47 protein-coding genes (1 of these 47 running past the window's edge) are annotated in these 56,858 nt (G+C 72.4%); 16 read left to right on the top strand and 31 right to left on the bottom strand.

Features of this window, described 5'->3' with window-relative positions:
- The 4 genes from sufD to AB0C73_RS23615 all read right to left on the bottom strand — a co-directional run.
- Positions 1-1,115, bottom strand: partial view of a Fe-S cluster assembly protein SufD gene (gene sufD / locus AB0C73_RS23630; protein WP_362533428.1) — the 5' portion only. It extends 64 nt beyond the left edge of the window; only the first 1,115 of its 1,179 coding nucleotides appear in the window; it begins with the start codon at positions 1,113-1,115; its stop codon lies off the left edge, out of view.
- Between the two features lie 82 nt (positions 1,116-1,197).
- The gene (gene sufB / locus AB0C73_RS23625; RefSeq protein WP_362533425.1) at positions 1,198-2,613 is read right to left on the bottom strand and encodes a Fe-S cluster assembly protein SufB; all 1,416 of its coding nucleotides are present in this window, start codon (positions 2,611-2,613) and stop codon (positions 1,198-1,200) included.
- Complete coding sequence (locus tag AB0C73_RS23620; RefSeq protein WP_362533423.1) at positions 2,610-3,353, bottom strand: metalloregulator ArsR/SmtB family transcription factor; 744 nt, start codon at positions 3,351-3,353, stop codon at positions 2,610-2,612. Before AB0C73_RS23620 ends, sufB begins: the two co-directional genes overlap by 4 nt.
- 103 nt (positions 3,354-3,456) lie before the next feature.
- Entirely contained in the window at positions 3,457-4,230 is a 774-nt protein-coding gene (locus AB0C73_RS23615) for a DUF72 domain-containing protein (protein ID WP_362533422.1), read from the bottom strand.
- 91 nt (positions 4,231-4,321) lie between these two features.
- On the opposite strand from AB0C73_RS23615, the gene AB0C73_RS23610 reads away from it, so the two are divergent.
- The 3 genes from AB0C73_RS23610 (at position 4,322) to AB0C73_RS23600 (ending at position 7,062) form a co-directional block, all read left to right on the top strand.
- Complete coding sequence (locus tag AB0C73_RS23610) at positions 4,322-5,257, top strand: ABC transporter ATP-binding protein (protein WP_362533420.1); 936 nt, start codon at positions 4,322-4,324, stop codon at positions 5,255-5,257.
- Entirely contained in the window at positions 5,254-6,018 is a 765-nt protein-coding gene (locus AB0C73_RS23605) for an ABC transporter permease (RefSeq protein ID WP_362533419.1), read from the top strand. Before AB0C73_RS23610 ends, AB0C73_RS23605 begins: the two co-directional genes overlap by 4 nt.
- Positions 6,019-6,093: 75 nt before the next feature.
- The gene (locus tag AB0C73_RS23600; protein WP_362533417.1) at positions 6,094-7,062 is read left to right on the top strand and encodes a COX15/CtaA family protein; all 969 of its coding nucleotides are present in this window, start codon (positions 6,094-6,096) and stop codon (positions 7,060-7,062) included.
- Between the two features lie 111 nt (positions 7,063-7,173).
- On the opposite strand, the gene AB0C73_RS23595 is transcribed toward AB0C73_RS23600, so the two are convergent.
- The 3 genes from AB0C73_RS23595 to AB0C73_RS23585 form a co-directional block, all read right to left on the bottom strand.
- Positions 7,174-8,271, bottom strand: a complete 1,098-nt coding sequence (locus AB0C73_RS23595; RefSeq protein ID WP_362533414.1) for an amidohydrolase — start codon at positions 8,269-8,271, stop codon at positions 7,174-7,176.
- A gap of 70 nt (positions 8,272-8,341) precedes the next feature.
- Entirely contained in the window at positions 8,342-8,677 is a 336-nt protein-coding gene (locus AB0C73_RS23590) for a hypothetical protein (protein ID WP_362533411.1), read from the bottom strand.
- A 104-nt stretch (positions 8,678-8,781) separates the two neighbouring features.
- The gene (locus AB0C73_RS23585; RefSeq protein WP_362533408.1) at positions 8,782-9,735 is read right to left on the bottom strand and encodes a heme o synthase; all 954 of its coding nucleotides are present in this window, start codon (positions 9,733-9,735) and stop codon (positions 8,782-8,784) included.
- A 357-nt stretch (positions 9,736-10,092) separates the two neighbouring features.
- Here AB0C73_RS23585 and tkt point away from each other — a divergent pair, with 357 nt between their 5' ends.
- From tkt to pgl, 5 genes are read left to right on the top strand one after another with little or no spacing between them, the layout of a single operon-like run.
- Complete coding sequence (gene tkt, locus AB0C73_RS23580) at positions 10,093-12,180, top strand: transketolase (protein ID WP_362533406.1); 2,088 nt, start codon at positions 10,093-10,095, stop codon at positions 12,178-12,180.
- A gap of 36 nt (positions 12,181-12,216) precedes the next feature.
- Positions 12,217-13,335 carry a transaldolase gene (tal, locus tag AB0C73_RS23575; RefSeq protein ID WP_362533403.1) on the top strand — a complete coding sequence of 373 codons (1,119 nt, stop codon included), beginning with the start codon at positions 12,217-12,219 and terminating at the stop codon, positions 13,333-13,335.
- Between the two features lie 5 nt (positions 13,336-13,340).
- Positions 13,341-14,873: a glucose-6-phosphate dehydrogenase gene (gene zwf / locus AB0C73_RS23570; RefSeq protein ID WP_362533401.1), complete on the top strand. Its 1,533-nt coding sequence runs from the start codon at positions 13,341-13,343 to the stop codon at positions 14,871-14,873.
- Positions 14,870-15,931, top strand: coding sequence for a glucose-6-phosphate dehydrogenase assembly protein OpcA (gene opcA, locus AB0C73_RS23565; protein WP_362533398.1), 1,062 nt, complete (start codon positions 14,870-14,872; stop codon positions 15,929-15,931). Before zwf ends, opcA begins: the two co-directional genes overlap by 4 nt.
- Positions 15,928-16,710, top strand: a complete 783-nt coding sequence (gene pgl / locus AB0C73_RS23560; protein WP_362533396.1) for a 6-phosphogluconolactonase — start codon at positions 15,928-15,930, stop codon at positions 16,708-16,710. Before opcA ends, pgl begins: the two co-directional genes overlap by 4 nt.
- Before the next feature lie 22 nt (positions 16,711-16,732).
- Here the strand turns inward: pgl and AB0C73_RS23555 are convergent, their stop codons facing one another.
- The 5 genes from AB0C73_RS23555 to AB0C73_RS23535 all read right to left on the bottom strand — a co-directional run bounded on the left by AB0C73_RS23555 (position 16,733) and on the right by AB0C73_RS23535 (position 22,533).
- The gene (locus AB0C73_RS23555) at positions 16,733-18,295 is read right to left on the bottom strand and encodes a PH domain-containing protein (RefSeq protein WP_362533393.1); all 1,563 of its coding nucleotides are present in this window, start codon (positions 18,293-18,295) and stop codon (positions 16,733-16,735) included.
- Complete coding sequence (locus AB0C73_RS23550) at positions 18,292-18,816, bottom strand: PH domain-containing protein (RefSeq protein ID WP_362533391.1); 525 nt, start codon at positions 18,814-18,816, stop codon at positions 18,292-18,294. Before AB0C73_RS23550 ends, AB0C73_RS23555 begins: the two co-directional genes overlap by 4 nt.
- Positions 18,817-18,820: 4 nt before the next feature.
- Complete coding sequence (gene pgi / locus AB0C73_RS23545) at positions 18,821-20,500, bottom strand: glucose-6-phosphate isomerase (protein ID WP_362533679.1); 1,680 nt, start codon at positions 20,498-20,500, stop codon at positions 18,821-18,823.
- Between the two features lie 81 nt (positions 20,501-20,581).
- A complete protein-coding gene (locus AB0C73_RS23540; RefSeq protein WP_362533388.1) occupies positions 20,582-21,352 on the bottom strand; it encodes an SIS domain-containing protein in 771 nt (256 codons plus the stop codon).
- Between the two features lie 77 nt (positions 21,353-21,429).
- Positions 21,430-22,533 (bottom strand): BadF/BadG/BcrA/BcrD ATPase family protein, encoded by a 1,104-nt coding sequence (locus tag AB0C73_RS23535; protein ID WP_362533386.1) that lies wholly within the window; start codon positions 22,531-22,533, stop codon positions 21,430-21,432.
- A 98-nt stretch (positions 22,534-22,631) separates the two neighbouring features.
- Here AB0C73_RS23535 and AB0C73_RS23530 point away from each other — a divergent pair, with 98 nt between their 5' ends.
- The gene (locus AB0C73_RS23530) at positions 22,632-23,468 is read left to right on the top strand and encodes a MurR/RpiR family transcriptional regulator (RefSeq protein ID WP_362533384.1); all 837 of its coding nucleotides are present in this window, start codon (positions 22,632-22,634) and stop codon (positions 23,466-23,468) included.
- Positions 23,469-23,520: 52 nt separating this feature from the next.
- Here AB0C73_RS23530 and AB0C73_RS23525 read toward each other — a convergent pair whose 3' ends face one another.
- The 10 genes from AB0C73_RS23525 to uvrC form a co-directional block, all read right to left on the bottom strand.
- A complete protein-coding gene (locus AB0C73_RS23525) occupies positions 23,521-23,856 on the bottom strand; it encodes an RNA polymerase-binding protein RbpA (RefSeq protein WP_362533382.1) in 336 nt (111 codons plus the stop codon).
- Between the two features lie 77 nt (positions 23,857-23,933).
- On the bottom strand, positions 23,934-24,164 hold the full coding sequence (gene secG / locus AB0C73_RS23520; protein WP_056561581.1) for a preprotein translocase subunit SecG: 231 nt from the start codon (positions 24,162-24,164) through the stop codon (positions 23,934-23,936).
- A 108-nt stretch (positions 24,165-24,272) separates the two neighbouring features.
- On the bottom strand, positions 24,273-25,052 hold the full coding sequence (gene tpiA / locus AB0C73_RS23515; RefSeq protein WP_362533379.1) for a triose-phosphate isomerase: 780 nt from the start codon (positions 25,050-25,052) through the stop codon (positions 24,273-24,275).
- A 7-nt stretch (positions 25,053-25,059) separates the two neighbouring features.
- The gene (locus AB0C73_RS23510; RefSeq protein WP_362533377.1) at positions 25,060-26,271 is read right to left on the bottom strand and encodes a phosphoglycerate kinase; all 1,212 of its coding nucleotides are present in this window, start codon (positions 26,269-26,271) and stop codon (positions 25,060-25,062) included.
- Positions 26,272-26,381: 110 nt separating this feature from the next.
- Complete coding sequence (gene gap / locus AB0C73_RS23505; RefSeq protein WP_362533375.1) at positions 26,382-27,389, bottom strand: type I glyceraldehyde-3-phosphate dehydrogenase; 1,008 nt, start codon at positions 27,387-27,389, stop codon at positions 26,382-26,384.
- A gap of 248 nt (positions 27,390-27,637) precedes the next feature.
- Positions 27,638-30,604 carry a M14 family zinc carboxypeptidase gene (locus AB0C73_RS23500; RefSeq protein ID WP_362533373.1) on the bottom strand — a complete coding sequence of 989 codons (2,967 nt, stop codon included), beginning with the start codon at positions 30,602-30,604 and terminating at the stop codon, positions 27,638-27,640.
- A gap of 147 nt (positions 30,605-30,751) precedes the next feature.
- The gene (gene whiA, locus AB0C73_RS23495; protein WP_017238652.1) at positions 30,752-31,741 is read right to left on the bottom strand and encodes a DNA-binding protein WhiA; all 990 of its coding nucleotides are present in this window, start codon (positions 31,739-31,741) and stop codon (positions 30,752-30,754) included.
- Positions 31,732-32,757 carry a uridine diphosphate-N-acetylglucosamine-binding protein YvcK gene (yvcK, locus tag AB0C73_RS23490; RefSeq protein ID WP_362533371.1) on the bottom strand — a complete coding sequence of 342 codons (1,026 nt, stop codon included), beginning with the start codon at positions 32,755-32,757 and terminating at the stop codon, positions 31,732-31,734. Before yvcK ends, whiA begins: the two co-directional genes overlap by 10 nt.
- Positions 32,754-33,773 carry an RNase adapter RapZ gene (gene rapZ, locus AB0C73_RS23485; RefSeq protein ID WP_362533368.1) on the bottom strand — a complete coding sequence of 340 codons (1,020 nt, stop codon included), beginning with the start codon at positions 33,771-33,773 and terminating at the stop codon, positions 32,754-32,756. The genes yvcK and rapZ overlap by 4 nt, the downstream gene beginning before the upstream one ends.
- Positions 33,770-35,794 (bottom strand): excinuclease ABC subunit UvrC, encoded by a 2,025-nt coding sequence (gene uvrC / locus AB0C73_RS23480; RefSeq protein WP_362533366.1) that lies wholly within the window; start codon positions 35,792-35,794, stop codon positions 33,770-33,772. The genes rapZ and uvrC overlap by 4 nt, the downstream gene beginning before the upstream one ends.
- A gap of 147 nt (positions 35,795-35,941) precedes the next feature.
- Between uvrC and AB0C73_RS23475 the strand changes: the two genes are divergently transcribed.
- A complete protein-coding gene (locus tag AB0C73_RS23475; RefSeq protein ID WP_362533364.1) occupies positions 35,942-36,871 on the top strand; it encodes a hypothetical protein in 930 nt (309 codons plus the stop codon).
- A 41-nt stretch (positions 36,872-36,912) separates the two neighbouring features.
- On the opposite strand, the gene AB0C73_RS23470 is transcribed toward AB0C73_RS23475, so the two are convergent.
- Complete coding sequence (locus AB0C73_RS23470; RefSeq protein ID WP_362533362.1) at positions 36,913-37,350, bottom strand: Rieske (2Fe-2S) protein; 438 nt, start codon at positions 37,348-37,350, stop codon at positions 36,913-36,915.
- A gap of 212 nt (positions 37,351-37,562) precedes the next feature.
- On the opposite strand from AB0C73_RS23470, the gene AB0C73_RS23465 reads away from it, so the two are divergent.
- Positions 37,563-38,480, top strand: coding sequence for a carbohydrate kinase (locus AB0C73_RS23465; protein WP_362533360.1), 918 nt, complete (start codon positions 37,563-37,565; stop codon positions 38,478-38,480).
- 225 nt (positions 38,481-38,705) lie between these two features.
- Here the strand turns inward: AB0C73_RS23465 and uvrA are convergent, their stop codons facing one another.
- Entirely contained in the window at positions 38,706-41,702 is a 2,997-nt protein-coding gene (gene uvrA, locus AB0C73_RS23460; protein ID WP_362533358.1) for an excinuclease ABC subunit UvrA, read from the bottom strand.
- Positions 41,703-41,915: 213 nt separating this feature from the next.
- On the opposite strand from uvrA, the gene AB0C73_RS23455 reads away from it, so the two are divergent.
- The 3 genes from AB0C73_RS23455 (at position 41,916) to AB0C73_RS23445 (ending at position 44,713) form a co-directional block, all read left to right on the top strand.
- A complete protein-coding gene (locus AB0C73_RS23455; protein ID WP_362533355.1) occupies positions 41,916-42,617 on the top strand; it encodes a maleylpyruvate isomerase family mycothiol-dependent enzyme in 702 nt (233 codons plus the stop codon).
- 44 nt (positions 42,618-42,661) lie between these two features.
- A complete protein-coding gene (locus tag AB0C73_RS23450; RefSeq protein WP_362533353.1) occupies positions 42,662-43,318 on the top strand; it encodes an MBL fold metallo-hydrolase in 657 nt (218 codons plus the stop codon).
- A 99-nt stretch (positions 43,319-43,417) separates the two neighbouring features.
- Complete coding sequence (locus AB0C73_RS23445; RefSeq protein ID WP_362533350.1) at positions 43,418-44,713, top strand: MFS transporter; 1,296 nt, start codon at positions 43,418-43,420, stop codon at positions 44,711-44,713.
- Between the two features lie 192 nt (positions 44,714-44,905).
- Here AB0C73_RS23445 and AB0C73_RS23440 read toward each other — a convergent pair whose 3' ends face one another.
- The 4 genes from AB0C73_RS23440 to AB0C73_RS23425 form a co-directional block, all read right to left on the bottom strand.
- Positions 44,906-46,840, bottom strand: a complete 1,935-nt coding sequence (locus tag AB0C73_RS23440) for a TerD family protein (RefSeq protein WP_362533347.1) — start codon at positions 46,838-46,840, stop codon at positions 44,906-44,908.
- A 43-nt stretch (positions 46,841-46,883) separates the two neighbouring features.
- A complete protein-coding gene (locus AB0C73_RS23435; protein ID WP_362533345.1) occupies positions 46,884-47,462 on the bottom strand; it encodes a TerD family protein in 579 nt (192 codons plus the stop codon).
- Between the two features lie 127 nt (positions 47,463-47,589).
- Complete coding sequence (gene uvrB, locus AB0C73_RS23430) at positions 47,590-49,746, bottom strand: excinuclease ABC subunit UvrB (protein ID WP_362533343.1); 2,157 nt, start codon at positions 49,744-49,746, stop codon at positions 47,590-47,592.
- A 68-nt stretch (positions 49,747-49,814) separates the two neighbouring features.
- Positions 49,815-50,723, bottom strand: a complete 909-nt coding sequence (locus AB0C73_RS23425) for an MHYT domain-containing protein (RefSeq protein ID WP_362533341.1) — start codon at positions 50,721-50,723, stop codon at positions 49,815-49,817.
- Between the two features lie 177 nt (positions 50,724-50,900).
- Here AB0C73_RS23425 and AB0C73_RS23420 point away from each other — a divergent pair, with 177 nt between their 5' ends.
- Entirely contained in the window at positions 50,901-51,482 is a 582-nt protein-coding gene (locus AB0C73_RS23420; RefSeq protein WP_362533677.1) for a methylated-DNA--[protein]-cysteine S-methyltransferase, read from the top strand.
- Positions 51,483-51,588: 106 nt separating this feature from the next.
- Positions 51,589-52,851 (top strand): MFS transporter, encoded by a 1,263-nt coding sequence (locus AB0C73_RS23415; RefSeq protein WP_362533675.1) that lies wholly within the window; start codon positions 51,589-51,591, stop codon positions 52,849-52,851.
- A gap of 24 nt (positions 52,852-52,875) precedes the next feature.
- Here AB0C73_RS23415 and AB0C73_RS23410 read toward each other — a convergent pair whose 3' ends face one another.
- From AB0C73_RS23410 to AB0C73_RS23400, 3 genes are read right to left on the bottom strand one after another with little or no spacing between them, the layout of a single operon-like run.
- Positions 52,876-53,847, bottom strand: coding sequence for a hypothetical protein (locus AB0C73_RS23410; RefSeq protein WP_362533338.1), 972 nt, complete (start codon positions 53,845-53,847; stop codon positions 52,876-52,878).
- Complete coding sequence (locus tag AB0C73_RS23405; RefSeq protein WP_362533336.1) at positions 53,844-55,178, bottom strand: MFS transporter; 1,335 nt, start codon at positions 55,176-55,178, stop codon at positions 53,844-53,846. The genes AB0C73_RS23410 and AB0C73_RS23405 overlap by 4 nt, the downstream gene beginning before the upstream one ends.
- A 12-nt stretch (positions 55,179-55,190) precedes the next feature.
- On the bottom strand, positions 55,191-56,600 hold the full coding sequence (locus tag AB0C73_RS23400) for a discoidin domain-containing protein (protein ID WP_362533334.1): 1,410 nt from the start codon (positions 56,598-56,600) through the stop codon (positions 55,191-55,193).
- Positions 56,601-56,858 lie beyond the last annotated feature (258 nt).

The following is a 56,858-nucleotide window of genomic DNA, read 5'->3' as shown; positions in this document are numbered from 1 at the left end:
CCGATCTGCTGGACCAGCTCGGCGAAGAAGCCGCGGACGACCAGGCGGCGGGCCTCGGTCTCCGGGATGCCGCGGGCCATCAGGTAGAAGAGCTGCTCGTCGTCGAAGCGGCCGGTGGCGGAGGCGTGGCCGGCGCCGGCGATCTCGCCGGTCTCGATCTCCAGGTTCGGCACGGAGTCGACCCGGGCGCCGTCGGTGAGGACGAGGTTCCGGTTGAGCTCGTAGGTGTCGGTGCCCTCGGCGGCGGCCTGGATCAGCACGTCGCCGATCCACACCGCGTGCGCGTCCTGGCCCTGCAGCGCGCCCTTGTAGGCCACGTTGGAGGTGCAGTGCGGGGTGTTGTGGTCGACCAGCAGGCGGTGCTCGTGGTGCTGGCCGGCGTCGGTGAAGTAGAGGCCGAGCAGCTCGGCCTGGCCGCCGGGGCCGGCGTACTCCACGCGCGGGTGGATGCGCACCAGGTCGCCGCCGAAGGTCACCACGACCGACTTGAAGGTGGCGTCGCGGCCGACCAGCGCGTTGTGCTGGGCGACGTGGACGGCCTTCTCGTCCCAGTCCTGGACGGAGACCACGGTGAGCTTGGCGCCGTCGCCGAGCACGTAGTCGACGTTGGCGGCGAGCACCGCGTCGCCGGTGTGGTCGATGACGACCAGGGCCTCGGCGAAGGCGCCGAGCTCGATCACCTGGTGGCCGAAGGCGGCACCGCCCTCGCCGTGCACGGAGATCCGGATCGGCTCGGTGAGCACGGCCTCCTTGGCGACGGTGACGACACCGGCCTTCTCGAAGGAGGTGTACGCCTGGGCGGCGACCCGGTCGACCGGCTTGGCCTTGCCGAGGCGGGCGTCGTCCCGGCCGACGGTCTCCACGGTGACGCCCTCGGGGGCCTCGATCTCGACGCGGACGCCCTCGCCGCTCGCGACGGCGGTGCCGTCGTGCAGGCCGCGCAGCCGCTCCAGCGGCGTGAAGCGCCACTCCTCCTCGCGGCCGTGCGGGATCGGGAAGTCCGCGACGTCGAAGGACGGCGGGGCGCTCATGCGCGTGGCGACGGTGGACTCGGCGGCCACCGCGATCGAGCCGGCGGTGGTGGAGCCCGCCGGGATGTTCTGAGCCTCAGCCATGGCTGTCGTCTTGCTCTCTTCCTGCATCACAAAGAAATCGGTCGCTGCGTACGGGGCGGGGTGGGACGGGGGCCTTGCGGCGTCAGCCGACCGCGCCTTCCATCTGCAGCTCGATCAGCCGGTTGAGCTCCAGCGCGTACTCCATCGGCAGCTCCTTGGCGATCGGCTCGACGAAGCCGCGCACGATCATCGCCATGGCCTCCTGCTCGGTCAGGCCGCGCTGCATCAGGTAGAAGAGCTGGTCCTCGGAGACCTTGGAGACGGTCGCCTCGTGGCCCATGGTGACGTCGTCCTCGCGGACGTCCACGTAGGGGTACGTGTCCGAGCGGGAGATCGTGTCGACGAGCAGCGCGTCGCACAGCACGTTGGACTTGGCGCCGGGGGCGCCCTCGCCGATCTCGATCAGACCGCGGTAGGAGGTGCGGCCGCCGCCGCGGGCCACCGACTTCGAGACGATGCTCGACGAGGTGTTCGGCGCCATGTGGACCATCTTGGCGCCGGCGTCCTGGTGCTGGCCCTCGCCGGCGAAGGCGATGGACAGGGTCTCGCCCTTGGCGTGCTCGCCCATCAGGTAGACGGCCGGGTACTTCATGGTGACCTTGGAGCCGATGTTGCCGTCGACCCACTCCATGGTGGCGCCCTCGTAGGCGACGGCGCGCTTGGTCACCAGGTTGTAGACGTTGTTCGACCAGTTCTGGATGGTCGTGTAGCGGCAGCGGCCGCCCTTCTTGACGATGATCTCGACCACGGCGCTGTGCAGCGAGTCCGAGGAGTAGATCGGGGCGGTGCAGCCCTCGACGTAGTGGACGTAGGCGTCCTCGTCGACGATGATCAGCGTCCGCTCGAACTGGCCCATGTTCTCCGTGTTGATACGGAAGTAGGCCTGGAGCGGGATCTCGACGTGCACGCCCTTCGGCACGTAGATGAACGATCCGCCGGACCACACGGCGGTGTTCAGGGAGGCGAACTTGTTGTCGCCGACCGGGATGACGGTGCCGAAGTACTCCCTGAAGAGCTCCTCGTGCTCCTTCAGGGCCGTGTCGGTGTCGACGAAGATGACGCCCTGCTCCTCCAGGTCCTCGCGGATCTGGTGGTAGACGACCTCGGACTCGTACTGGGCGGCGACACCGGCGACCAGGCGCTGCTTCTCCGCCTCCGGGATGCCGAGCTTGTCGTACGTGTTCTTGATGTCCTCCGGCAGGTCCTCCCAGGACTCGGCCTGCTTCTCGGTGGACCGCACGAAGTACTTGATGTTGTCGAAGTCGATGCCCGACAGGTCGGAGCCCCAGGTCGGCATGGGCTTCTTGTCGAACAGCCGCAGACCCTTGAGGCGCAGCTTCAGCATCCACTCGGGCTCGTTCTTCTTCCCCGAGATGTCGCGGACGACGTCCTCGGAGAGACCGCGCTTGGCGGAGGCGCCCGCCGCGTCCGAGTCGGCCCAGCCGTACTCGTACCGACCCAGGCCCTCGAGCTCGGGGTGGCTGATCTCGGTGGTCATGCGGGGTTCCTCCCGGCCGTGCTTGCGGATGCTGTTGATTCGGTGGTCTGTGGGGTGCCGTGCGCGAGGTGCGGGATGAACGTCGTGCAGACGCCGTCGCCGTGGGCGATGGTGGCCAGGCGCTGGACGTGGGTCCCGAGGAGGCGGGAGAAGATCTCCGTCTCCGCCTCGCACAGCTGGGGGTACTGCTCGGCGACATGGGCGACCGGGCAGTGGTGCTGGCAGAGCTGCTCGCCGACCGGCGCGTTCCGCGCGGTGGCAGCGTACCCGTCGGCCGACAGCGCTCTGGCCAGGGCCTCGGCGCGCTGCTCCGGGCCGGCGGACTCTATGGCGGCGCGGTACGACTCGGCCTGGGCCTCGATCCGGTCGCGGGCGAAGGCGGCGACGGCCGCCTCCCCGCCGGCGTTCCGCTCGATCCAGCGCAGGGCCTCGACGGCGAGCGCGTCGTACGACTGGTCGAAGGCGTCGCGGCCGCAGTCGGTGAGCGCGAAGACCTTGGCGGGGCGGCCGCGGGTACGGGTCCCGTAGACCCGCTTCTCGCGCGCCTCCACGACGTTGTCCCCCACCAGCGAGTCGAGGTGGCGGCGGACGGCGGCCTGGGTGAGACGGAGCCGCTCGGCCAGATCGGCGACGGTCGAGGGGCCGTGATCCAGGATGGAGCGCGCGACCCGGTTGCGCGTGGACCGCTCACCGGTCGCGAGTTCCTCCGCAGCCGCAGGAGCCTCACCGACGTTTTTCACAACGCCATTGTTGCGTAATTAATCGGGGACTGACAAGCGAGGTCCGGGCGGGCGGCGGTGCGGTGCGTCACGCAGGTAAGGCTTACCTGACCTGCGGGAACGATCATTCGTAGGCCGCATCACGGCCGCCCTGACCAGCGGTTTCCAGCCCCGCCGATGCCACCAGACGGAGGAAGGATTCCGCATTGCGGACGGCCGCGCCGCCCACGTCGTTGTTGAAGAAGACGAAGACATCGGCCCCGGCGCGCCAGGTCTCCCCGATCCGGTCCGCCCAGGTCACCAGCGCCTGCCGGCCGTACGAGGGGAAGGGCCGCGCCCGGCCCTCGTGCAGCCGCAGATAGCCCCAGTCCGCGGTCCGCCACAGCGGCGTCACCGGCCGCCCGCCCCGGTCCGCCCAGCACAGCGCGGCACCGTGGCCGGAAAGGACCTCCGCGATCCGGTCCGTCCACCACGAGTCGTGCCGCGGCTCCACCGCCACCCGCGTCCCCGCCGGGAAACGGGCGAGCGCCGCGTCGAGCAGCCCGGCGTCCGCCCGCAGGGTCGGCGGCAGCTGGAGCAGTACGGGACCGAGCCGGTCGCCCAGCGCCTCCGCGCGGCCCATCAGGCGGGCCACCGGCTCCCCCGGATCCTTCAGACGCTTGATGTGAGTCAGGTAACGGCTGGCCTTGACCGCCATCACGAAACCCGCAGGCGTCCGCTCCCGCCACTCGGCGAAGGTCGCGCGCTCGGGCAGCCGGTAGAAGGCGGCGTTGTTCTCGACGGCCGCGAAGTTCCGCGCGTACTCCTCCAGCCAGAGCCGCTGCGGCACGCCCTCGGGATAGAGCACGCCCCGCCAGTCCCGGTACTGCCACCCGGAGGTACCGACGAAAACCGTCACACCCGTCCCCTACCCCGATACGTCCTCCACCCCGCCACGTCCTCCACCCCGCCGGAACCGGACCCGCCGCCGAGTCCTTAGACTTCCCGGCATGCGAAACGAGACCGTCGAGTCCGCGGTCCGGGTCCGGGGCCTGGTCAAGCGGTACGGGACGAAGACCGCCGTCGACGGCCTCGACCTGGACGTCCGGTCCGGCACCGTCACCGCCGTCCTCGGCCCCAACGGCGCCGGCAAGACCACCACGATCGAGACCTGCGAGGGCTACCGCCGACCGGACGCCGGCACCGTGCGCGTCCTCGGCCTCGACCCGGTCGCCGACGCCGCCGCCCTGCGCCCCCGCATCGGCGTGATGCTCCAGTCCGGCGGCGTCTACTCCGGCGCCCGCGCCGACGAGATGCTCCGCCACATGGCCAGGCTGCACGCGCACCCGCTCGACGTGGACGCGCTCATCGAACGCCTCGGCCTCGGCTCCTGCGGGCGCACCGCCTACCGGCGCCTCTCCGGCGGCCAGCAGCAGCGGCTCTCCCTGGCCATGGCCGTCGTCGGGCGCCCCGAGCTCGTCTTCCTCGACGAGCCCACCGCCGGCCTCGACCCGCAGGCCCGCCGGGCCACCTGGGACCTGGTCCGCGAGCTGCGCGCCGACGGCGTGAGCGTCGTGCTCACCACCCACTTCATGAACGAGGCCGAGGAACTCGCCGACGACGTCGCCATCGTCGACGCCGGCCGTGTCGTCGCCCAGGGCAGCCCCGAGGAGCTGTGCCGCGGCGGCGCCGAGAACACCCTCCGCTTCAGCGGCCGCCCCGGCCTCGACCTCGGCTCGCTCCTCAAGGCGCTGCCCGACGGCTGCTCCGCGGACGAGTCGCTGCCCGGCACGTACCGGATCACCGGCACGGTCGACCCCCAGCTGCTCGCCACGGTCACCAGCTGGTGCGCGCAGCACGGCGTGATGCCGGACCGGATCTCGGTCGAGCGTCACACCCTCGAAGACGTCTTTCTTGAGCTGACCGGCAAGGAGCTGAGGTCATGAGCACGGGTGCGTACGCGCCGAGGCCCGGAGCCGCGCCGGTCGGGCGGATGATCGCCGCGCAGACCGCGCTGGAGACCCGGATGCTGCTGCGCAACGGCGAGCAGCTGCTGCTCACGGTGATCATCCCCTCCCTCCTCCTGGTGCTGTTCTCGACGGTGGACATCGTCGAGACCGGCGCCGACAAGGCCGTCGACTTCCTCGCCCCGGGCGTCCTCGCCCTCGCCGTGATGTCCACCGCCTTCACCGGCCTGGCCATCGCCACCGGCTTCGAGCGCCGTTACGGGGTGCTCAAGCGCCTCGGCGCCTCGCCGCTGCCCCGCTGGGCCCTGATGACCGCCAAGACCCTCTCCGTCCTGGTGACCGAGCTGCTCCAGGTGGTGCTCCTGACGGGCATCGCGTTCGCGCTCGGCTGGTCGCCGCACGGCAACCCCCTGTCCGTGCTCGTGCTGCTCGTCCTCGGCACCGCCGCCTTCTCCGGGCTCGGCCTGCTGATGGCGGGCACCCTGAAGGCCGAGGCGACGCTGGCCGCCGCCAACCTGGTCTTCCTGCTGCTGCTCGTCGGCGGCGGGGTGATGGTGCCGCTGGAGAAGTTCGGCGCGGCGGGCGACGTACTCGCGTTCCTGCCGATCTCGGCGCTCTCCGACGGGCTGCGGGACGTGCTTCAGCACGGCGCCGGGATGCCGTGGGGCGACGCCCTGATCCTGGCCGTGTGGGCGGTGCTGGGGCTCGGCGCGGCGGCGCGGTTCTTCCGCTGGGAGTAGCGGATCAGTGACGTTTCGGGGCGACTCGCCCCGTAACCACCCCCTCGTGAAAACACGCACAAGCCCGGTCCTACGATGGGCTCCGTGCAGACCCCCCTGTCCTTCATCGCCCAGCGCTGGACCCCGTCCCCCCGGACGCTCCGGCGCGCCGCGCTCTCCGCCGTCGTGATGAGCGTGGTCATCGTCGTCACCGGCGGCGCGGTCCGGCTGACCGCCTCCGGCCTCGGCTGCGACACCTGGCCCAAGTGCACGGACGACAGCCTGATCGTCACGGCCGAGCAGGGCTTCCACGGCTTCGTCGAGTTCGGCAACCGCATGCTGACCTACGTCCTGTCGGCGGCCGTCGGCTGGGCGATCGTCGCCGCGCGCTCCGTGAAGCCCCGCCGCCGCTCGCTGACCCGGCTCGCCTGGGCGCAGTTCTGGATCGTGATGAGCAACGCCGTCATCGGCGGCATCACGGTGTGGATGGGCCTCAACCCGTGGACGGTGGCCGGCCACTTCCTGGCCGCGAACTCGCTCCTCACGGTCGCCGTGATCACCTGGCACCGCACCGGCGAGGGCGACACCGCGCCGAAGCCGCGCGTGCCGGGCCCGGTGCGCAAGCTGTCCTGGGCGATCGTCGCGGCCTCCGCGGTGGTCATCACGCTCGGTACGACGGTGACCGGCGCCGGCAAGCACGCCGGTGACAGCAGCGACGTGCCGCGCATGCCGTGGGACTGGACGAACGCGGCCCATGTGCACGCCGCCGCCGCCTGGGCGACCTGCGGGCTCGCCCTGGCGATGTGGCTGGTGCTGCGCATGGTCGACGCCCCGGACGACACCAGGGCGCGCGCCCGCGACCTGCTGGTCGTGCTGCTGGCGCAGGGGGCGCTCGGCTACATCCAGTACTTCTCCGGCGTGCCGGAGCTCCTGGTCGCCGCGCACATGCTCGCCTCGTGCCTGATGTGGATCGCCGTGCTGCGGCTCGCCCTGAGCATGCGTGAGCGGCCCGAGGCGCCCGCCGAGATCCCGGCCCAGGCCGACCCGGAGCTCGCGAAGGCCTGACCGCCCGCCCGGCCCGTACGCCACGGCCCGTACGCCACGGCTCGTACGCCCGGCCCCCGGAACCGTCCCGCCGACGGTCCGGGGGCCGCGGCGTTCCCCGCCGTACGAAGGTCACTCCAGCCGGTACACCCGCCGCGCGTTCCCCGCCGCGATCATCCCCGCGACCCGTCGCGCGTCCGTACGGGACCAGGCGCCGTCGCCGACCCACTCGCCGAGCACCCGGGCGAGCGCCCCGCGGAAGACGCTCGCGGCCACCACGTGCAGCTCCGGCAGGGCGCGGGCGCCGCTGGAGAAGAGCAGCTTGCCGAACGGGGCCAGCTCCAGGAACTCGGCGAGCACCGCGGCGGCCCGTGCCCCGGTGCGGGCGACGACGGGGCCCAGGTCGGCGTGGACGTGCGGGAAGTGGGCGGCGAGCCGGGCCGCCTGGCGGTGGTGCGGATAGGCGTGCAGCAGCACCAGGTCGGTGCCGAGGCCGCCGGTGGCGGCGGCGAACCCGGCCAGCGGGCCCGGGTCCCGGTCCCCCACGTGCAGTTGCAGCGGCCGGCCCGCTCCGGCCGCGACCCACAGCAGATGGCGAAGCAGCACCGGGTCGTCCACCGGCCCGCCGGCCGGGCGGCGGGCCAGCCAGCGCCCGGCGGCGCCGCGCACCTCGCCGGGTCCGGGCGGCTCGGGTACGGCGGCGAGCCCGCCCCGTAGCCCCGCGGCGGAGGAGAAGGCGACGGCGGACGCGGCGGCCCCGTGGACGGCGTCGGCGAGGTTGGCGAGGAAGGCGTCGACGGTGCCGGAGGTGTCGGCGACCTGCTGGGCGAGCGGTTCGAGCCGGACGATCTCGTGCGCGGCGGCCTCGCCGGCGGCGGCCAGTTCACCGGGCCCCGTGAGGTCGCCGGGCCCGGTGAGGTCGCCGGGCGGCCCCGTGTCGACGAGGTACGTGGCGATGCCGGAGGCGCGAAGCAGTCGGCGGCCGGTCTCCAGGACGCCGAGTTCGCGGCGTCGGGCGAGGTAGTGCGCGGGCGGGCAGTGCGGTTCGAGGCCGAGCAGCGGCGGGCACCAGCGGCGTACGGCGAAACCGGTCTGGGTGTCGAAGAAGGTGGTGCCCGCGGCGGGCGGTGCGCCGGCCGGCGCGAGGTGGCGCTCGAAGGTGCCGAGGCCGAGCTCCGTACGGAGCACCCCGTGGCAGTACTGGTCGACCAGGCGCGGTGTGTCGGTCATGCGAGGGGGCTCCCACGTGTGGACGGCTTCCGTCCGTCCTAACGGGTGAGCCCCGCGCGAGGTTGTCGCCTCAGCCGTTGGACGGGCCGCCGAGCTGGATGCCGGCCATGCGGGTCCACTCGTACGGGCCGGTGACGACCTTGGCGGCGAACTCGCCGTCGAACTCCTCGTGGAGGGTCAGGCCGGCCTGCTCGGCGGCCTTCTCGGCGATCGCGTAGGTGGGGGCCACCAGGTCGCCCCAGCCGCCGTCCTCGCCGACCAGGACGATGCGGGTGCCCGCCTGTCCGATGTGGGCGAGCTTGCCCTCGGCGCCGCCGTGCTTCCCGGCGAACGCCTTGATCTCCTTGGCCAGCTTGGCCGCCTTGCGCTCCGCGCCCTTGGTGCCCGCCTGCTTCGTGTCTGCCATGAAAACGATGCTACTCGGCGGTAGATCATGTGGCGACGGCCGGGGAACGTGGCGTGGGCCACGCGCCCCGGCCGTCCGCCGGACCTGAGGAAGTCAGGGAGGGGTCAGCGCAGGAAGGGGTCCACCGCGACCGCCACGAAGAGCAGCGAAACGTAGGTGATGGACCAGTGGAACAGGCGCATCTCCTTGAGCTTCGCGCCGGTCAGCTCCGACTTCGCGCGGCCCAGGAGCGCGTGTGCCTCCCACAGCCACCAGCCGCCGGTGGCGAGCGCCACGGCCGTGTAGAACCAGCCGGTGTAGCCGAGCGGGGTGAGCAGCAGCGAGACCGCGACCATGACCCAGCTGTAGATCACGATCTGCTTGGCGACGGCCTTGTTGGAGGCGAGCACCGGGAGCATCGGCACGCCGGCCCGCGCGTAGTCCTCCTTCACCTTCATCGACAGCGGCCAGTAGTGCGGCGGCGTCCAGAAGAAGATGACGAGGAAGAGGATGACGGCGGCCCAGGACATCGAGTTCGTGACGGCGGACCAGCCGATGAGGACGGGCATGCAGCCGGCGATGCCGCCCCAGACGATGTTCTGCGCGGTGCGCCGCTTGAGGATCATCGTGTAGACGACGACGTAGAAGAGGAGCGCGCCGAGCGAGAGCCAGGCGGACAGCCAGTTGACGAGCAGTCCGAACCAGAGGGTGGAGACCACTCCGAGGGTGATGCCGAAGGCGAGGCACTCGCGCGGGGAGACCATGCCGGTCACCAGCGGGCGCTGCGAGGTGCGGTCCATCACCGCGTCGATGTCGCGGTCGATGTACATGTTGAGCGCGTTGGCGCCGCCCGCGGAGAGGTAGCCGCCGAAGCAGGTGGCGAGCACCAGCCACAGGTCGGGCACGCCCTGTTGGGCAAGGAACATCACCGGAACGGTGGTGATGAGCAGCAGTTCGATGATCCGCGGCTTGGTCAGCGCCACGAACGCCTTCACTCGGGCCCCGAACGGCCGATGGCCCGCCGGGCCGGCGGTCAGGACGACCCCTGCGGGTCGGGACTCGACGGCCGTCACGCACACCCCTGACAGAGAAATTCCCAGCAAGCCCCCCGGATGACGACGGGGTGAAGGCTTGCGCGTACCACGCCACTCTAGACGTTGCCCAGGTGCCGGACTTCGTGGGGGTGGGGTCGTGTTGGCGGGGTCCGCTCGAGGGTGTGCGCCGGGGCGCGTCACGGGGTGTGTCCCAGTGGGTGGACAGGTGCGGCGGAGCGGCTCGGGAGGCGAAGTGTCACGGGCGGCGGCAGTCTTGCCGTATGCGCTCATTTGAGGGGCGTGGAGCCGAAAAGAGGGCCGTTTTTCGGGGGTAGGCTCGACCACGCCGGGGACACCCTCAGTCACCGGCTACAGACATGTGGAGAGGAGCCCTGACTCAGGGTGAGCACCAAGCCGAGCACCACAGACCTCGAATGGACCGCACAGGACCAGCGGGCCGTGGACACCGCCCGCATCCTCGCCGCCGACGCCGTACAGAAGGTGGGCAACGGCCACCCCGGTACGGCCATGAGCCTGGCGCCCGCCGCGTACACCCTCTTCCAGAAGGTGATGCGCCACGACCCCGCCGCCCCGGAGTGGGTGGGCCGTGACCGATTCGTGCTCTCCGCGGGCCACTCGTCCCTGACCCTGTACACCCAGCTGTACCTGGGTGGCTTCGGTCTCGAACTGGACGACCTGAAGACCTTCCGCACCTGGGGCTCGAAGACCCCGGGTCACCCCGAGTACGGCCACACCGCCGGTGTGGAGACCACCACCGGTCCGCTGGGCCAGGGTGTCGCGAACGCGGTGGGCATGGCGATGGCCGCCCGCTACGAGCGCGGTCTGTTCGACCCCGAGGCCCCGCGGGGCACCTCCCCCTTCGACCACCGGGTGTACGTGATCGCCGGCGACGGCTGCCTCCAGGAGGGCATCTCCGCCGAGGCGTCCTCGCTCGCGGGCCACCAGAAGCTCGGCAACCTGATCCTGCTGTGGGACGACAACCACATCTCGATCGAGGGCGACACCGAGACCGCCGTGTCCGAGGACACGATGAAGCGGTACGAGGCGTACGGCTGGCACGTGCAGCGCGTCGAGCCCAAGGCCGACGGCGACCTGGACCCGGCCGCCCTCTACGCGGCGATCAAGGCCGCCGAGGCCGAGACCGAGCGTCCGTCCTTCATCGCGATGCGCTCGATCATCGCCTGGCCGGCCCCGAACGCGCAGAACACCGAGGCCTCGCACGGCTCGGCGCTGGGCGACGAGGAGGTCGCGGCCACCAAGCGCGTCCTGGGCTTCGACCCGGAGCAGAGCTTCGAGGTCTCCGACGAGGTCATCGCGCACACCCGCGCGCTCGGCGACCGCGGCCGCGAGGCCCGCGCCGAGTGGGAGAAGCAGCTGGCCGAGTGGCGCACCGCCAACCCGGAGCGGGCCGCCGAGTTCGACCGCATCCAGGCCAACGAGCTGCCGGCCGGCTGGGAGAAGTCGATCCCGGTCTTCGAGACCGGCAAGGGTGTCGCGACGCGTGCGGCCTCCGGCAAGGTGCTGCAGGCGCTCGGCGCGGTGGTCCCGGAGCTGTGGGGCGGCTCGGCCGACCTGGCCGGCTCCAACAACACCACGATCGACAAGACCTCCTCCTTCCTCCCCGAGGGCAACCCGCTGCCCGAGGCGGACCCGTACGGCCGGACGATCCACTTCGGCATCCGCGAGCACGCCATGGCCGCGGAGATGAACGGCATCGCGCTGCACGGCAACACCCGCATCTACGGCGGCACCTTCCTGGTGTTCTCCGACTACATGCGCAACGCGGTGCGCCTGTCCGCGCTGATGCACCTGCCGGTGACGTACGTGTGGACGCACGACTCGATCGGCCTCGGCGAGGACGGCCCGACCCACCAGCCGGTGGAGCACCTGGCCTCGCTGCGCGCCATCCCGGGCCTGAACGTGGTCCGCCCGGCCGACGCCAACGAGACCGCGATCGCCTGGCGCGAGATCATGCGCCGCCACACCAAGGTGTTCGGCAAGGGCGCCCCGCACGGTCTGGCGCTCACCCGTCAGGGTGTGCCGACCTACGCGCCGAACGAGGACGCGGCCAAGGGCGGCTACGTGCTGTTCGAGGCCGAAGGCGGCGACGCCCAGGTGGTCCTGATCGGTACCGGCTCCGAGGTGCACCTGGCCGTCGAGGCCCGGGAGCAGCTGCAGGCCGCGGGCGTCCCGACCCGGGTGGTCTCGATGCCGTCGGTCGAGTGGTTCGAGGAGCAGGACCAGGACTACAAGGACGCCGTCCTGCCGCCGTCGGTGAAGGCGCGTGTCGCGGTCGAGGCCGGTATCGGTCTGACCTGGCACCGGTACGTCGGTGACGCCGGCCGGATCGTCTCCCTTGAGCACTTCGGTGCCTCGGCGGACGCCAAGGTCCTGTTCCGCGAGTTCGGGTTCACGCCGGAGGCGGTCGTCGCCGCCGCGCGGGAATCTCTGGACGCCGTCGCGCGCTGACGCGCATACGTACGACTTATTGGAGATGCAATTCTCATGACAGACGCTCTCAAGCGCCTCTCCGACGAAGGCGTCGCGATCTGGCTCGACGACCTCTCGCGGAAGCGGATCACGTCCGGCAACCTCGCGGAGCTCATCGACCAGAGCCATGTGGTCGGTGTGACCACCAACCCGTCCATCTTCCAGAAGGCGATCTCCTCGGGCGACGGCTACGAGCAGCAGCTCGCGGACCTCGCCGCCCGCAAGGTGACGGTGGACGAGGCCATCCGCATGATCACGACGGCCGACGTGAGGGACGCCGCCGACATCCTGCGCCCGGTCTTCGACGCGACCCAGGGCCAGGACGGCCGGGTCTCCATCGAGGTCGACCCGCGCCTGGCCCACGAGACGGCGGCCACCATCGCCGAGGCCAAGCAGCTGGCCTGGCTGGTGGACCGGCCCAACACCCTCATCAAGATCCCGGCCACCAAGGCGGGTCTGCCGGCGATCACCGAGGTCATCGGCCTCGGCATCAGCGTGAACGTGACGCTGATCTTCTCGCTCGAGCGCTACCGCGCGGTCATGGACGCCTACCTGGCCGGTCTGGAGAAGGCCCGCGAGCGCGGCCTGGACCTGTCGAAGATCCACTCGGTGGCGTCCTTCTTCGTGTCCCGGGTGGACACCGAGATCGACAAGCGCCTGGACGTCCTCGGCACCGACGAGGCCAAGGGCCTCAAGGGCAAGGCGGCCGTGGCCAACGCGCGGCTCGCGTACGAGGCGTACGAGGAGGTCTTCGGCTCGGAGCGCTGGGCGGCCCTGGACAAGGCGCAGGCCAACAAGCAGCGTCCGCTGTGGGCCTCGACCGGTGTGAAGGACCCGGCGTACAAGGACACCCTGTACGTGGTGGACCTGGTCGCCCCGGGCACCGTCAACACCATGCCGGAGGCGACCCTGGAGGCCACCGCCGACCACGGCGAGGTCGCCGGCGACACCATCCGCGGCACCTACGACGAGTCCCGTCAGGTCCTCGACGCGGTGGCGAAGCTCGGCATCTCGTACGACGAGGTCGTCCAGCTCCTGGAGGACGAGGGCGTCGACAAGTTCGAGGCCTCGTGGAACGACCTGCTGAAGTCGACCGAGGCGGAGCTCTCCCGCCGTACTCCCTCGGAGGCGTAAGCACCTTGAGCGCAGTCACCGGAGCCAACCCGCTCCGTGACGCCGCAGACCGACGGCTCCCGCGTATCGCGGGGCCGTCGGGTCTGGTGATCTTCGGTGTCACGGGCGATTTGTCCCGTAAGAAGCTGATGCCTGCCGTCTACGACCTCGCCAACCGGGGTCTGCTGCCGCCGGGCTTCTCCCTCATCGGTTTCGCCCGTCGCGAGTGGCAGGACGAGGACTTCGCCCAGGAGGTCCACGACGCCGTCAAGCAGCACGCCCGCACCCCGTTCCGCGAGGAGGTGTGGCAGCAGCTGATCCAGGGGATGCGCTTCGTCCAGGGCGACTTCGACAGCGACGACGCGTTCGAGCAGCTGAAGGCCACCATCGAGGAGCTGGACAAGGCGCAGGGCACGGGCGGCAACTTCGCCTTCTACCTCTCCGTGCCGCCGAAGTTCTTCCCCCTGGTCGTCCAGCAGCTCAAGAAGCACGGTCTGGCCGACCAGAAGAACGGCTCCTGGCGCCGTGCGGTCATCGAGAAGCCGTTCGGCCACGACCTGGCCTCCGCCAAGGAGCTCAACGAGGTCGTCCACGAGGTCTTCCCGCCCGAGGCGGTCTTCCGCATCGACCACTACCTCGGCAAGGAGACCGTCCAGAACATCCTGGCGCTCCGCTTCGCCAACACCCTCTTCGAGCCGATCTGGAACCGGTCGTACGTCGACCATGTGCAGATCACCATGGCCGAGGACATCGGCATCGGCGGCCGGGCGGGCTACTACGACGGCATCGGCGCGGCCCGTGACGTCATCCAGAACCACCTCCTCCAGCTGCTCGCGCTGACCGCGATGGAGGAGCCCGCCTCCTTCGACGCCGACGCGCTCGCGGCGGAGAAGACCAAGGTGCTCGGCGCGGTGAAGCTGCCCAAGGACCTGGGGAAGTCCACGGTCCGCGGCCAGTACGCGGCCGGGTGGCAGGGCGGCGCGCAGGCCGTCGGCTACCTGGAGGAGGACGGTATCGACCCGCAGTCGAAGACCGACACCTACGCGGCCATCAAGCTGGAGATCGACAACCGCCGCTGGGCGGGCGTCCCCTTCTATCTGCGCACGGGCAAGCGGCTCGGCCGCCGGGTCACCGAGATCGCGGTGGTCTTCCAGCGCGCCCCGCACTCCCCCTTCGACCAGACGGCCACGGAGGAGCTCGGGCAGAACGCCCTGGTCGTCCGGGTCCAGCCGGACGAGGGCGTGACCATGCGCTTCGGCTCCAAGGTACCCGGCACCCAGATGGAGGTCCGGGACGTGTCGATGGACTTCGCCTACGGCGAGTCCTTCACCGAGTCCAGCCCCGAGGCCTACGAGCGGCTCATCCTCGACGTCCTGCTCGGCGACTCCAACCTCTTCCCGCGGGTCGAGGAGGTCGAGCTGTCCTGGAAGATCCTCGACCCGATCGAGCAGTTCTGGGACAAGCACGGCCGGCCCGCGCAGTACCAGTCCGGGACCTGGGGTCCGGTCGAGGCGGACGAGATGCTCGCACGAGACGGCAGGAGCTGGCGCCGGCCATGAAGACCGACCTGACGGACACCACGTCCTCCAAGATCAACAAGGCGCTGGTGCTCGGGCGGCGGGCCATCGGCACCCCGGCCGTCGGCATGGTGCTCACCCTCGTCATCGTCACCGACGAGGAGAACGCCTACGACGCGCTGAAGGCGGCCAACGAGGCGTCCCGCGAGCACCCCTCGCGGACCCTCGTCGTCATCAAGCGGGTCTCGCGGGGACCGCGGGACCGCAGCAAGGCGCGGCTCGACGCCGAGGTCCGCCTCGGCGCCGACGCCAGCACCGGCGAGACGGTGGTGCTCCGGCTGTACGGCGAGGTCGTCGACCACGCCCAGTCGGTGGTGCTCCCGCTGCTCCTGCCGGACGCGCCGGTCGTCGTCTGGTGGCCGGTGAACGCGCCGGTCGACCCGGCGAGCGACCCGCTGGGCGCCCTCGCCCAGCGCCGGGTCACCGACACGTACGCCGCGGAACAGCCCATCCAGGAGCTGGCCGAGCGCGCGGACGCGTACACCCCGGGCGACACCGATCTGTCCTGGACCCGGATCACCCCGTGGCGGTCGATGCTGGCCGCCGCGCTCGACCAGGTCGAGTGCGAGGTGACCTCGGCCGAGGTGGCGGGCGAGGAGTTCAACCCGAGCGTCGAGCTGCTCGCCATGTGGCTGGCGGACCGGCTGAAGATCCCGGTGCGCCGCTCCGGGTCGGCGGGCCCGGGCCTGACCTCGGTCAGGATGCAGACCAACTGCGGTCCCATCGTGCTCGACCGGGCGGACGGCTCGCTCGCCACGCTCTCCATCCAGGGCCAGCCGGACCGGGCCGTGGCGCTCAAGCGCCGCGAGACCGCCGAGCTGATCGCGGAGGAGCTGCGCCGGCTCGACCCGGACGACACCTACGCCTCGGCGCTCCGGTACGGCCTGGAGCGGCTCGACGAGGAGGCGGCGACGACCGCTCCCGAGCCGGTGGAGGAGACCGTCGTGGTGGTCGAGGAGATAGCGGCCAAGCCGGCCGCGAAGAAGACCACGGCCAAGACCCCGGCGAAGGCCACGGCCAGGAAGGCGGCGGCCAAGTGAGCACGCCCCAGGTCGTGGTGCACCGCGACAAGGAGCTGATGGCCGAGGCCGCCGCGGCCCGCCTCATCACCCATGTCGTGGACGCGCAGGCCGCCCGCGGCTCCGCCTCGGTGGTGCTCACCGGCGGCCGCAACGGCAACGGACTGCTCGCCGCGCTGCGTTCGGCCCCGGCCCGGGACGCGATCGACTGGTCGCGGCTCGACCTGTGGTGGGGCGACGAGCGCTACCTCCCCGAGGGGGACCCGGAGCGCAATGTCACCCAGGCCCGCGAGGCCCTGCTCGACAGCGTGCCGCTGGACCCGGCCCGGGTGCACGCGATGCCGGCCTCGGACGGTCCGTACGGCTCCGACACGGACGCAGCGGCCGCGGCCTACGCGGCCGAGCTCGCGGCCGCCGCCGGCCCGGGGGACCACGGCGGGGTGCCGACCTTCGACGTGCTGATGCTGGGCGTCGGCCCGGACACCCATGTGGCCTCGCTCTTCCCGGAGCTCCCGGCGGTGCGCGAGACCGAGCGGACGGTGGTGGGCGTGCACGGCGCGCCGAAGCCGCCGCCGACCCGGATCTCGCTGACCCTGCCGGCGATCCGGGCCGCGAAGGAGGTCTGGCTGCTCGCGGCCGGCGCGGACAAGGCGAAGGCCGCGGCCATCGCACTGTCCGGTGCGGGCGAGGTGCAGGCCCCGGCGGCCGGTGCGTACGGGCGCTCGCGCACGCTGTGGCTGCTCGACGCGGCCGCCGCGGCCGAGCTGCCGCGCAGCCTGTATCCGCCGGCCTCGGCCTGAGGAAGCCTCATCGGGGCCCCGCTCACCTCGCGGTGGGCGGGGCCTCCGGCGTTTCCGGGCCGGGTACGGGTTCCAGGAAGGGCGTCAGCAGATCGGGTACGGCCTCGGCGGCGAAGGCCAGGCCCTGGCTCTCGCCCGCGTCGTACACGTCGTACGCGCCCTCGCCGGCGGCCGTCGTCGCGCTCAGGGTGAGCACGCCGGCCCGGCGCTGGAACCAGGACTGTTTGACGGTCCAGCCGATCACCCCGGCGCGTTGGAGGGCGACCGTGGAGCGCCGTACGGTGCCGGAACGGGTCACCAGATAAGCGCCGCTGACGCCGTGTCCGAGGTTCCGGTAGGCGTCGAGGGCGAGCAGCACGGTGAGCGGGGTGAGGACGACGGTGACCCCGCCCGCGAGGTAGAGCAGGACGGGGGTGAGCCAGGCGCCCAGGACGGCGAGGATCGCCGCCGGGCCGAGCCCCGCCCACAGGGCCCAGCGCAGGCGCCGGGTGCGGGCGGCCCTGGGGTGGGCGGCGAGCGTCGCACCGGTGGGCGGCGCGGTCTCGCGCAGCACGCTCGCGGCGACCCGGTCGGCGACGGCGCGCGGTGCGGGCGGCAGCAGGTTCTTGAGGTCGGCGTGCTTGTCGTCGTCGTCCTGGGCGAGGCCGGTGGCGACGGCGTCGACCCGGGCGGCGTGGAACAGGCGTACGCCGAGCGGCTCGACGAGCTCGACACCGCGCAGCCGGCGCTCCTCCAGGGAGACCGAGCGGGCGGTGAACAGGCCGCGGCGGACCCGGAGGGTGCCGCCGGGCTCGCGTTCCAGGCGGTAGTGGGACCACATCTCGATCCACAGACCGAGCGCGCCGATCATGCCGGCGGCGGTGGCGAGCAGCACCAGGTCGGTGATCATCCAGGGCAGCGAGACGTCCTCGAAGCGGTCCCTTATCCAGTGGATGACCGCGTCCTGGGCGCCGAACCACTCGCTGACCTGCATCACGGCCCCGGCGGCCGCGCCGCCGAGCAGCGGGGCGACGAAGGAGACGGGGGCGTAGCGGATCCAGCGGGGGTCGAGCGTGGCGAGCACGCCGTCGTGGGCGGCGTCCCCGGCGGCGTCTGCGGGGCCGGCCATGAGGGTGCGGCGCAGGTGTTCGCCCTCGGTGCGGGTGACCAGGTCGAGTTCGAGGGTGGATTCGCCGTCGGTGTGCTCGCCGGTGCCGATGCGGACCTTGACCAGGCCGAGGAGGCGTTCGAGCGGGTTGGCGGTGAGATCGACGCTGCGGATGCGGTCGCGGGCGAGCGAGCGCCGCTTGACGACGAGCAGCCCGGTGTGGAGGTCGACCTGTCGGGGGCCGATCCGGTAGCGGGTGCGGCGCAGCCGGATCCAGTCGGCGGTGGTGCCGCCGCCGATGAGCAGGGCGGCTCCGGCGAGCACCCAGGCGGCGGCCTGCCAGAGCGGGCGGGAGCCGGAGGTGAGGCTGAGGAAGGCGGGCAGTGCGGCGCCGCCGGCGACGCCGCACAGGACGGCGGCCCCGGCCAGGACCGTACGGGGCGCGAGCCGCCGCCAGTCCTCGCCGGGCCGCCCGGGGTCGGCGCTCCTCGGCCTCATGTGGCGTCCCCGGGGGTGGCCCGGGTGATCGCGGTGAGTCGTTCGGCGAGTTCGGCGGCGAGCTCGTGGTCCAGGCCCTCGATCCGGAGGGCACCCTTGGAGGAGGCGGTGGTGACGGTGACCGTGGCGAGCCGGAAGGCCTGCTCCAGCGGGCCGCGCACGGTGTCGACGGTCTGGATCCGCGACATCGGCGCGATCCGCCACTCCTGCCAGAGGGCGCCGGTGCGCACGTACACGGCGTCCTCGGTGATCTCCCAGCGGTGCACCCGGTACCACCAGGCGGGGAGGAACGCGGTGCAGCCGAGCCCGAGGACCGCCACGGCGCCGGCGGCGCCGAGCAGCCAGCTCCTGGCCGGCCCGATGAGGGCACCGAGCACGGCGAGGACGAGCACCGGCACGGCGGTGGTCAGCAGCAGCCGGGTCCGCCACCAGCCGAGCGCCCGCCGGTCGAGCGTGTTCCTCGGCGGGCGCAGCCGTATCCCGCTCGCCTCGCTCCTCGCCCCGTTCCTCCCCCCGGTCACCGGATCAGCCCCGGTCGCGCAGCGCGCGGTAGGCGGCGACGAGTCCGGCGGTGGACGAGTCGAGCCCCTCGCCGCCCGCCGCCGCGGTAGCGGCTGATGTCACGCCCTCCGTCAGCACCGGCTCGATCTTCTTGGCGAGGACCTTGCCGAGCTCGACGCCCCACTGGTCGAAGGAGTCGATGTTCCAGACGGCGCCCTGGACGAACACCTTGTGCTCGTAGAGGGCGACGAGCTGGCCGAGCACGGACGGGGTCAGCGCGTCGGCCAGGATCGTGGTGGTGGGGTGGTCGCCCTTGAAGGTCTTGTGCGGGACGAGCTCCTCGGCCACGCCCTCGGCCCGTACCTCCTCGGGCGTCTTGCCGAAGGCGAGGGCCTGGGTCTGGGCGAAGAAGTTGGCCATCAGCAGGTCGTGCTGGGCGACCAGGCCGGGCAGCAGGTCGGCGACGGGCTTCGCGAAGCCGATGAAGTCGGCCGGGATGACCTTGGTGCCCTGGTGGATCAGCTGGTAGTAGGCGTGCTGGCCGTTGGTGCCGGGGGTGCCCCAGACGACCGGGCCGGTCTGCCAGTCGACCGGCTGTCCGTCGCGGGTCACGGACTTGCCGTTGGACTCCATGTCGAGCTGCTGGAGGTACGCGGTGAACTTCGACAGGTAGTGCGAGTACGGCAGGACGGCGTGCGACTGGGCGTCGAAGAAGGCGCCGTACCAGATGCCGAGGAGACCGAGCAGGAGCGGGGCGTTCTGCTCGGGCGGGGCGGTGCGGAAGTGCTCGTCGACGAGGTGGAAGCCGTCGAGCATCTCGCGGAAGGCGTCCGGGCCGATGGCGATCATCAGGGAGAGGCCGATGGCCGAGTCGTAGGAGTAGCGGCCGCCGACCCAGTCCCAGAACTCGAACATGTTGGCCGTGTCGATGCCGAACTCCTCGACCTTCGCGGCGTTGGTCGACAGGGCCACGAAGTGCCGGGCGACCGCCTCCTGACCGGCCCGCAGCCCGGTGAGCAGCCAGTCGCGGGCGGAGGTGGCGTTGGTGATCGTCTCGATGGTGGTGAAGGTCTTCGAGGCGACGATGAAGAGGGTCTCGGCCGGGTCGAGGTCGCGGACGGCCTCGTGGAGGTCGGCGCCGTCGACGTTGGAGACGAAACGGAACGTCAGATCGCGCTGCGTGAAGGAGCGCAGCACCTCGTAGGCCATGGCGGGGCCGAGGTCGGAGCCGCCGATGCCGATGTTGACGATGTTCTTGACCGGCTTGCCGGTGTGGCCGGTCCACTCGCCGGCGCGCACCGTGTCGGCGAAGGCGGCCATCTTGTCGAGGACGGCGTGCACCTCGGAGACGACGTTCACGCCGTCGACCTCGACGACCGCGCCGCGCGGGGCGCGCAGCGCGGTGTGCAGGACGGCACGGTGCTCGGTGTTGTTGATCTTCTCGCCGCGGAACATCGCGTCGCGCAGCTCGGCGACGCCGGTGGCGGTGGCCAGTTCGCGCAGGAGGGTCAGGGTCTCGTCGGTGATCAGGTGCTTGGAGTAGTCCAGATACAGGTCGCCGACCCGCAGCGTGTACGCGCTGCCGCGCTCGGGGTCGGCGGCGAACAGCTCGCGCAGATGGGGCTCGCCCAGCTGCTCGCGGTGCTTGCCGAGGGCCGCCCACTCGGGCAGCTGGTTGAGCCTGGTCAGGCCTGCGTTACTCATCTCGGACATCGCCCATTTCTTCGTCTTGCTGCTTCGTGCCCCGCTGTCTCCAACCTAATTGATCGGGCGCCGGATTCCCGTTCAGTGACCGCCGCGGTGGAGCCTGCCCTCGTACCGCGCTTCCAGGACGGCGTTGCGCTCGTGGCCGCCGGGGAGGTTGGCGGAGACGTAGACGGGCGGCTCCACGCCCTCGGCGAGCAGCAGGGCGACGGCCTCGGCGACGGTCATCTGGACGAGCAGGGAGGAGGTGAACGTGGAGATCCCGCACAGCCCGCCCGCGTCGGAGCCGGGCAGCGGCAGGACGGCGTCCCCGGCGGGCGCCCCGTTGTCGAGGACGGCGTCGGCGAGGTCGGCGAGCCGCTTGCCGCTGGCGTGCAGGGCGGGCACGGCGCGGGTGTGCTCCAGGGAGGTGAGCGCGACCAGCGGGTGGCCGGCGCCGGTGACCTTGAGCGCGAGGTCGACGATCGAGTTGTTGACCCCGGAGTTGGAGATGATCACGAACAGGTCCTGCGGGCGGGGCGTGGCCAGCGCGTAGAGCCGGTCGGCGAGTCCCGGGGAGCGTTCGAGCAGCGGGTCCTTCAGGATCGCCGGGTCCTCGCCGCCGCGCAGGACGAGGTCGGCGAGGGCGATCCGGCTGGTGGGCACGAGTCCGCCGGCCCGGCCGGCGACTTCGAGGGCGGCGGCCTGGGAGTGTCCGGTGCCGAAGGCGTGGATCACCCCGTCGGCGGCCACGCAGTCCGCGAAGAGGCGGGCGGCGGTGGCCACGGACTTCTGGTTGGCGGCGACGACCCGTTCGACGGCGGCGCGGGCGACTTCGGCGAACCCGGCGGCGCCGAGGGCGGGTTGGTCCATGACGGAAGCTCCTCTGGTTGAGTGAACCGACCTGAAGCAATCAAGCCGGTTCAATCAACCAGTGCGCCGATGGGCCGTCAAGAGTGCATCGCCGCACCGCCGCCCGGGTCCGCGAGCCGGGCGAGCGCCACCGCCCCCGCGAGCCCGTCCCGTACCGGTGCCGGTACGAGCCCCAGCGCGGCCACCCGTACGGACAACCGGTCCAGCAGCGGGCCGCCCGGCCCTGGGGTCTGTCTGGAGTTCCCCCGCGGCGTCGCGACGCCCGGCACCGCCGCCTCCGGCGTTGTCGTCAGTCGCGAGGGCTCCGCCATCGCTCCTTCCTCCGCCTTGGATCCGACGGCACCAGACGCCGCTCCTTCTCCCGCGCTGGAACTCCAGACAGACCCGAGCAGCCCACCCGTGACCACCAGCGGCTCACCGGGGCGCGGCAGCAGCGCCCGTACGGTTGCCGTCAGTTCGTCCGCCGCCCGGTCGAGCAGGCCGGACGCGACCGTGTCCCCGGCCGACGCCGCGTCGACCACCAGCGGGCTGAGTCCGGCGAGCCGTACCGGATGCGCGGCGTACGCGTAGCCGATCACCCGCTCCTTGGTGAGGCCGCCGCAGAGCGCCGCGACCGGGCCGGCCAACGACGTCGCCGGGCCGCGCCCGTCGAGGCTCCGCAGCACCGCCCGCAGCGCCTCCCGGCCGAGCCAGAAGCCGCTGCCCGCGTCCCCGAGCAGCCACCCGTCGCCGTCCGCCGCGCTCACCATGCGCCGGTCCGTCACCCGGGCGCCCACCGCGCCGGTCCCGGCGATCAGGACCAGACCGTCGGCCGGAGTCCCGGGCCCGGACGCGAAGGCCACCTCCGCGTCCCCGCGCACCTCGACCCGCGCCGGGGCCGCGCCCAGCTCCGCGAGCGCCGCCCGCAGCGCGGCCTCGGCCCGCTCCTTGCCGCCGCCGGGCCCGCCGCCCGCGAAGCCCCCCACCACGGCACCGACCGCCGCCCCGAACCCCGGCGGCACCGCCCCGCGCAGGGCCTCGGACAGATGCCGTACGAGCTCGTCGGCCGGCACGCTCAGCGGGTTGCCCGGGCCGCCCTCCCCCTCGCCGAGCACCCGGCCGGTCGCTACGTCGGCGCACCGCGCCCTGGTCCGGGTACCGCCCGCGTCGATGCCGACGACCGCCCATGTGATCCCGTTCATGACGGCGCATGCTGGTTGATAGATTCACGCGACCACAAGACCCCCGGCACAGGGCGTGTCCGATGGCTCCCGCCGCCGCCCCTCGAAGAAGGCCCCGCATGATCACGGCGCTCATCCGCTCCGAACTCCCCCGGATGTCCGGCTCCCTGCGGAAGGTCGCCGACTGGGTGCTCGCCGATCCGGCCCGGGTCGCCGGGGTGTCCGCCGCCGAACTCGGCCGCCGCACCGGCACCTCGCAGGCCACGGTGACCCGCTTCTGCCGGGCCCTCGGCCTCGACTCGTACCAGCGGCTGCTGCTCGAACTGGCCCGGGAGCAGGGCCGGGAGCCCCGGCCGCTCGGCCCCGACATCGGTCCCGACGACCCCCTTGAGCGGGTCGTGGCCGCCGTCGCCCAGGCCGATCTGGCCGCGTTGCGCGCGACCGCCGAACGCCTCGACCCCGACGCCCTGGAGCGGGCGGCGCAGTCCCTGGCGCGGGCAGGCCGGATCGACGTGTACGGGGTGGGCGCCTCCGGCTTCCTCGCCGTGGAACTGCGGGCGCGCCTGTTCGGCATCGGCTGCGAGGCCCGCGCCTGGACCGAGGTGCACGCGGCGAAGACCTCGGCGGCGCTGCTCACGCCGGCCGACGCGGTGGTCGCGCTGTCCCACTCGGGGGCGACCCGCGAGGTCCTGGCGCCGCTGGCGCTCGCCGCGGAGCGCGGGGCGGCGACCGTGGCCGTCACGGGCGATCCGCGCTCCCCGGTGGCCCGGGCGGCCGGGACGCATCTGACCTCGACGTCCGCCGAGACCGGCTTCCGGCACGGCGGCTTCGGCGCCCGGCACTCCGTCCTGCTGATCCTGGACTGCCTCTACGCGCGCGTGGCGCAGCTGACCTACGCGCGTGCGACGGCCGCCCTCGCGCTCACCGCGCACATCGCCGACGCCCACCGGAGATAACGACCGAAAACGGCCGAACGGGCCCTGCGCGCAGAGCCCGTTCAACCGCTTGTCAGATCTCACCCCGGAGCTTGGCGAGCGCCTCCGCGAGGATCGCCTCGCCGTCCGCGTCGCTGCGCCGTTCCCGTACGTACGCGAGATGCGTCTTGTACGGCTCGGTGCGCGGCGGGTCCGGCGGGTTGTCCCGGTCCTGGCCGGCCGGGAAGCCACAGCGCGGGCAGTCCCAGGTGTCCGGCACAGTTGCGTCGCTGGCGAAGCTCGGCTGGGTCTCGTGCCCGTTCGAGCACCAGAAGGAGATCCGGAGACGCGGTGCCGACTCGCCCCGCTCGGCCTCGCCCATCGGCCCCGCGCCGACCCGGCTTCCCCGGATCGCGTTGCCACTTGCCACGGTCGTAACTCCCTGCGTGATGGTGCTCGAAGATGCCCCAGTCTACGTAAGGCCCAACGCGCGTCCAGTGATTGGAGTTACCCGTCCAGCTTCATCAGCAGACCAAGTACGACAATGCACGCGAACCACAGCAGACCGATCACGACGGTGATGCGGTCCAGGTTGCGCTCGGCGACCGAGGAGCCACCGACGGACGACTGCATGCCGCCACCGAACATGTCGGAGAGGCCGCCGCCCTTCCCCTTGTGCATCAGCACGAGCAGCATCAGCAGCGCACTGAAGACGATCAGGGCGATCGAAAACCCCATAACCACGGCTGGACCAACTTCCTCGGACTTATACGGACGGGGGCCGGGCATCGTACCTGGCCCGACCCCCGCAAGGGTACGACGGATGAGCTCCGCCGCTCTACATCATCACTGGTCGCGGAAGCGCACGATCTTCACGAACTCGTCCGCGTCGAGCGAGGCGCCGCCGACCAGCGCGCCGTCGATGTCGGCCTGGGCCATGATCTCGGCCACGTTGCCGCTCTTGACGGAGCCGCCGTACTGGATGCGGACCTTGTCGGCCAGCTCCTGCGAGTACAGCTCGGCGAGCTTGCCGCGGATCGCCCCGCAGACCTCCTGGGCGTCCTCGGCGCCGCAGACCTTGCCGGTGCCGATGGCCCACACCGGCTCGTACGCGATCACGACGGTCTCGGCCTGCTCGGCCGGGATGTCCTTGAGGCCGCCCTCGACCTGGGCCAGGGTGTGCGCGACGGCGTCGCCGGCCTCGCGGACGTCCAGCTCCTCGCCGACGCACAGGATCGGGGTCAGGCCGTGCCGGTAGGCGGCCTTCACCTTGGCGTTGCAGACCTCGTCGGTCTCGGCGTGGTACTGGCGGCGCTCCGAGTGCCCGACGGCCACGAAGGCGCACTTCAGCTTGGACAGCATCGCGCCGGAGATCTCACCGGTGTACGCGCCGGAGTCCTGCGCCGAGAGGTCCTGGGCGCCGTACTTGATCTTCAGCTTGTCGCCCTCGACCAGGGTCTGCACGGAGCGCAGGTCCGTGAAGGGGACCAGGACGGCGACCTCGACGGCGTCGTAGTCCTTGTCGGTCAGGGCGAAGGCGAGCTTCTGGGTGTGGGCGATGGCCTCGAGGTGGTTGAGGTTCATCTTCCAGTTGCCCGCCATCAGCGGGGTGCGGGTGGTGCTCATGGGAAGGTCAGTCCTCCAGTGCGACGAGGCCGGGGAGCTGCTTGCCCTCGAGGTATTCGAGGGAGGCGCCGCCGCCGGTCGAGATGTGGCCGAAAGCATTCTCGTCGAAGCCGAGAAGGCGGACGGCGGCGGCCGAGTCGCCACCGCCGACCACGGTGAAGGCCGGCGAGTCGAGCAGCGCCTGGGCGACGGCCTTGGTGCCGTTCGCGTAGTCGGGGTGCTCGAAGACGCCCATCGGGCCGTTCCAGAAGACGGTGCCCGCGTCGGCCAGCTTGGCCGCGTAGAGCTCGCGGGTCTTCGGGCCGATGTCCAGGCCCTCCTCGTCGGCCGGGATGGCGTCGGCGGCGACGGTGGCGGGGTTGGCCGGGGCCTTGGTCTTCAGGTCCGGGAACTCGGCGGAGACCAGCACGTCGACGGGGAGCACGAACTCCACACCGCGCTTCTCGGCCCGGGCCAGGTACTCCAGGCAGGCCGGGATCTGGTCCTCCTGGAGCAGCGAGATGCCGACCTCGTGGCCCTTGGCCTTGAGGAAGGTGTACGCCATGCCGCCGCCGACCAGGATGCGGTCGGCCTTCTCCAGGAGGTGGTCGATCACGCCGAGCTTGTCGGAGACCTTGGCACCGCCGAGGACGACGACGTAGGGGCGCTTGACGTCCTCGGTGAGCTTCTTCAGGACACCGACCTCGGTGGCGATGAGGTAGCCGGCCGCGTGCGGCAGCTTGCCCGGGAGGTCGAAGACCGAGGCGTGCTTGCGGTGCACCGCGCCGAAGCCGTCGCCGACGTAGAGGTCGGCCAGCTCGGCGAGCTGGTCCGCGAAGGCGCCGCGCTCGGCGTCGTCCTTGGAAGTCTCGCCCGCGTTGAAGCGCAGGTTCTCGATGACGGCCACCTGGCCGTCGGTCAGGCCCGCGACGGTCGCCCGGGCCGACTCGCCGACCGTGTCGGTGGCGAACGCCACCTCGGTGCCCAGCAGTTCGCCCAGGCGCTCGGCGGCCGGGGCGAGGGAGAAGGCCGGGTCCGGCGCGCCCTTGGGGCGGCCCAGGTGGGAGGCGACCACGACACGGGCGCCGGCCTCGGCAAGCGCCTTGACGGTCGGGACGACGGCCCGGATGCGTCCGTCATCGGTGATGGTGGTGCCGTCGAGGGGCACGTTGAGGTCGGCGCGGACGAACACCCGCTTGCCGGAGACGCCCTCGGCGAGCAGCTCGTCGATCGTCTTCATCTGTTTCTCTGACTCCTTGGTACACGCGGTGGAGCACACGACACAGGGCTCGCACAGTGCGCCATCGCACTGCCCGAGCCCTGCTTCATCTCGAAAGCCCGCCCTAGAGTCTAGAGCTGGCCGCCGACGAAGACGGTGAGGTCGACGAGACGGTTGGAGTAGCCCCACTCGTTGTCGTACCAGCCGAGGACCTTGACCGAGTTGCCCTCCTGGACCATCGTCAGCGACGAGTCGAAGGTGCAGGAGGCCGGGTCGCTCACGATGTCCGAGGACACGATCGGGTCCTCGGTGTAGTACAGGATGCCCTGGAGCTCGCCTTCGGAGGCCTTCTTGAACGCGGCGTTGACCTCGTCCTTGGTGACCTCGCGGGAGAGCTCGACGACCAGGTCGGTGACCGAACCGGTCGGGACCGGCACGCGCATGGCCATGCCGTCGAGCTTGCCCTTGAGCTGCGGGAGGACCAGGGCGGTGGCCTTGGCGGCACCCGTCGTGGTCGGGATGATGTTCTCCGCGGCGGCGCGGGCGCGGCGCAGGTCCTTGTGCGGGAAGTCCAGGATGCGCTGGTCGTTGGTGTACGCGTGGACCGTGGTCATCAGACCGCGGACGATGCCGAAGTTCTCGTCGAGGACCTTGGCCATCGGCGCGACGCAGTTGGTGGTGCAGGACGCGTTGGAGATGACGTGGTGCTGGGCCGCGTCGTACTTGTCCTGGTTGACACCCATGACGATGGTGATGTCCTCGTCCTTGGCCGGAGCCGAGATGAGGACCTTCTTGGCGCCGCCGGCGAGGTGCTTGGCGGCGTCGTCCCGCTTGGTGAAGATGCCGGTGGACTCGATGACGATGTCGACGCCCAGCTCCCCCCACGGAATGTCGGCCGGGTTGCGCTCGGACAGCACCTTGATGGTGTGGCCGTCGACGGTGATGGTGTCGGCGGTGTGGGTCACCTCGGCCTTGAGGCGGCCCAGAATGGTGTCGTACTTCAGCAGGTGAGCCGTGGTCGCGGTGTCGCCCAGGTCGTTGACGGCCACGACCTCGATGTCGGCACCCTGCTCAAGGAGCGCGCGGAAGTAGTTGCGACCGATACGGCCAAAGCCGTTGATGCCTACGCGGATCGTCACGAACCGATCTCCTCGTTAGGTACGCCGGGTTTCAGACGCCCGGCGAGCTTCATTTTTGGGATGTCCCCGACCGCTTACGACCCTACCTCTCCTGACGCCTTTGAGTGACATCGAGTGCGGCCGGATGCGCCCGGAAAGTGCCGGAAAAAGGCCGACAGCCCTTGCCTACCAACGGGTAAGGGCCGCCGGGGGACCTTGGTCCTCATTACCTAGAGTGACGAAAATCGGCGCTCGCCTGAGCACCCGGATCAGCGTCGGAGCGACTTCAGGGCCTTTCCGAGCAGAGCCGCCCGTTCCGTCGCATTCGGGACGTGCTCGAGTCCGAAGCCGATCAGGACGGTGTCACGGGTCGTGACGGCTGCCCGGGAGTGGAACAGGGCTTCGGAACGGGTCCAGTCACTTCCGTTCCCGGGACTTCCGGCCGGAGGTCCCGGTACGGACCAAGCGCCCATTCCGGTCTCGAAACCCTCGGTCTCGCTCGCCGCACCCGTCGTGAGGGTCAGCTCGTCGACGAACGCGCCCGTCTCGCCGGTGCCCGGGTCGGAGACGTACGAGATCGCCAGCTCGACCCGCTTGCCCGCGTAGGCGCTCAGGTCGACGCTCGCCTGCCGCCAGCCGTTGGACGCGCCGGTGAAGGAGTTCCAGGCGCCGGTGGTGCCGGTGGCGGCGCAGCCGTCCGCGCCGACGGTGAGGTAGTGGGCGAGGAAGGGGTGGTCCTGGACGTAGTAGCCCTCGCCGCAGTCCGCGGGCGGCGCGGCGGAGGTGCCGCCGTCGGCGTCGGGCAGGGTGGTCCAGTCGTCCTGGCCGGCGGTATGAGCCTCCACGATCAGGTGGTCGTAGCCCGGCTCGGTGTCGTAGCTGACCTGGAAGCTCAGGTTCGGCTTCGCGGCGGCGGGCACGCCGGTGAGGTCCACGGTCCGGCTCAGCCGGCCCCAGGTGCCGTCGGTGTGGCGCAGCGCGGCGAAGCGGCTGCCCGCGTACGGCTCGAAGGGGGTGCGCAGGCCCGGGTAGTCGCCGGCGGCGACGCTGCTCGCGAACTGCGGGAAGCGGTCGGGGGCGAGGGTGTCGGAGGTGACGGTGAAGGCGCCGGCGTCGTCGAGCGGGTTGTCCGCCGTGGCGCCGAGTGCCGCACTGCCGCCGCCGAGCCGGCCGGAGCCGGCGAAGGAGACCGGGCCGCCGAGCCCGGAGCGGCGGTAGGCGCCGAGGTAGTACTGGGCGAAGTCGTTGGACTGGGCGCGGCCGACCTGGACCTGCCCGCCGGACTTCTCGCCCGCGTTGATCAGCTTGCCGCCCTCGTTGAGGTAGGCGCGGACGGCGAGCAGGGTGGCCCCGGAGGGCTGCTCGGCGCCGGTGTACCAGACGACGGTACGGAAGTGGCTCAGCACGCCGAGGGCGTGCGGGGCGCCCTGGGTGGCGACGTCCCAGACGGCGGCGCGGTGGCCGTTCGCGGCGAGCGCCTTCACATAGGCATCGGTGTGCCGCGCGGCGGCCGTGCCGCCGGCGCCGCCGCCCTCCTCGGCGAGGACGAGGACGTCGCCGCGGGGCCGCTCGGCCACGGTGTACGTGAACGGTGTGGACGCGGCCGCCTTCCCCTCGCGGGTGCGGGCGGTGTACCAGACCTCGACCCTGTCGCCGGTACGGGCGCCCTCGACCTCGGCGCGGTACTGGTCGAAGGAGAGGTTGTCCTCGCCGCCCCAGGTCTCGCCGCCCTTCCAGGCCTCCAGGCCCGCGCGGTGGGTGCGGCCGCCGTTGATCCGGTAGTTCAGGGTCTTGCCGCGCAGCGACCTGCGGGCGGTGACCGCGACCTCCTGGGCGGCGCCGCCCGCGTACGAGGTGGCGAAGGCGTCCGGGGTGAAGTCGGGGGCCTCGATGCCGACCGGGGAGACCGGGCGGTCCGGGTGCGCACTCGACTCGGCGACGGCGAGCGCGAAGGGGAGGTTCTTGGCGAACTCGGCCTGGATCAGCTTCTCGTCGTCCGGGAAGGTGAAGACGGAGGCGCAGTCGGCCGGGTCCCAGGCGTCGTTCGGGTCGACCCGGGAGGCGGTGGCGCAGGTCGACATCTCCGGGGTGAACATCTGCATCCCGTTGACGTTGGCGGCGTGTCCGTCCGCCTCGCCGTTGGTGGTGTAGAGCTCGGAGGAGAGCTGCGGGCGGTAGCCGGGGATCGCGGGCTTCTGCGGGGTGCCGGCGAGCGCCTTGAGGGCCACGTCGTCGGGGGTGTCGGTGGCGACCTGCCAGCCCACGCCGTACAGCAGCAGCTGGGCGGCGGAGTGGTAGTTGATCGCGTAGCGGAAGCCGACGCGCTTCTCGAAGGCGTCGAGGGCCCGGGTCTCGGGCTCGGACATGGCGCGCGGGCCGCGGAAGGTCTCGTCGGCCGGGTCGGGCGAGGAGCCCTCGTCGTCGTAGCCCCACTTGTAGCCGAAGTTGCGGTTGAGGTCGACGCCGTCGCCCGGCCCGATCCGCCCGTCGCCGTCGTTGTCCCGCAGGTTCTTGCGCCACTGGCGGTTGGCGGGGTCGGCGTGGGTGTAGTCGTAGCCGTCCGGGTTGGCGGAGAGCACGAACCACAGCTCGGTGGTGTCGACGATCCTGGTGAGCCGCGGGTCCTTGCCGTAGGCGTCGAGGTAGTGGTGGAGCAGCCTCCTGGTCATCTCGGGGGTGATCCACTCGCGGGCGTGCTGGTTGGACAGGTACAGGGTGGCGGGCTTGGCGCCGTCCCTGGTCTTCGCGGCGCCCTTGGAGAGCTTGAGCGCGAGGATGTCCTGGCCCTTGAGGGTCTTGCCGAGGGAGACGACCTTGGTGAGGCCGGGGTGGGCCCGGGCGGTGTCCAGGATCTCCTGCTGGAGGCCGCCCTTGCCGCCGTACGGGCGGAAGACGCCGTCCCCGGCGGCCGCGACGCGCTGCTCGGCGCGGGCGGAGAGGGTGTGCTCGGCGAGCCGGACGCCCTGCCGGCGCAGCTGCCCGGCCTGCCGGGCGGTGAGGTAGACCTCGACGGTGGCGGAGCCCCGGGCGGGCACCTGCTCGCTCAGCTCCTGCGCGTCGGTGCCGGCGTCGAGCAGGAGCGGCATCTGCTCCTTGGTGACCGTCGCCCGGTAGACGGTCAGGGCGTCGGTGTCGTCGTTCCCGTGGTTCGGCTGCGCTCCGGCGACGGGTGCCGCCACCAGACCGCCGATCAGCAGTGCAGTCGCGGCGAGGATCGATCTCGCTCCGCGTCTCATAAGCCCCCCTTGCCGTTGTCTGTCACGAAAGCGAACAGACGCCAGGCTCGTGGGGGCTCATACCACAGTCAAGAGAACGCACCGAAGGGGCCGAAAACGACTGCCGGTGCCCCAGAAAGGCACCGGCAGCGTGGAGTTGATGGACCGTCAGCCGACGAGGCTGTCGTCCAGCTCCTCCGTCAGATTGGACTCGGTCCCCGGGATGCCCAGGTCCTGCGCCCGCTTGTCGGCCATGGCGAGCAGCCGGCGGATCCGGCCGGCCACCGCGTCCTTGGTGAGCGGCGGGTCGGCGAGCGCGCCCAGCTCCTCCAGCGAGGCCTGCTTGTGCTCCATGCGCAGCCGGCCGGCGGCCGCGAGGTGCTCGGGCACCTCCTCGGCGAGGATCTCCAGGGCGCGCTGCACCCGGGCGCCCGCGGCGACCGCGGCGCGGGCCGAGCGGCGCAGGTTGGCGTCGTCGAAGTTGGCGAGCCGGTTGGCGGTGGCGCGGACCTCGCGCCGCATCCGCCGCTCCTCCCAGGCCAGGACCGACTCGTGCGCGCCGAGCCGGGTGAGGAGTGCGCCGATGGCGTCGCCGTCGCGGACCACCACCCGGTCCACGCCCCGCACCTCACGCGCCTTGGCGGCGATGGAGAGCCGGCGGGCGGCGCCGACCAGGGCGAGCGCGGCCTCCGGGCCGGGGCAGGTGACCTCCAGGGAGGAGGAGCGGCCGGGCTCGGTCAGCGAGCCGTGCGCCAGGAACGCGCCGCGCCAGGCCGCCTCCGCGTCACAGGTGGCGCCGGACACGACCTGCGGGGGCAGGCCGCGGATGGGGCGCCCGCGGCCGTCCACGAGGCCGGTCTGCCGGGCCAGCTGGTCGCCGCCGGCGACCACGCGGACGACGAAGCGCGAGCCGCGGCGCAGTCCGCCGGGGGCCATCACGATCAGCTCCGAGCTGTGCCCGAAGATCTCCAGGATGTCCCGCTTCAGCCGGCGGGCCGCCATCGCGGTGTCCAGCTCCGCCTCGATCACGATCCGGCCGCTCACCAGGTGCAGCCCGCCCGCGAACCGCAGGATCGACGAGACCTCGGCCTTCCTGCAGCAGGTCCGGGTGACGGGGAGCCGGGAGATCTCGTCCTTCACCGCTGCCGTCATCGCCATGGGCCGATCCTTCCATGCATCCGAAAAATACGGTCGTACGCGGCGGCCAACAGCTCCGGGTCGTGCTTCGGAGCACCGTCGGGCCTGGCCACCGGCGCCAGCTCGACCGCGGCGCCCAGCCGCTTGGCGGCATCGGCGAGGGACTCGCGGTCGGGCACGGCGGCCTCGTCGGCCAGCACCACGTCCAGGGCGAGTTTAGGGGCGTGTCGTGCCAAAACCTCCAAATGACGCTGCGGGGAGAAGCCCTCGGTTTCTCCCGGCTGCGGTGCGAGGTTCAGCGAGAGCACCCGGCGGGCCTTGGTCTCCATGAGGGCGTCGAGCAGCTCGGGCACCAGGAGATGCGGGATCACCGAGGAGAACCAGGAACCCGGGCCGAGCACCACCCAGTCGGCGTCGAGCACCGCGGCGACCGCCTCGGGCACGGCCGGCGGGTCGTGCGGCACCAGGTGCACGGACTGCACCTCGCCGGGAGTGAGCGCCACGGTGGCCTGGCCCCGTACGGTGTCCACGTCGTGCGGGCGCTCCGGGTCGTGGCCCCTGACCAGGGCCTGGAGCTCCAGCGGCACGGCCGACATGGGCAGCACCCGGCCCTGCGCGCCGAGCAGCCGGCCGACCAGGTCCAGGGCCATCACGGGGTCGCCGAGCTGCTCCCAGAGGGCGACGATCAGCAGATTGCCGACGGCGTGGCCGCCCATCTCGCCCTTGGACTGGAAACGGTGCTGGATGACCCGGGCCCAGGTCTGGCCCCAGTCGTCGTCGCCGCACAGCGCGGCGAGCGCCTTGCGGAGGTCTCCCGGGGGCAGCACGTCCAGCTCCTCGCGGAGCCGGCCGCTGGAGCCCCCGTCGTCGGCGACGGTGACCACGGCGGTCAGGTCGCCGGTGATACGGCGCAGGGCGGCGAGGGAGGCGGACAGGCCCATGCCCCCGCCGAGCGCGACGACCTTGGGCTGGGCGCCGCGTCTGCGGAGCGCGCGCCGCACCGAGAGGGTGGGCGTACGCCGGCGGTACGGCTTCACTCGCGCCCCATGTCCCGGTGGACGACGACGGTCTCGACGCCCTCGGCGGCGAGGCGGGCGGCCAGCTTCTCGGCGGTGGCGACGGAGCGGTGCTTGCCGCCCGTGCAGCCGACCGCGATGGTCACGTAACGCTTGCCCTCGCGCCGGTAGCCGGCGGCGATCAGCTGGAGCAGCTCGGTGTAGCGGTCCAGGAACTCCTTGGCACCGGGCTGGTTGTAGACGTAGTTCGCGACCTCCTCGTTGAGGCCGGTGAAGGGGCGCAGCTCGGGAACCCAGTGCGGGTTCGGCAGGAAGCGCATGTCGACGACCAGGTCGGCGTCGACCGGCAGGCCGTACTTGAAGCCGAAGGACATCACGGTGGCCCGCAGCTCGGGCTCCTCCTCGCCGGCGAACTGGGCGTCCATCTTGGCGCGCAGTTCGTGCACGTTGAGGCTGGAGGTGTCGATCACCAGGTCGGCGTCGCCGCGCAGCTCGCGCAGCAGGTCGCGCTCGGCGGCGATGCCGTCGGTGATGCGGCCGTCGCCCTGGAGCGGGTGGGGCCGGCGGACCGACTCGAAGCGCCGGACCAGGGCCTCGTCGGAGGACTCCAGGAAGACGATCCGGCGGGTGACCTGCTTGGCGTCGAGGTCGGCCAGGGAGTCCCGGAGGTTGTCGAAGAACTGGCGGCCGCGGACGTCGACGACGACCGCGATGCGGGCCACGTTCCCCTGGGAGCGGGCGCCGAGCTCCACCATGGTGGGGATCAGCGCGGGCGGCAGGTTGTCGACGACGAACCAGCCGAGGTCCTCCAGGCATTTCGCCGCGGTGGACCGGCCGGCGCCGGACATGCCGGAGATGATCACCAGCTCGGGGATGGCCGCGTCGGCGTTGTTCTCACCGACGGGCTCCGTCGTGCCCGTACTCATGTCTGGTGCTCCGTCTTCGTACTCGGACCGCTCGTGTCCGTGCTGCTCGTGGGGTTGGGGTCGGGGTTGCTCGTGCTGCTCGTGCCGCTCTGGCTGCTCGTGCTCGGTCATGCGGTGGTGCCCCCGTCGTCTTCCATGATCTCTCCTGTGGCCGTGTTCACGGCGGGCGCGGCCGGGGCCGCCTGCGCGAGGGCCACCGCCACGGCCTCGGCCGTCTTGCGGCCCATGCCGGGGACCTCGCAGATCTGGTCGATTGTCGCCTGCCGGAGCCGTTTGACCGAGCCGAAATGCTTGATGAGGGCTTGTTTCCGGGTGTCGCCGAGGCCGGGAACCGCGTCGAGCGGGCTGGTGCGGATGCGCTTGTTCCGCTTGGACCGCTGGTAGCGGATGGCGAAGTCGTGAGCCGTGTCACGTACCCGCTGAAGGAGGTAGAGCCCCTCGCTGGTGCGGGGCAGCACCACCGGGTCGTCGTCGCCGGGCAGCCAAACCTCCTCCAGGCGCTTGGCGAGGCCGCAGACGGCGATGTCGTCGATGCCGAGCTCGTCCAGGGCCCGGCGGGCGGCGGCGACCTGCGGCTGCCCGCCGTCGACGACGACGAGCTGGGGCGGGTAGGCGAAGCGCTTGGGCCGCCCGTCGTCGTCCCGGCCGTCGCCGTCGCCGTCGCCGTTGCCGTTGCCGTTGCCGGCGGCGGTCTCTTCGGGCACCTCTCCGTCGACCCACTCGCCGGTCTTCTCCTTCTCGGCGAGGTAGCGGGTGAAGCGGCGGCTGATCACCTCGTGCATGGACCGGACGTCGTCCTGTCCCTCGAAGCTCTTGATCTGGAAGCGCCGGTACTCGCTCTTGCGGGGCAGCCCGTCCTCGAAGACGACCATGGAGGCCACGACGTCCTGGCCCTGGAGGTGCGAGATGTCGAAGCACTCGATACGCAGCGGCGCCGAGTCCAGGTCCAGCGCCTCGGCGATCTCCTCCAGGGCGCGGGAGCGGGTGGTGAGGTCGCTGGCCCGCTTGGTCTTGTGCAGCACGAGGGCCTGCTGGGCGTTGCGCGCGACCGTCTCCATCAGGTCCTTCTTGTCGCCGCGCTGCGGCACGCGCAGCGAGACCTGGGAGCCGCGGCGCCCGGAGAGCCAGGCGGTGACGGCCTCGGCGTCCTCCGGCAGCGCCGGGACCAGGACCTCCTTGGGGACCGCGTCGCCGGTCTCCTCGCCGTACAGCTGCTGGAGAGCGTGCTCGACGAGCCCGGCGGCGCCGACGGCCTCGACCTTGTCGGTGACCCAGCCGCGCTGGCCGCGCACGCGTCCGCCGCGCACGTGGAAGATCTGCACGGCCGCCTCCAGCTCGTCCTCGGCGAGGGCGATCAGGTCGGCGTCGGTGGCGTCGGCGAGCACGACCGCGCTCTTCTCCATGGCCTTGCGCAGCGCCCCTATGTCGTCGCGCAGCCGGGCGGCCTTCTCGTACTCCATGTCCTCGGCCGCGAGCATCATCTGCTTCTCCAGGCGGCGGATGTACGCGCCGGTGCGGCCGGCCATGAAGTCGCAGAAGTCCTCGGCCAGTTCGCGGTGCTCCTCGGGCGTGACCCGGCCGACGCAGGGCGCCGAGCACTTCCCGATGTAGCCGAGCAGACAGGGGCGCCCGGCCGAGGCGGCGTTGCGGAACACGCCGGCGGAGCACGTGCGCACCGGGAACACGCGCAGCATCAGGTCGACGGTCTCGCGGATGGCCCACGCGTGCCCGTACGGCCCGAAATAGCGCACGCCCTTCTTCTTGTGCCCGCGCATGACCTGCACGCGCGGGAACTCCTCGTTCAGCGTGACCGCGAGATACGGGTAGCTCTTGTCGTCCCGGTACTTGACGTTGAACCGGGGGTCGAACTCCTTGATCCAGGAGTACTCCAGCTGCAGGGCCTCGACCTCGGTGGACACCACGGTCCACTCCACGGACGCGGCCGTGGTCACCATCGTCGCCGTGCGCGGGTGCAGGCTCGCCAGCGGCTGGAAGTAGTTCGCCAGTCGCTGGCGCAGGGACTTCGCCTTGCCGACGTAGATCACCCGGCGGTGCTCGTCGCGGAATTTGTAGACCCCGGGCGAGTCGGGGATCTGTCCCGGCTTGGGGCGGTAGCTGGAGGGGTCGGCCATGTTCCCACCCTACTGGCGGGGACCGACACTCAGGCCGGGCGCGAGCATTGTCCGGATCGGAACGACACGCTTCAATACGGGGTCCCCCCGCCGTTCCGTACGGGCCGTACGGGGTCCCCTGCCGTGCACGTTCTCCGAGGAGTCCTCGTGGGTCACACCGAGGCTGATCTGGTGCAGCTCCTGCACACCGGTCCGTTCCACCTGGCGCTGCGCACCGCGCTGGCGGTGCGCGGGCTGCCGCTCCAGCGGGTGCAGCACCATCTGGCGCACCGGGGCGTCAAGGTCGGGGTGACCTCCCTCAGTTACTGGCAGCAGGGGGCCCGGCGGCCGCAGCGGCCGGAGTCGATGAAGGCGGTGCGGGCCCTGGAGGAGGTGCTCCAGCTGCCCGGCAACTCACTGCTCCGGCTGCTGCACGAGGACGCCGGCGCCCGCCCCGAGGCCGAGCGCCCGGCGACCCGCTCGTACCGCTCGCTCGTCGAGGCCTCGGGGGTGCTGGAGGGGCTGCTCGCGGAGCTGGAGAGCCCGGGGGACGGCGGGCTGCACACGGTGGGCCACCAGGAGCGGGTGCGGATCGGGGCCGGGCGCGAACTGCTCGGCCGGGACTCGCAGCAGGTGGTGCGGGCGCACCGGGACGGCGTCGACCGCTATCTCGCGATCCACCGGGGCGATCCGGGCTGCGATCCGTCCCGGGTGGAGGTGCGGGCGACGGAGAACTGCCGCACGGGGCGGGTGCGGCAGCACACGGAGACCGGCCTGCTCGTGGCCGAGCTGCTCTTCGACACCCGGCTGCGGGCCGGGGACACCCATGTCTTCTCGTACGGCTTCGAGGACGGCACGGGCGGGCCGAGCCGGGAGTACGTGCGGGGCTTCGGCTTCGCGGGCGGGCAGTACGTGCTCCAGGTCCGCTTCGACGAGGCGGCCCTGCCGGTTCGCTGCCGGCGCTTCGCCCAGGCCTCGACGGGCGCGCCGCGCGGCGGCCGGACCGAGCTGACGCTGAGCGGCCGGCACCGCGCGGTGCACGTGGTGGAGCAGGGGGTGCGCCCGGGGATCCTGGGGATCGAGTGGGACTGGGCCTGACGGGCGCCGGGGTCCGCGGTCCGGCGTCCGCCGGACGGGCCCTAGGCCTTGGAGGCGGTCTTCGGGCCGGCGATCAGCTTGCCGTTCTCGACGCGGACCGGGACCGCGGGGAGCGGCACGGTCGCCGGGCCCTGGAGGGCCTGGCCGGTGGTGACGTCGAAGCGGCTGCCGTGGCAGGGGCAGTTGCCCTCGTTGTCCTCGACCTTGTCGAGGACGCAGCCGGCGTGGGTGCACTGGGCGCTGAACGCCTTGTACTCGCCCTTGGCCGGGCAGTGCACGACGAGCCGCTGCTCGCGGTAGAGCTTGGCGCCGCCGACGGGGATCTCCTCGGGCGCGCCGAGGGCGACCGGGGCGGTCGGCGTGGGGGTCACGGCGTGGCCGAGGTTGGATTCGGTGGAGCAGGCGGCGACACCCAGCCCGGCGGCCCCGGCGAGGGCGGCGCCTTTGAGAACGGTGCGGCGGGTGGTCTGGCCGGACATGAGCGCTCCACGGTGTCGGTTCGGTCCCGGCAGGGACAAGGAGGTCCCCGAAAGGGACCGAACCGACGATACCGGCGCCTTCGCGGACGCCGACGGGCGGGTCGGCGGGCGCGATGGCGGGCGGGGTGGCGGCCCGTCCTGCGGCCGGATCGGCGGGCCGGTCGCGGGCGACGGCTGTCGGCCCGTGCCGGTGATGGGTTACGTTCCGGTGCGTGATCGTCGTCGCCGGAGAGTCCCTGATCGACCTGGTCCCCGACGGGGCGCCGGGCCCCCTGGCCCCGCTGCAGCCCCGGCCGGGCGGCGGCCCGTACAACACCGCCGTCGCCCTCGGGCGGATCGGCGCGGACGTGGCCTTCTGCTCGCGGGTCTCGACGGACGCCTTCGGCGAGGCGCTGGTGGCGCGGCTGCGGGCGGCGGGGGTGGCGACGGAGCTCGTGCAGCGCGGGCCGGAGCCGACCACCCTGGCGGTGGCCACGGTGGGGCCGGACGGCTCGGCGCGCTACGGCTTCTACGTGGAAGGCACGGCGGACCGCCTCTTCGCGCTGCCCGAGCGGCTGCCGGAGGGGGTACGGGCGGTGGCCTTCGGGACCTGCTCGCTCGCCCTGGAGCCGGGCGCGAGCGCGTACGAGGCGCTGCTGCGGCGCTCGGCGCGGAAGGGCGCGCTGACGCTGCTCGACCCGAACGTGCGGCCGGGGCTGATCCCGGACGCGGACGCCTACCGGGCGCGGTTCGTCGGCTGGCTGCCGGACGTGTCGCTGCTGAAGCTCTCGGAGGAGGACGCGGCGTGGCTCGGCGGCTCCCCGGCGGAGTGGCTGGCCGCCGGGCCCGACGCGGTGGTGCTGACCCGGGGCACCGCCGGTCTGACGGTGTTCACGCAGGGGTACGAGGTGTCCGTCCCCGGCGTGCGGGTGCCGGTGGTGGACACGATCGGCGCGGGCGACACGGTGAACGCGGCCCTGCTGCACGGCCTCGCCGACCGTACCCCGGCCGCCCTGACCCCGGAGGACTGGCGGGAGCTGCTGTCGTTCGCGGCCCACGCGGCAGCGGTCACCTGCACCCGAGCGGGCGCGGAGCCGCCGTACAGGCACGAGATCCCCGACGCCCGGACCCGGGCCCCGGGCACGGCCTAGCCAGGCCGTGCCCGGCGGACCAGAGTCGGACAGGGGGCGGCGTCTGGTGCATGGGGCCTCCCCAGGCCCGCCAGGGTCGAGGGGACGCAGCGCGGGGTCCCCGGGCCCGCAGGCCCCTGGGGAGTGCCGTGCCAGGGCTCGCGGACTCGGCCATGATCCGCTGGACACGCCCGAGGGGACGCCCCCCTCTCGGTGGGCGCCCCCTCGGGCCGGTGCCGGTGGCCGTCAGGCCTTGCGGGTCCGGGTGGTGGCCGTCTTCTTGGCGGCGGTCTTCTTCGCCGGCGCGGCCGTCTTCTTGGCGGCTGCCGCCGTCTTCTTCGCCGGGGCCTTCTTGGCACCGCGGGCGGCCGGGACGGTGGCCGCGGCGTCGCTGATCCGGTCCACGTCGAGGATCTCTCGGAGGAACTTGCCGGTGTGGCTGGCCGGCACCGAGGCGACCTCCTCGGGCGTGCCCTCGGCGATGACGAGTCCGCCGCCGCTGCCGCCCTCGGGGCCCATGTCGATGAGCCAGTCCGCGGTCTTGATGACATCCAGGTTGTGCTCGATGACGATCACCGAGTTGCCCTTGTCGACCAGGCCGGAGAGCACCTTGATCAGCTTCGAGATGTCCTCGAAGTGGAGGCCGGTGGTCGGCTCGTCCAGGACGTAGACCGTACGGCCCGTGGAGCGCTTCTGGAGCTCGGAGGCGAGCTTGACGCGCTGGGCCTCGCCGCCGGAGAGCGTCGGCGCGGACTGGCCGAGGCGGACGTAGCCCAGGCCGACCTCGGTGAGGGTGCGCAGATGGCGGGAGATGGTCGGGACGGCCTCGAAGAAGTCCAGGGCCTCCTCGATCGGCATGTTCAGGACCTCGGCGATGGACTTGCCCTTGTAGTGGACCTCCAGGGTCTCCCGGTTGTACCGGTCGCCGTGGCAGACCTCGCACGGGACGTAGACGTCCGGGAGGAAGTTCATCTCGATCTTGATGGTGCCGTCGCCGGAGCAGTTCTCGCAGCGGCCGCCCTTGACGTTGAAGGAGAAGCGGCCGGGCAGATAGCCGCGGACCTTCGCCTCCATGGTCTCCGCGAAGAGCTTGCGGACATGGTCGAAGACACCGGTGTACGTCGCCGGGTTCGAGCGCGGGGTGCGGCCGATGGGCGACTGGTCGACGTGCACGACCTTGTCGACGAGGTCGTCGCCGTCCACGCGCGTGTGCCGCCCGGGCACCGACTTCGCACCGTTCAGCTCGCGCGCCAGGTGGGTGTAGAGGATGTCGTTGACCAGCGTCGACTTTCCGGAGCCGGAGACACCGGTGACGGCGGTGAGGACGCCCAGCGGGAAGGAGACGTCGATGTCCCGCAGGTTGTTCTCGCGGGCGCCGTGCACGGTGAGGCGGCGCGTGGGGTCCACGGGGCGGCGGATGTCCGGCGTGACGATCGCCCGGCGGCCGGACAGATACTGCCCGGTGATCGACTCCTCGTTGGTGAGCAGCTCCTTCAGGGATCCGGAGTGGACGACCTTGCCGCCGTGCTCGCCGGCGCCGGGGCCGATGTCCACGACCCAGTCGGCGACCTTGATGGTGTCCTCGTCGTGCTCGACGACGATCAGCGTGTTGCCCATGTCGCGCAGCCGCACCAGGGTCTCGATGAGCCGGTGGTTGTCGCGCTGGTGCAGGCCGATGGACGGCTCGTCGAGCACGTAGAGCACGCCGACCAGGCCGGAGCCGATCTGGGTGGCGAGCCGGATGCGCTGGGCCTCGCCGCCGGAGAGGGTGCCGGCCGCGCGGTTGAGCGAGAGGTAGTCGAGGCCGACGTCGACGAGGAAGCGCAGCCGCTCGTTGACCTCCTTGAGGACCCGCTCGGCGATCTTCTTGTCGCGCGCGTTGAGCGTGAGCCGGCCGAGGAACTCGGCGCAGTCACTGATCGACATCGCGGAGACCTCGGCGATGGACTTCTCCATCACGGTGACCGCGAGCACGATCGGCTTGAGGCGGGTGCCCTCGCAGGTGGGGCAGGGCACCTCGCGCATGTAGCCCTCGAAGCGCTCGCGGCTGGAGTCGCTCTCGGCCTCGCTGTGCCGCCGCTTCACGAAGGAGACGGCGCCCTCGAAGGCGGGCGTGGTGTAGGAGCGCTCGCGCCCGTACCGGTTGCGGTAGCGGACCTCGACCTGGGTCTTGTGGCCGTGCATCAGCGCCTTCTTGGCGCGCTGCGGCAGCCCCGCGTACGGGATGTCCGTACGGAAGCCGAGGGCCTGGGAGAGTCCGCCGATGAGCCGGCCGAAGTACTCCTTGGTGTGGCCGTGCGACCAGGGGTGGATCGCGCCCTCGTCGAGCGACTTCTCCTCGTCGGGGACGACCAGCTCGGGGTCGACCTCCATGCGGGTGCCGATGCCGGTGCAGTCCGGGCAGGCGCCGAAGGGCGAGTTGAAGGAGAAGGAGCGCGGCTCCAGCTCCTCGAAGGACAGGTCGTCGTACGGGCAGTAGAGGTGCTCCGAGTACATCCGCTCGCGCTCGGGGTCGTCCTCGGCGAGGTCGACGAAGTCGAGCACGACCATGCCGCCGGAGAGCCCGAGGGCGGTCTCGACGGAGTCGGTGAGCCGGCGCTTGGCGCTGTCCTTCACGGTGAGGCGGTCGACGACCACCTCGATGGTGTGCTTCTCCTGCTTCTTGAGCGTCGGCGGCTCGCTGAGCTGGATCGTCTGCCCGTCGACCCGGGCGCGGCTGTAGCCCTTGGTCTGGAGGTCGGCGAAGAGGTCGACGAACTCGCCCTTGCGCTCGCGCACGAGCGGCGAGAGCACCTGGAAGCGACTGCCCTCGGGCAGCTCCAGGACCTTGTCGACGATGGCCTGCGGCGACTGGCGGGAGATCGGCCGGCGGCACTCGGGACAGTGCGGCTTGCCGATGCGGGCGAAGAGCAGCCGGAGGTAGTCGTAGACCTCCGTGATGGTGCCGACCGTCGAGCGCGGGTTGCGCGAGGTCGACTTCTGGTCGATGGAGACCGCGGGCGACAGACCCTCGATGAAGTCGACGTCCGGCTTGTCCATCTGGCCGAGGAACTGCCGGGCGTAGGAGGAGAGCGACTCGACGTACCGGCGCTGCCCCTCGGCGAAGATCGTGTCGAACGCGAGGGAGGACTTGCCCGACCCGGAGAGCCCGGTGAAGACGATGAGCGAGTCACGCGGGAGGTCGAGCGAGACGTTCTTGAGGTTGTGCTCGCGAGCGCCACGGACGATGAGACGGTCGGCCACGCCGGTCCGCACCTTTCTTGAGAGAGCGGATGTGCCTGAACACCCAACAACCAAGGATGCCGGATGCTTCCGCCGAGCTTATAGCACGCGCATTCGATTTTCGGACCTTCGCCGACCGCTTCACCCGAACGAGTGGCGGCGCCGGGACGTCGTCCCAGGTCGCGGGCCCGGGGGCCTGGCCGGACCCACCCGGAACGGCCTAGGGTCGGCGCCATGATCGACCATGTGCGTGACCTCGCCTCCGTGCGCGAGGCGACCGACCGGCTCATCGAAGCGGTCTCCTCCTGGGACAACGCGGAGCTCGCCAAGCCGTCACGGCTGCCGGGCTGGACCCGCGGCCATGTCCTGGCCCATCTCTCCCGCAACGCCGACGCCCTGGTGAACGTCCTCCGGGGCATGCCGATGTACAAGGACGCCGAGACCCGCGAGGCCGACATCGAGCGCGACGCCCCCCGCCCGCTCGACGCCCAGCTCACCGACCTGCGCGCCACCGCCGACCGCTTCCAGGCGCTCGGCGAGGAGCCCGCCGACTGGAGCCGCACCGTCGAGCTCCGCAACGGCGTCACCGACAGCGCCGCCCGTGTCCCCTTCCGCCGCTGGGTGGAGGTGGCCCTGCACCACGTCGACCTGGGCGCGGGCTACGAGCTGGAGGACCTGCCGGAGGAGTTCGTCTCCCGCGAGATCGACTTCCTCGCCGACCGCTGGAGCGGCCGTCCGGACGTCCCGCCGGTCACCCTGCGCCTCGGCCACGACGAGGACGCCGCGTCCTGGCGCACCGGCGGCACCGAGGGCGAGCCCGTCGTCCTCGCCGGCACCGCCGCCGAGCTCCTCGGCTGGCTGTCCGGCCGCGGCGACAAGGGCGCCCACCTCGCCGTCCTCGCGGGCCCGGCGGTCCCGGACCTCCCCGCGCTGTAGGGCCGGACAGGCCCAAGGCCGTCCGGCGGTTCTAAGCTGAGGCCATGACGTACAGCGGAGCGGTGAAGGTCGGCGGGCCCGCCGATGTGCACGAACTGACCGACCTCATGGTCTCGAAGGTCGCGGTCGGGCCGATGGACAACAACGCGTATCTGCTGCGCTGCCGGACCACCGGCGAGCAGCTGCTCATCGACGCGGCCGCCGAGGCCGGCACCCTGCTCACGCTGATCGGTGACGACGGCATCGCCGCCGTCGTCACCACCCACCGGCACGGCGACCACTGGGGCGCCCTCGCCGAGGTCGTCGCGGCCACCGGCGCCCGTACGTACGCGGGCGCGTACGACGCCGAGGGCATCCCCGTCGGCACGGACGAGCTGGTGGAGGACGGCGACACGATCACCGTCGGCCGGGTCGAGCTCACCGCCCGCCGGCTCGTCGGCCACACCCCCGGCTCGATCGCCCTGATCTACGACGACCCGCACGGTCACCCGCACGTCTTCACCGGCGACTGTCTCTTCCCCGGTGGCGTCGGAAACACCTGGAAGGACCCCGAGGCCTTCGCGAGCCTGCTCCACGACGTGGAGACCAAGCTCTTCGACGTGCTCCCGGACGAGACCTGGGTCTACCCGGGCCACGGCCGCGACACCACCCTCGGTGACGAGCGCCCGCACCTCGCCGAGTGGCGCGAGCGCGGCTGGTGAGCCGGTGAGCCCCCGGCCGTGACCCGAGCGCCCCCGTGACCCGGACGGCGGGCGGGTAGTTGGCGCGACATGCACCAGCACCGCAGTCACCCTCCGTCCATGGGCCGGCTCGCCGCCGCCTCGCTCGTCGGCACCGCCATCGAGTTCTTCGACTTCTTCGTCTACGGGACGGCCGCCGCGCTGGTCCTGGGACCGCTCTTCTTCCCGGCCTTCTCCCCCGTCGCCGGCACCCTGGCCGCCTTCGGCACCTTCGCCGTCGGCTTCCTCTCCCGGCCGCTCGGCTCGGTCGTCTTCGGACATGTCGGCGACCGTTACGGGCGCCGCCCGGTCCTGTTCGCCTCACTGCTCCTGACCGGCTGCGCCACGGTCGCGGTCGGCTGCGTCCCCACGTACGGGAGCATCGGCGCCGCCGCACCCGTCCTGCTGCTCGTCCTGCGCTTCCTCCAGGGCCTCGGCCTGGGCGGCGAGTGGGGCGGGGCGGTGCTCCTGACCGCCGAGCACGCGCCGGAGGGGCGGCGGGCGCTGTGGGCGAGCTTTCCGCAGATCGGGCCGGCCGTCGGCTTCCTGCTCGCCAACGGGGTGATGCTGGCGCTGACCGCCGGGCTCGGCGACGCGGACTTCCGCTCCTGGGGCTGGCGGGTGCCGTTCTGGGCGGCGGGGCTGCTCGCCGCCGCGGGCCTCGCGCTGCGCTCCTCGCTCGCGGAGACCCCGCAGTTCGAGGCGCTGGCCGCCGAGGGCAGGCAGGCCGGTGCCCCGCTCACCGAGGTGGTACGCGGCCACTGGCGCCTGGTGCTGCTCACGGCGGGCGCGCTGGCCGTCGGCTACGCCGTCTTCTACACGGTGTCCACCTGGGCCCTGGCGTACGGCACCGAGCGGCTCGGGGTGCCGAGCACGGTGATGCTGACCTGCGTGATGGCGGCGGTGGCGGTCAAGGGGGCGCTGACCCCGTGCTTCGCGCTGCTCGGCGACCGCTACGGGCGCCGGACGCTGTGCCTGGCGGGCTGCGCGGCCTCGGCGCTGTGGATGTTCCCGATGATCGCGCTGCTGCACACCGCGCGCCCGCTGCTGATGTTCCTCGGCTTCCTGGGCTCGCTGCTCGCCTTCGTCACGATGTTCGCGGTGGTCGCCGCGTACCTCCCCGAGCTGTACGAGCCCCGGGTGCGCTGCACCGGCGCGGCCGTCGGCTACAACCTGGCGGGCGTCCTCGGCGGCGCGCTGACCCCGATCGTGGCGACGGCCGTCTCGGACGGCGGCGGCTCGGGCCCGCCGTGGGGCGTGGCCGCGTATCTGACGGTGGTGGCCCTGGTGAGCCTGGGCTGCTTCGCGCTGCTGCCGGAGACCCTGCCGGCCCGGGCGGCGGTACGGGAACCGGAACCGGAGCGCGCCCCGGTCTAGGGTCGGTCCGGCGGATCGGGGTCGGACGGGCCGCGGCGTCCGGTGCCTGGGGCCTCCCCAGGCCCGCCAGCATGGGGCCCGCAGGGCCCAGGGCCCGGGGGAAGTGCTGTGCTGGGGGCACGGACCCGGCCATGATCCGCCGCCGGACAGGCCCCGAGGCCGCCGGCGGCGCCCCGGCCGCCTCCGTACGGGTCAGGGGCCCCACTGCCGCCGGGAGTCGGCGAGCTGGGCGAGCACCTGGCGCAGTATCCCGCTGCCCGCCGGGAAGGCGGGCGGCTCGTACGTCCAGGCGTGGCCGACCCACGGGTCGGCGAGGTGGTCGTCGGGCACCGGGGTCAGCCGCATCAGGGAGCGCCACAGCGGGTCGAGCACCGGTCCGTACGCCGCCGCCTCGGCCCGGTCCGCGACGAGCAGCAGATGGGTGCCGACCGCGGGGCCCTCGTCGGCCAGGTAGCGCAGCTGGTTGACCGCGCGGTCGTCGAAGCCGTGCGGGAAGTCGTGGACGATCAGCAGTTCCTCGGCGGTGTCGACACCGGGCGGCAGGTCCTCGGTGGCCCCGGCGCCGGCGCGGGCCGCCATCTGGAGCAGGTCGACGCGTTCGGTGAGCTGCTTGAGGACGGTGGTGACCCCGGCGGCGCCGGCGGCCGGCGGGCCGGCGAGCACGCCCGCCTCGACGAGCGGGGCGAAGGCGCTCGCGCCGGCGCCCGCCGCGTCGATCACGCGGATCCGGAAGCTGCCCGCCGGATGCACGGCGAGCAGCCGCACGGCGTGCGTGACGGCGCAGTCCAGGGCGAGGCGGCGCAGTTCGGCCGCGTCCAGCAGGCTCGTCGCCTCGGAGTGGCCGCGCCCGCTGTCGACCCAGATGCCGCGGGCGAGCGGGAGGCGGGCCAGGAACGGGATGCGCAGGCCGGTGCGCTCGGGGAGGTGGAGGTCGCCGAGGCGGACGGCCATGGGCGGCTCCATGGGGACCCGGTAGGTCTGCCAGACCGGGTTGTCCCAGCGGGCGTAGGCGGCCGGCAGGGCGGGCTCGACCACCTCGGACTCGGCGGTGAGCTGCCCGAGGTCGCGGTCCAGGACCTCCTGGGCGCGGGCGGTCAGCTCGTCGTGCTTGGCCTTGGCGGCGGCCCGGGCGGCGTCGCCGGCGCCGCCGATCCGGCTGCGCGGGTCGGCGAGGACCCGGTCGATCTCCTGGTCGAGGCGGGACTCGGCGAAGTTGCAGGCGCTGCGGTACGCGGCGGTGGCGCGGGCCAGGTCCTCGAACATGCCCCACACCTGGTTGTAGAGCCGCTCGTCCATGGTCCAGCCGGTGGCGTCCCCGGCGACCGGGGTCGGGAAGGCGGTGGGGGCGTCCGGCTGCGGCGCGGGGCCGGGGGCCGCGGCGGCGGCCGGGCGGCGCCCGGGGTGGGTGTAGTCGATGGGTCCGCCGGAGGCGGGCGCGGCCGGGGGCGGCGGCGGTGTGACCGGGAGGTGGACCGGGACCGTGGGCCGGGTCTGGGCGGTCTGCTGGGCGCGCTCGTCCTCGGGGACCCGGCCGGCGTCCTCGGCGCGCGGGGCCGGGGCGGGCACGGCTCGGGCCAGGCCCTGGGCCACGGCGTCCAGGACGGTGCCGGCGAGTTCGGGGGCGCGGTCGAGGCCCTGGTCGGCGAGGAGGGCGGCGAGCCCGCCCTCGTACCCCTGGCCGACGGCGCGGACCTTCCAGCTGCCCTGGCGGCGGTAGAGCTCCAGGGCGACCACGGCGGACTCGCGGTCGAGTCCGGTGATCGTGTAGTCGGCGATGCCGGTGCCGTCGGGTGCGGTGACGGTGACGACGGGGGCGGCCGAGGCGCCGAAGCGGGTGGGGCCGCCGGTGCCGACGGGCAGGGCGAGCAGCACGGAGACCCGGTGGACGGTGTCCCGTACGGCCTCCAGGTCGACGGCGAGCCGGTGCCGGGCGGCGGCCTGCCGGGGCACCTCGATCCCGGGCAGCTCGGCGGCCCCCGGGTGGGCGACGGCCTCGGGGCCGGCGATGCGGCCCTCCTCGTCGCCCAGGGTGGCCGCGGCGAGGACCGGATGACCGGCCGAGACCCGGATCTCCAGGCGGGTGTGGGGCAGGGGGTGGTTCTGCCCCCGGACCAGCTCGGCGGTCATCTGCTCCGTCTCTCCGTACGAACGTGGGCGCGGCGGCGCCGGGTTACAGGACCGGGAAGATGCTGGGCATCAGGTCCTGGAAGGTGCGGCCGTTGGCCGGGTTGCCCAGGGCGGTCATCTGCCAGCCGGAGCCGTTCCGGTGCACCTTGGCCATGATCTGGGCGGTGTACTGGCCGCCGCCGTCGAGCGTGTAGCGGGCGAGCTCCTGGCCGTTGGTCTCGTCCACGAGGCGGCAGAACGCGTTCTGCACCTCCTGGAAGGTCTGGCCGGTGAAGGAGTTCACCGTGAACACGATCTGGTCGATGTGGACGGGGACCCGCTGGAGGTCCACCAGGATCGCCTCGTCGTCGCCGCCCTGGCCCACGCCGCCGACCAGGTTGTCACCGGTGTGGCGGACCGAGCCGTCGTCGCTGACCAGGTGGCGGAAGAAGACCACGTCGACCGGCTGCTTGTCGGCGAAGAGGACGGCGGAGGCGTCCAGGTCGATCTCGCGCGTGCGCGAGCCGAACAGGCCGCGGCGGGGTGCCGCCTGCCAGCCGAGACCCATCCGCACGGACGTGAGGCTGCCCCCGTCCTTCTTCTCCAGGCTGATGGCCTGCCCCTTGGTCATGTTGACCGTCACGCGCTGCCCCTCTCATCGGTGTGGTCAGCACCCTACGCAGGGGCACTGACACCATGCCCGGACCGGCCCGGTTTTGTGTCGGTCTTGCAACACACCGGGCCGGTCCGCGGGGCGGGCGGCCGGGCCGTCAGGCCAGTCCGGCCTCCTTCATCTGGCGCAGCTCCTTCTTGAGTTCGGACACCTCGTCGCGGAGCCGGGCGGCGACCTCGAACTGCAGCTCGGCGGCGGCCGCCCTCATGCGGTCGGTCATCTCCTCGATGATCCCGGCCAGTTCGGCCGCGGGCCGGTCGCCGAGCTCCAGGGTCGCACCGGACTTCCCGGCCCCTGCCCCGGCCTTGCCGGCCCTGGCCTTGGGTGCGTGGGCGGCGAGCGAGGGAACCGGGGACTTGGCGCCCTTGCCGTCCTTGCCCGCCTTGCGGTAACCGGTGCCGAGCAGTTCCTCGGTGTCGATCTCCTCGCGCGCGATGGTCGCGACGATGTCGTTGATCTTCTTACGGAGCGGCTGCGGGTCGATCCCGTTGGCCTTGTTGTAGGCGACCTGCTTCTCGCGGCGCCGGTTCGTCTCGTCGATGGCCTGCGCCATCGCCGGGGTGATGGTGTCGGCGTACATGTGGACCTGGCCGGAGACGTTTCGGGCGGCGCGGCCGATGGTCTGGATGAGCGAGGTGCCGGAGCGCAGGAAGCCCTGCTTGTCGGCGTCGAGGATGGCGACCAGGGACACCTCGGGCAGGTCGAGGCCCTCGCGCAGCAGGTTGATGCCGACCAGGACGTCGTACTCGCCGGAGCGCAGTTCGCGCAGCAGCTCGATACGGCGCAGGGTGTCGACGTCGCTGTGCAGATAGCGCACCTGGATGCCCAGCTCCAGGAAGTAGTCCGTGAGGTCCTCGGCCATCTTCTTGGTGAGGGTGGTGACGAGCACGCGCTCGTCGCGCTCGGTGCGCAGCCTGATCTCGTGCACCAGGTCGTCGATCTGGCCCTCGGTGGGCTTGACGACGACCTCGGGGTCGACGAGGCCGGTGGGGCGGATGATCTGCTCGACGAAGCCGTCGGAGCGGGACAGCTCGTACGTCCCGGGGGTGGCCGACAGATAGACGGTCTGGCCGATCCGCTCCTGGAACTCCTCCCACTTCAGCGGGCGGTTGTCGAGCGCGGAGGGGAGCCGGAAGCCGTGGTCGACGAGCGTGCGCTTGCGGGAGGCGTCGCCCTCGTACATGGCGCCGATCTGCGGCACGGTGACGTGCGACTCGTCGATGACGAGCAGGAAGTCCTCGGGGAAGTAGTCGAGGAGGGTGTTGGGCGGGGAGCCGGGCAGGCGCCCGTCGAAGTGCATGGAGTAGTTCTCGATGCCGGAGCAGGAGCCGATCTGGCGCATCATCTCGATGTCGTAGGTGGTGCGCATGCGCAGCCGCTGGGCCTCCAGGAGCTTGCCCTGCTTCTCCAGCTCCTTGAGGCGCTGCTCCAGCTCGGTCTCGATGTCGTTGACCGCGCGCTCCATGCGCTCGGGGCCCGCGACGTAGTGGCTGGCGGGGAAGACGTACAGCTGGGTGTCGTCGCTGATGACCTCGCCGGTGAGCGGGTGGAGGGTGGAGAGCGCCTCGATCTCGTCGCCGAACATCTCGATGCGGACGGCGAGCTCCTCGTACACCGGGAAGATCTCGATGGTGTCGCCGCGGACCCGGAAGGTGCCGCGGGCGAACGCCACGTCGTTGCGCGTGTACTGGATGTCGACGAAACGGCGCAGGAGCTGGTCGCGGTCGATCTCGTCGCCCACCTTGAGGGCGACCATCCGGTCCACGTACTCCTGCGGGGTGCCGAGGCCGTAGATGCAGGAGACGGAGGCGACCACGATCACGTCGCGCCGGGTGAGCAGCGAGTTGGTGGCGGAGTGGCGCAGCCGCTCGACCTCCTCGTTGATGGAGGAGTCCTTCTCGATGTAGGTGTCCGACTGCGGTACGTACGCCTCGGGCTGGTAGTAGTCGTAGTACGAGACGAAGTACTCCACCGCGTTGTTCGGCAGGAGCTCACGGAACTCGTTCGCCAGCTGGGCGGCCAGGGTCTTGTTCGGCGCCATCACCAGGGTGGGGCGCTGAAGCTTCTCGATCATCCAGGCGGTGGTCGCCGACTTGCCGGTGCCGGTGGCGCCGAGCAGCACGACGTCCTTCTCGCCGGCGCGGATGCGCCGATCGAGCTCGGCGATGGCCGCCGGCTGGTCGCCGCTGGGCTGGTAGGGGCTGACGACCTCGAAGGGCGCCACCGTACGTTCGATCTTGGAAACGGGCCGCATGCCACCACCGTACGACCCGGCACTGACAGCCGGGGTGCGATCGGCCCGCGGCGGGCGGGCCGGTGCGGCTACCAGTCCTGCGAGCGGTACGTGCCGCGGTGCGCGGCACGGCGGCCGGTGCGGGCGGCGGGGCGGGCGGAGGACCAGTTCGCGGGCTCGCCGTAGGCCGGCGCGCGGCGCGGGGCGGGCACGCCGGGGGCGCCGTGGCGGAAGGCGGCACGGCCGCGGGGCTGCTGCCAGTCGGGCTCGCCCATCACGAGCAGCGGGTCGAACATGACCACGACGGCGGCGAGCAGCAGGAAGACACCGGGGCCGATCAGCAGGGGCAGCAGGAGCGAGGTGGCGCTGTCGCCGCCGTCGGCGGCGGGGGTGCCGTGCAGCCGCACGTCGACGGCCGCCATCGCGGTGTAGTGCATGCCACTGACGGCGAGCCCCATGACGATGCTCGCGCCGAGGCTGGCGAGGAAGCCGTGCACGGAGACGGCGGCCCACAGGGCGGCGGTGGCGGCCACGACGGCGATGATCACGGAGAGGGCGACGGTGAGGGTGTCGTACTGGATGTCGCCGTGCAGCCGCATACCGGCCATGCCCAGATAGTGCATGGTGGCGACGCCGAGGCCGGTGATGGTGCCGCCGGTGACCAGGGTCAGGGTGGTCGCGCCGCGGTAGCCGACGATGAAGATCCCGATGCCGACCATGAGGATGGCGACGCCGAGGCTGGCGAAGGTGATGGGCCGGTCGTAGCTGATCGGGGCCTGCCGCACCGAGAAGCCGATCATGGCGATGAAGTGCATCGTCCAGATGCCGGTGCCGATGGAGGTGGCGCCGAGGGCGAGCCAGCCGGCCTTGAAGGTGTCGCGGTGCCGCAGCGACCTGGTGGTGCAGCGGAGGCCCAGCGCGCCGCCGAGGCAGGCCATGAGGAAGGCCGCCACCGGTGTGACCGCGCCGTAGCTGAATCCGTCGACCGTCCCCTGCATGAGCGTCCGTCCTCCACCCCTGTGCACCCCTGGTGCAACATGTCCGAAAACAGTCGGTACCGCTGAGTAGTGCTACCGGATTATGGCGCCAGGCGTGGCCGTCCGGCCACGGGGCGGGGGAAATGGCCGGACCGGCTGTCGGTGGCGGGTCGTACGGTGGGCGGCATGGAGCAGGAGATGCCGGGAGCGGGGACGGGGCCGGAGACAGGGCCGGGGACGGGTACGCCGCTGGGGCGGGTGGAGTGGGCGGTGGTGAACAGTGCCATCGGTCCGCTGCTCCTCGCCGCCACGGAACGGGGGCTGGTGAGCGTGGTCTTCCACGCGGACGCACGGGTGCGGGAGCGGGCCCTGGAACGGCTCGCCGGGGCACTCGGCGCGGAGCTCGTGGAGTCCTCGTCGGGCCGGCTCGCCGAGCCGATACGGCAGCTCGCGGCATATTTCGGCGAGGGTCTGCGGAGCTTCGACGTCAAGCTCGACTGGTCGCTGGTGACCGGATTCAACCGCCAGGTGCTGCGCGAACTGACCGACTCCGTCCCGTTCGGGACGGTGGTGGGGTACGGCGACCTGGCCCGCCGCGTGGGCCAGCCGGGCGCCGCCCAGGCGGTCGGCGCGGCGATGGGCGCCAATCCCCTGCCGGTGGTGGTGCCGTGCCACCGGGTGGTGGAGAGCGACGGCGGCATCGGGGGCTTCGGCGGCGGCCTGGAGACGAAGCGCAAGCTGCTGGCGCTGGAGGGGGTCCTGCCGGAACCGCTGTTCTGAGCGTGCAGGCCGCGCAGGCCGGGCCGGCGGGCGGCCGGGCGTTCCCAGGCCGCGGGACGGCTGGCACACTGCGTAAGTGACCAGAGCCCCAGACGCCCCTGACGCCCTGCTGACCAAGGGGATACCCGCGCCCGTCTCCGCCGCACGGCTGCCCGCCCTACGGCGCCGGATCCAGGCCGTTCTCATCGCCAGCCAGATCCTCGGCGGCCTCGGCATCGCCATCGGGGTCGCGCTCGCCGCCGTCCTGGCCAAGGAGGTCAGCGGTACGGAGGCGCTGTCGGGTCTCGCCTCGACGGCCACCGTCGCCGGGCCCGCCCTGCTCGCGATGCCGCTCGCCTCGCTGATGGCCCGCCGCGGACGGCGGGCCGGGCTCGTCCTCGCGTATCTGGTCGGCGCGTTCGGCGCGGCGGTCGCCGTGCTCGGTGCCACCGCCGGCAGCTTCCCGCTGCTCCTGGCCGGTCTGGTGGGTTTCGGCGCGGGCTCCTCGGCCAATCTGGCCGCCCGGTTCGCCGCCGCCGACCTGGCCGAGCCGGACCGGCGGGCCCGGTCCATCTCCACGGTCGTGTGGGCGACCACCATCGGCGCCGTCCTCGGCCCGAACATCGCCGCCCCGGCCGGCGAGAGCGTCTCCGGTCTCGGCATCCCGACCGCCGCCGGTCCCTTCGTGTGGGCGTCCGGTGTCTTCGTCGTGGCCGCCGCCATGGTGGCGGTGCTGCTGCGCCCCGACCCGCTGCTCACCGCGCGGGCGCTGGCCGGCCCCGAGGAGGCCTCGGCGGCCGACGAGCGCTCCCTGAGGGCCGGGCTGCGCGCGGTGAAGGCGTCCTCCCGGGCCCGGCTCGCCCTGGTGACGGTCGCCGGTTCGCACACCGCCATGGTGTCGATCATGTCGATGACTCCGGTCGCGCTCGGCCACCACGGCGCGAGCATCCGGTTGATCGGCCTGGTGATCAGCGGTCACATCGCCGGCATGTACGCCTTCTCGCCGGTCATGGGCTGGCTGTCCGACCGGCTCGGCCGGCTCGCCGTGATCGGCCTCGCGGTGGCCCTGATCACCACGGCGGCACTGCTCGCGGGCACGGCCGGGCCCAGCCACGGGCAGACCGCGCTCGGCCTGTTCGTCCTCGGTCTCGGCTGGTCGGCCGGCCTGGTGTCCGGCTCGGCGCTGCTCACCGACTCCGTGCCGCAGGCGGCCAGGGCGGCCGTCCAGGGCCTCTCCGACTTCATCATGAACACCTCGGCCGGCCTCGGCGGCCTCGCCGCCGGCCTGATCGTCTCCCAGGCGGGATACGGCTGGCTCAACCTGGTCGGCGCCTGTCTGCTCCTCCCGATGACCGTCCTGGCGGTGCGCGGGTCGCTGCGCCCCGCCTGACCCGGCCGTCGTCCTGTTCACGGCTCACCGGGGCACCACCGGCGAGCTCGCGCCCGCCGCCACCCGGCGCGGCGCGCCCGTACCGTCGGCGGGCACGCTCCACACGGCGCCCTCGTAGGCGTACGCGACCGTGCCGGGGCCGGTCCAGGCCGCCTGGTCGTCGACCGAGCGCGGGTCGGCGAGCGGGTGCTCGCGCAGGGTGGCCAGGTCGAGCACGTGCAGCCGCCAGGGCGCGCGCGGGTCGGTGGAGACTTTCTTCTTGTACGCGACACGGGTGCCGTCCGGGGAGAGCGAGGGGCACTCGACGTTCTCCTTGAGCGCACGGGCGGACCACGTCTTGAGGTCGCCCTCGACGAGGTGGGTACGGCCCCGGGTGCCGACGGTCGCGTAGAAGCGGTTGTCGTCGGCGGCGAAGCTGACGCCCCAGTAGTTGACGTCCGGGGCGTGGTACCGGCGCCCGTCGAGGGTGAGCGGGATCTGCTCGATGTTCTTGATCAGATAGCCGGTGCGCAGGTCGAGGATCGAGGTGCGGGTGGCGAAGGCGGAGGTGTTGTAGGAGTCGCCGGTCGCGAAGGTGGTCCAGGCCAGCACCTGGCCGGAGGCGGACACCCGGGCCCGGTTGGGGATGCCGGGCAGGCTGATGCGCTGCCGCTCGCGCAGCCGCCGGTCGAGGACCAGGACGTACGAGCGGGCCGGCACCCCGGGGCGGCGCTGGAGGCACAGCGCGGTGGGCCCGGCGGCGTGGAAGCGGTCGCAGCGCGGCCCGAGGGCCACCCGGCCGCCGGGCGCGGCCGGATCCTGCCGGGCCACCCGCCCGGTCGCGCTGTCCCGGAACCAGAGCGCGCCCGGCGGCGCGCCGTCGAGCCCGAACCCGGCGTCGGCCGCCACGGCGGTGTCGTCGGTGCGGCCGACGGCGGCCCGCACGGTGTACGCGGTGGCTCCGCCGGCGAGCAGCAGGAAGCCGAGCACGAGGGCCCACAGGTGGCGCCGGTTCATGAGAGGTCCCTTCTGGGAGGTGCGGCGGACCGCTCCCGGGGCAGCAGGCGGCTCGCGCCGAGGAGTGCCGCCGCGAGGGCGGCGAGCGCCACGAGGAGTGCGGGGCGCGGGCCCCAGAGGGTCCAGGCGGCGCCGAAGCCGGTGGCCGCGGCCACCTTGGCGAGGGCCTGCGCGGTCTGGACGAGGGCGAGTCCGCTCGCCCGGCGCGCCGGCGGCAGCAGCGGGCCGGTGAGCGCCATCAGGACCCCGTCGGTGGCCGCGTAGAAGACCCCGAGGAGCACCGGGACGGCCACGAGCGGCAGGAGACCCGGCACCGGGGCGAGCAGCAGGCCGAGGGCGAGCAGCAGGGCCCCGTGCCCGTACAGGAAGGGGCGCCGGCGGCCGTACCGGTCGGCGAGCCGTCCGGCGGGCACGGCGAGCAGCAGATACGCGGCCGAGGCGCCGAGCGGCAGGAACGGGAACCAGGTGGCGGCGAGTTCGGTCCGCTGCTGCAGCAGGAGATAGAAGAACGCGTCGCCGACGGTGGCCGCGCCGAGCAGCGCGGCGGCGAGCGCGACCCGGCGCACGGCGGGCAGCCGCAACAGCGCCCGACCGCCGCCGGACCGGCCGCGTGGAACACCCGGCGCGGGCCCGATCGCGGGCGCAGGCCCGGACACAGGCGCAGGCACGGCCGCAAGCGCGGGCCCGGGCGCAGGCACGGCCGCACGGGGGCCGCCGGGGACGAGGACCACGAGCAGCAGCACCCCGAGCAGCCCGGTGCAGAAGCTGACCACGAAGACGGCGTCGTACGCGTCCGCGGTGGCCCACAGGAGCGCGAACGCGGCGAGCGGGCCGAGCAGGGCTCCGGTGGTGTCCATGGCGCGGTGCACGCCGAAGGCGCGGCCGAGGGCGTCGGGCGGGCTGTCGAGGGTGATGAGCGCGTCGCGCGGCGCGGTACGGATGCCCTTGCCGAGCCGGTCGGCGGCGAGCGCGGCGGCGATGAGCCCGGTCGCGCCGCCCGCGAGGAGCAGCCCGAGCCGGGAGCAGGCGGAGAGCGCGTAGCCGAGGCCGGCCACCCGTTTGTGCCGCCCGCCGCGGTCGGCGAGGTGCCCGCCGAGCATCCGGACGAGGGCGGTGGCCCCGTTGAACAGCCCGTCCAGGAAGCCGAACTGGAGCGGGGTGAGACCGAGGCCGAGCACCAGGTAGAGGGGCAGGACCGCGGTGACCATCTCGGACGAGACGTCGGTGACCAGACTGACCGTGCCGAGGGCGAGGACGGTGGCGGAGACGCGCCGCCGCGCCCCGGTGGGGGCGGGCGGCACGTCCCGGCGACCGGTGGTCGCGAGATACATGGGCGTCGGCGGTCAGTGGCAGGTGTAGGTCGGGCCGGTGTCCTTGACCCGGCCGTCGGTGCCGACGTACTGCCAGGTGTAGGTGGTGTCGGTGAAGTCGAGCCTCAGGACGCCGTACGGACCGCTGATCCGCTTCTGGCTGTTGGGCTGGACGGTCTCGATGGGGTACGGCTCGGCGCCGCCCATGCCGCCGACGATCTCGACGATGCCGTCGGCGGTGGCCCGGCCGTTCGGGTCCTGCGGCGCGAAGCGCTCGTAGTGGTGGTCGTGGCCGTTGAGGACGAGGTCCGCCCTGGCGTCGTAGAGGATCTGCCAGACCGGCTTGGAGACGGGGTCGTTGCCGTGGCCGCCGGAGGAGTAGAGCGGGTGGTGGAAGTAGGCGGCGACACAGCCCTTGGTGCTGCGGGCGAGGTCGTCCTTCAGCCACTGGATCTGGGCGGGGTCGTCGAAGGAGTTGGAGTCAAGGGCGACGAAGTGCCAGTTGCCCTGGTCGTAGCTGTAGTACGGCTTGCCCTGCGGGTAGGCGAGGGCGCCGAAGTACGCCTTGTAGCCGGCGAGCGGGCCGGCCGGGTCGTAGGTCTCGTGGTTGCCCGGCACGGGGCGGGTCTTCGCCTTGAAGACGCCCCAGGTCTTGTCGTAGTAGTTCCGGTAGTCGGAGAGCCGGGCGTCGTCGTACTGGTTGTCACCCATCGTCAGATAGAACGCCGGGTCGATCCGCCGGGCCTGCGCGGCGGTCTTGGGGTGGGCGCAGGAGCTGCTGGAGGCGGTGCACTGGGCGGCGATGTCGCCGGCCGCGACGACGGTGAAGGCGCCGTTGCCGGGCGGGGTGGTGGGCGGCGTCGTGGGCGGAGTGGTCGGCGGGGTCGTGGGCGGAGTGGTCGGCGGAGTGGTGCCGTCCGGGGTGCCGTACGCCTCGGCCTCGTAGAGCGAGTAGCCGTACGAGGTGCCGCGCGCGGTGCCGTAGATCCGCAGGTAGCGGCCCTTTCCGGCCAGTCCGGTCCAGTCGTCGGTGCCGCCGTCACCGGCGGTCTCGGTGGCGAGCCGGGTCCAGGTGGTGCCGTCGGCGGAGATCTCGACGCGGTAGGCCTTGGCGTAGGCGGCCTCCCAGACGAGCCGGACACGCGAGACGGTGGAGAGCGCGCCGAGGTCGACCCTGAGCCACTGGGGGTCGGAGCCCTCGGCGCTGGCCCAGCGGGTGGTCCGGTCGCCGTCGAAGGCCTTGGCGGGTTCGTATCCGGTGTCCTCGACGGAGGACGCGGTCGCGGGCTTGCCGCGGGACAGCAGCGGATCGGCGGCGTCCGCGCGGCCGGTGGCGGCGAGCAGCAGCCCGCCGATCAGGCACAGGGCCGCGGTGACGACGGCGAGGAGGAAGGCGGGGGACGGGGTGGTGCGGCGAGGTGGGGCGGAGGCGTACAGGCTCATACCTGGGGCTCCCTTGCCTGGGGGGTGGCGAGAGCTGGACTGCGGTGCGGACAGCGCGGTCGGGGCCGCGTGGCGAAGGGGCGCCACGCGGGCGTGCCGCGGTGCACGGCGGCCGGGTCAGAGCTCTCGCTGAGCGCGTCACGCCCGAGGGGCGCCGCGCCGAGCCGCCGCCGCGAGGTTAGCGGACAGCGGAGCAGCAGATCCCGGTGACGGCTTCGACCACGGCCACTTCAGCTCGCGCCGCTCGCGCCCGTCCGG

Source organism: Streptomyces sp. NPDC048623, from assembly GCF_040650755.1.
GTDB lineage: Bacteria > Actinomycetota > Actinomycetes > Streptomycetales > Streptomycetaceae > Streptomyces.
The sequence above is the reverse complement of the archived record's forward strand: the minus strand, read 5'-3'. Positions and strand labels throughout refer to the sequence as shown.

What these genes read in the sequence shown, in the direction of transcription:
- sufB (WP_362533425.1), bottom strand. Translation starts at nt 2,613, where the DNA reads ATGACCACCGAGATCAGCCACCCCGAGCTCGAGGGCCTGGGTCGGTAC.
- AB0C73_RS23610 (WP_362533420.1), top strand. Translation starts at nt 4,322, where the DNA reads ATGCGAAACGAGACCGTCGAGTCCGCGGTCCGGGTCCGGGGCCTGGTC.
- AB0C73_RS23605 (WP_362533419.1), top strand. Translation starts at nt 5,254, where the DNA reads ATGAGCACGGGTGCGTACGCGCCGAGGCCCGGAGCCGCGCCGGTCGGG.
- AB0C73_RS23600 (WP_362533417.1), top strand. Translation starts at nt 6,094, where the DNA reads ATGGGCTCCGTGCAGACCCCCCTGTCCTTCATCGCCCAGCGCTGGACC.
- AB0C73_RS23595 (WP_362533414.1), bottom strand. Translation starts at nt 8,271, where the DNA reads ATGACCGACACACCGCGCCTGGTCGACCAGTACTGCCACGGGGTGCTC.
- AB0C73_RS23590 (WP_362533411.1), bottom strand. Translation starts at nt 8,677, where the DNA reads ATGGCAGACACGAAGCAGGCGGGCACCAAGGGCGCGGAGCGCAAGGCG.
- tal (WP_362533403.1), top strand. Translation starts at nt 12,217, where the DNA reads ATGACAGACGCTCTCAAGCGCCTCTCCGACGAAGGCGTCGCGATCTGG.
- opcA (WP_362533398.1), top strand. Translation starts at nt 14,870, where the DNA reads ATGAAGACCGACCTGACGGACACCACGTCCTCCAAGATCAACAAGGCG.
- AB0C73_RS23555 (WP_362533393.1), bottom strand. Translation starts at nt 18,295, where the DNA reads ATGAGGCCGAGGAGCGCCGACCCCGGGCGGCCCGGCGAGGACTGGCGG.
- pgi (WP_362533679.1), bottom strand. Translation starts at nt 20,500, where the DNA reads ATGAGTAACGCAGGCCTGACCAGGCTCAACCAGCTGCCCGAGTGGGCG.
- AB0C73_RS23540 (WP_362533388.1), bottom strand. Translation starts at nt 21,352, where the DNA reads ATGGACCAACCCGCCCTCGGCGCCGCCGGGTTCGCCGAAGTCGCCCGC.
- AB0C73_RS23535 (WP_362533386.1), bottom strand. Translation starts at nt 22,533, where the DNA reads ATGAACGGGATCACATGGGCGGTCGTCGGCATCGACGCGGGCGGTACC.
- AB0C73_RS23530 (WP_362533384.1), top strand. Translation starts at nt 22,632, where the DNA reads ATGATCACGGCGCTCATCCGCTCCGAACTCCCCCGGATGTCCGGCTCC.
- secG (WP_056561581.1), bottom strand. Translation starts at nt 24,164, where the DNA reads ATGGGGTTTTCGATCGCCCTGATCGTCTTCAGTGCGCTGCTGATGCTG.
- tpiA (WP_362533379.1), bottom strand. Translation starts at nt 25,052, where the DNA reads ATGAGCACCACCCGCACCCCGCTGATGGCGGGCAACTGGAAGATGAAC.
- AB0C73_RS23510 (WP_362533377.1), bottom strand. Translation starts at nt 26,271, where the DNA reads ATGAAGACGATCGACGAGCTGCTCGCCGAGGGCGTCTCCGGCAAGCGG.
- AB0C73_RS23500 (WP_362533373.1), bottom strand. Translation starts at nt 30,604, where the DNA reads ATGAGACGCGGAGCGAGATCGATCCTCGCCGCGACTGCACTGCTGATC.
- whiA (WP_017238652.1), bottom strand. Translation starts at nt 31,741, where the DNA reads ATGGCGATGACGGCAGCGGTGAAGGACGAGATCTCCCGGCTCCCCGTC.
- rapZ (WP_362533368.1), bottom strand. Translation starts at nt 33,773, where the DNA reads ATGACCGAGCACGAGCAGCCAGAGCGGCACGAGCAGCACGAGCAACCC.
- uvrC (WP_362533366.1), bottom strand. Translation starts at nt 35,794, where the DNA reads ATGGCCGACCCCTCCAGCTACCGCCCCAAGCCGGGACAGATCCCCGAC.
- AB0C73_RS23470 (WP_362533362.1), bottom strand. Translation starts at nt 37,350, where the DNA reads ATGTCCGGCCAGACCACCCGCCGCACCGTTCTCAAAGGCGCCGCCCTC.
- AB0C73_RS23455 (WP_362533355.1), top strand. Translation starts at nt 41,916, where the DNA reads ATGATCGACCATGTGCGTGACCTCGCCTCCGTGCGCGAGGCGACCGAC.
- AB0C73_RS23450 (WP_362533353.1), top strand. Translation starts at nt 42,662, where the DNA reads ATGACGTACAGCGGAGCGGTGAAGGTCGGCGGGCCCGCCGATGTGCAC.
- AB0C73_RS23445 (WP_362533350.1), top strand. Translation starts at nt 43,418, where the DNA reads ATGGGCCGGCTCGCCGCCGCCTCGCTCGTCGGCACCGCCATCGAGTTC.
- AB0C73_RS23440 (WP_362533347.1), bottom strand. Translation starts at nt 46,840, where the DNA reads ATGACCGCCGAGCTGGTCCGGGGGCAGAACCACCCCCTGCCCCACACC.
- uvrB (WP_362533343.1), bottom strand. Translation starts at nt 49,746, where the DNA reads ATGCGGCCCGTTTCCAAGATCGAACGTACGGTGGCGCCCTTCGAGGTC.
- AB0C73_RS23425 (WP_362533341.1), bottom strand. Translation starts at nt 50,723, where the DNA reads ATGCAGGGGACGGTCGACGGATTCAGCTACGGCGCGGTCACACCGGTG.
- AB0C73_RS23420 (WP_362533677.1), top strand. Translation starts at nt 50,901, where the DNA reads ATGCCGGGAGCGGGGACGGGGCCGGAGACAGGGCCGGGGACGGGTACG.
- AB0C73_RS23410 (WP_362533338.1), bottom strand. Translation starts at nt 53,847, where the DNA reads ATGAACCGGCGCCACCTGTGGGCCCTCGTGCTCGGCTTCCTGCTGCTC.
- AB0C73_RS23405 (WP_362533336.1), bottom strand. Translation starts at nt 55,178, where the DNA reads ATGTATCTCGCGACCACCGGTCGCCGGGACGTGCCGCCCGCCCCCACC.
- AB0C73_RS23400 (WP_362533334.1), bottom strand. Translation starts at nt 56,600, where the DNA reads ATGAGCCTGTACGCCTCCGCCCCACCTCGCCGCACCACCCCGTCCCCC.